49 protein-coding genes, 8 tRNA genes and 1 other RNA gene (2 of these 58 cut by a window edge) are annotated in these 57,671 nt (G+C 42.0%); 20 read left to right on the forward strand and 38 right to left on the reverse strand.

Annotated features, from left to right (window positions below; genetic code table 11):
• From GDK41_RS10495 to GDK41_RS10550, 12 genes are all read right to left on the reverse strand, one after another.
• A tRNA-Cys gene (locus tag GDK41_RS10495) sits at positions 1–32 on the reverse strand; it reaches 42 nt to the left of the window's first position.
• Between the two features lie 15 nt (positions 33–47).
• Positions 48–123, reverse strand: a tRNA-Gly gene (locus tag GDK41_RS10500).
• Positions 124–237: 114 nt separating this feature from the next.
• Positions 238–313: transfer RNA gene (locus GDK41_RS10505), tRNA-Gly, on the reverse strand.
• Between the two features lie 85 nt (positions 314–398).
• Positions 399–485, reverse strand: a tRNA-Leu gene (locus tag GDK41_RS10510).
• A gap of 24 nt (positions 486–509) precedes the next feature.
• Positions 510–585, reverse strand: a tRNA-Gly gene (locus GDK41_RS10515).
• A 123-nt stretch (positions 586–708) separates the two neighbouring features.
• A tRNA-Leu gene (locus GDK41_RS10520) sits at positions 709–795 on the reverse strand.
• A gap of 34 nt (positions 796–829) precedes the next feature.
• A tRNA-Cys gene (locus GDK41_RS10525) sits at positions 830–903 on the reverse strand.
• Positions 904–918: 15 nt separating this feature from the next.
• Positions 919–994, reverse strand: a tRNA-Gly gene (locus GDK41_RS10530).
• Positions 995–1,216: 222 nt separating this feature from the next.
• Positions 1,217–1,762, reverse strand: a complete 546-nt coding sequence (pgsA, locus tag GDK41_RS10535) for a CDP-diacylglycerol--glycerol-3-phosphate 3-phosphatidyltransferase (protein WP_152086372.1) — start codon at positions 1,760–1,762, stop codon at positions 1,217–1,219.
• 42 nt (positions 1,763–1,804) lie between these two features.
• Positions 1,805–3,628 carry an excinuclease ABC subunit UvrC gene (gene uvrC, locus GDK41_RS10540; RefSeq protein ID WP_152086373.1) on the reverse strand — a complete coding sequence of 608 codons (1,824 nt, stop codon included), beginning with the start codon at positions 3,626–3,628 and terminating at the stop codon, positions 1,805–1,807.
• A gap of 12 nt (positions 3,629–3,640) precedes the next feature.
• Positions 3,641–4,291, reverse strand: coding sequence for a UvrY/SirA/GacA family response regulator transcription factor (gene uvrY / locus GDK41_RS10545; RefSeq protein WP_152086374.1), 651 nt, complete (start codon positions 4,289–4,291; stop codon positions 3,641–3,643).
• Between the two features lie 177 nt (positions 4,292–4,468).
• Positions 4,469–5,614 (reverse strand): dicarboxylate/amino acid:cation symporter, encoded by a 1,146-nt coding sequence (locus GDK41_RS10550; RefSeq protein WP_152086375.1) that lies wholly within the window; start codon positions 5,612–5,614, stop codon positions 4,469–4,471.
• Between the two features lie 257 nt (positions 5,615–5,871).
• Here GDK41_RS10550 and GDK41_RS10555 point away from each other — a divergent pair, with 257 nt between their 5' ends.
• From GDK41_RS10555 to GDK41_RS10565, 3 genes are all read left to right on the forward strand, one after another.
• On the forward strand, positions 5,872–8,211 hold the full coding sequence (locus tag GDK41_RS10555; RefSeq protein ID WP_152086376.1) for a carbohydrate binding family 9 domain-containing protein: 2,340 nt from the start codon (positions 5,872–5,874) through the stop codon (positions 8,209–8,211).
• Positions 8,212–8,350: 139 nt separating this feature from the next.
• Complete coding sequence (gene cysK, locus GDK41_RS10560; protein WP_152086377.1) at positions 8,351–9,319, forward strand: cysteine synthase A; 969 nt, start codon at positions 8,351–8,353, stop codon at positions 9,317–9,319.
• 120 nt (positions 9,320–9,439) lie between these two features.
• Entirely contained in the window at positions 9,440–10,339 is a 900-nt protein-coding gene (locus GDK41_RS10565; RefSeq protein WP_152086378.1) for a substrate-binding periplasmic protein, read from the forward strand.
• A 43-nt stretch (positions 10,340–10,382) separates the two neighbouring features.
• Here the strand turns inward: GDK41_RS10565 and putP are convergent, their stop codons facing one another.
• Positions 10,383–11,861, reverse strand: a complete 1,479-nt coding sequence (gene putP / locus GDK41_RS10570) for a sodium/proline symporter PutP (protein WP_152086379.1) — start codon at positions 11,859–11,861, stop codon at positions 10,383–10,385.
• 278 nt (positions 11,862–12,139) lie between these two features.
• On the opposite strand from putP, the gene GDK41_RS10575 reads away from it, so the two are divergent.
• Together GDK41_RS10575 and GDK41_RS10580 are read left to right on the forward strand one after the other, a co-directional pair.
• Positions 12,140–13,369, forward strand: coding sequence for an EAL and HDOD domain-containing protein (locus tag GDK41_RS10575; RefSeq protein ID WP_152086380.1), 1,230 nt, complete (start codon positions 12,140–12,142; stop codon positions 13,367–13,369).
• Between the two features lie 174 nt (positions 13,370–13,543).
• A complete protein-coding gene (locus tag GDK41_RS10580) occupies positions 13,544–13,762 on the forward strand; it encodes a DUF3820 family protein (RefSeq protein ID WP_152086381.1) in 219 nt (72 codons plus the stop codon).
• Here the strand turns inward: GDK41_RS10580 and GDK41_RS10585 are convergent.
• The 5 genes from GDK41_RS10585 to ilvY form a co-directional block, all read right to left on the reverse strand.
• On the reverse strand, positions 13,759–14,763 hold the full coding sequence (locus tag GDK41_RS10585) for a sterol desaturase family protein (RefSeq protein WP_152086382.1): 1,005 nt from the start codon (positions 14,761–14,763) through the stop codon (positions 13,759–13,761). The genes GDK41_RS10580 and GDK41_RS10585 overlap by 4 nt on opposite strands.
• A 66-nt stretch (positions 14,764–14,829) precedes the next feature.
• Positions 14,830–17,055, reverse strand: coding sequence for a TonB-dependent receptor family protein (locus GDK41_RS10590; RefSeq protein WP_152086383.1), 2,226 nt, complete (start codon positions 17,053–17,055; stop codon positions 14,830–14,832).
• Entirely contained in the window at positions 17,048–18,316 is a 1,269-nt protein-coding gene (locus GDK41_RS10595) for an imelysin family protein (protein WP_152086384.1), read from the reverse strand. The genes GDK41_RS10590 and GDK41_RS10595 overlap by 8 nt, the downstream gene beginning before the upstream one ends.
• An 86-nt stretch (positions 18,317–18,402) precedes the next feature.
• A complete protein-coding gene (locus tag GDK41_RS10600) occupies positions 18,403–20,142 on the reverse strand; it encodes a DUF4856 domain-containing protein (RefSeq protein WP_172971598.1) in 1,740 nt (579 codons plus the stop codon).
• Positions 20,143–20,419: 277 nt separating this feature from the next.
• Positions 20,420–21,340 (reverse strand): HTH-type transcriptional activator IlvY, encoded by a 921-nt coding sequence (gene ilvY / locus GDK41_RS10605; RefSeq protein WP_152086386.1) that lies wholly within the window; start codon positions 21,338–21,340, stop codon positions 20,420–20,422.
• 122 nt (positions 21,341–21,462) lie between these two features.
• On the opposite strand from ilvY, the gene ilvC reads away from it, so the two are divergent.
• The 4 genes from ilvC to GDK41_RS10625 all read left to right on the forward strand — a co-directional run bounded on the left by ilvC (position 21,463) and on the right by GDK41_RS10625 (position 27,391).
• Positions 21,463–22,935: a ketol-acid reductoisomerase gene (ilvC, locus tag GDK41_RS10610; RefSeq protein ID WP_152086387.1), complete on the forward strand. Its 1,473-nt coding sequence runs from the start codon at positions 21,463–21,465 to the stop codon at positions 22,933–22,935.
• Positions 22,936–23,228: 293 nt separating this feature from the next.
• A complete protein-coding gene (locus GDK41_RS10615) occupies positions 23,229–25,142 on the forward strand; it encodes a methyl-accepting chemotaxis protein (protein ID WP_152086388.1) in 1,914 nt (637 codons plus the stop codon).
• Positions 25,143–25,335: 193 nt separating this feature from the next.
• Positions 25,336–26,514 (forward strand): tetratricopeptide repeat protein, encoded by a 1,179-nt coding sequence (locus GDK41_RS10620; RefSeq protein WP_232056444.1) that lies wholly within the window; start codon positions 25,336–25,338, stop codon positions 26,512–26,514.
• Between the two features lie 64 nt (positions 26,515–26,578).
• A complete protein-coding gene (locus GDK41_RS10625; protein ID WP_232056445.1) occupies positions 26,579–27,391 on the forward strand; it encodes a M28 family peptidase in 813 nt (270 codons plus the stop codon).
• On the opposite strand, the gene GDK41_RS10630 is transcribed toward GDK41_RS10625, so the two are convergent.
• Positions 27,319–27,639 carry a GIY-YIG nuclease family protein gene (locus tag GDK41_RS10630; protein WP_152086389.1) on the reverse strand — a complete coding sequence of 107 codons (321 nt, stop codon included), beginning with the start codon at positions 27,637–27,639 and terminating at the stop codon, positions 27,319–27,321. The two genes, GDK41_RS10625 and GDK41_RS10630, sit on opposite strands and share 73 nt — an antisense overlap.
• Before the next feature lie 121 nt (positions 27,640–27,760).
• Between GDK41_RS10630 and GDK41_RS10635 the strand changes: the two genes are divergently transcribed.
• Complete coding sequence (locus tag GDK41_RS10635) at positions 27,761–28,120, forward strand: outer membrane protein assembly factor BamE (protein ID WP_152086390.1); 360 nt, start codon at positions 27,761–27,763, stop codon at positions 28,118–28,120.
• A 59-nt stretch (positions 28,121–28,179) separates the two neighbouring features.
• Here the strand turns inward: GDK41_RS10635 and GDK41_RS10640 are convergent, their stop codons facing one another.
• Together GDK41_RS10640 and GDK41_RS10645 are read right to left on the reverse strand one after the other, a co-directional pair.
• The gene (locus GDK41_RS10640) at positions 28,180–28,500 is read right to left on the reverse strand and encodes an RnfH family protein (RefSeq protein ID WP_152086391.1); all 321 of its coding nucleotides are present in this window, start codon (positions 28,498–28,500) and stop codon (positions 28,180–28,182) included.
• Complete coding sequence (locus GDK41_RS10645; protein ID WP_152086392.1) at positions 28,500–28,934, reverse strand: type II toxin-antitoxin system RatA family toxin; 435 nt, start codon at positions 28,932–28,934, stop codon at positions 28,500–28,502. Before GDK41_RS10645 ends, GDK41_RS10640 begins: the two co-directional genes overlap by 1 nt.
• 140 nt (positions 28,935–29,074) lie before the next feature.
• Here GDK41_RS10645 and smpB point away from each other — a divergent pair, with 140 nt between their 5' ends.
• Positions 29,075–29,557, forward strand: a complete 483-nt coding sequence (smpB, locus tag GDK41_RS10650) for an SsrA-binding protein SmpB (protein WP_070984725.1) — start codon at positions 29,075–29,077, stop codon at positions 29,555–29,557.
• A gap of 274 nt (positions 29,558–29,831) precedes the next feature.
• On the opposite strand, the gene fabB is transcribed toward smpB, so the two are convergent.
• Complete coding sequence (gene fabB, locus GDK41_RS10655) at positions 29,832–31,046, reverse strand: beta-ketoacyl-ACP synthase I (protein ID WP_152086393.1); 1,215 nt, start codon at positions 31,044–31,046, stop codon at positions 29,832–29,834.
• 178 nt (positions 31,047–31,224) lie between these two features.
• On the opposite strand from fabB, the gene mnmC reads away from it, so the two are divergent.
• Positions 31,225–33,210 (forward strand): bifunctional tRNA (5-methylaminomethyl-2-thiouridine)(34)-methyltransferase MnmD/FAD-dependent 5-carboxymethylaminomethyl-2-thiouridine(34) oxidoreductase MnmC, encoded by a 1,986-nt coding sequence (gene mnmC, locus GDK41_RS10660; RefSeq protein WP_152086394.1) that lies wholly within the window; start codon positions 31,225–31,227, stop codon positions 33,208–33,210.
• Positions 33,211–33,260: 50 nt separating this feature from the next.
• On the opposite strand, the gene GDK41_RS10665 is transcribed toward mnmC, so the two are convergent.
• Positions 33,261–34,067, reverse strand: coding sequence for a flagellar protein MotY (locus tag GDK41_RS10665; RefSeq protein WP_152087567.1), 807 nt, complete (start codon positions 34,065–34,067; stop codon positions 33,261–33,263).
• Positions 34,068–34,295: 228 nt separating this feature from the next.
• On the opposite strand from GDK41_RS10665, the gene rnt reads away from it, so the two are divergent.
• Entirely contained in the window at positions 34,296–34,961 is a 666-nt protein-coding gene (gene rnt, locus GDK41_RS10670) for a ribonuclease T (protein ID WP_152086395.1), read from the forward strand.
• A 71-nt stretch (positions 34,962–35,032) separates the two neighbouring features.
• On the opposite strand, the gene gap is transcribed toward rnt, so the two are convergent.
• The 4 genes from gap to GDK41_RS10690 form a co-directional block, all read right to left on the reverse strand.
• Complete coding sequence (gap, locus tag GDK41_RS10675) at positions 35,033–36,037, reverse strand: type I glyceraldehyde-3-phosphate dehydrogenase (RefSeq protein ID WP_152086396.1); 1,005 nt, start codon at positions 36,035–36,037, stop codon at positions 35,033–35,035.
• A 17-nt stretch (positions 36,038–36,054) separates the two neighbouring features.
• The gene (gene eda / locus GDK41_RS10680) at positions 36,055–36,675 is read right to left on the reverse strand and encodes a bifunctional 4-hydroxy-2-oxoglutarate aldolase/2-dehydro-3-deoxy-phosphogluconate aldolase (protein WP_152086397.1); all 621 of its coding nucleotides are present in this window, start codon (positions 36,673–36,675) and stop codon (positions 36,055–36,057) included.
• Positions 36,676–36,701: 26 nt separating this feature from the next.
• A complete protein-coding gene (edd, locus tag GDK41_RS10685; RefSeq protein ID WP_152086398.1) occupies positions 36,702–38,555 on the reverse strand; it encodes a phosphogluconate dehydratase in 1,854 nt (617 codons plus the stop codon).
• A gap of 373 nt (positions 38,556–38,928) precedes the next feature.
• On the reverse strand, positions 38,929–40,560 hold the full coding sequence (locus GDK41_RS10690) for a DUF342 domain-containing protein (RefSeq protein ID WP_152086399.1): 1,632 nt from the start codon (positions 40,558–40,560) through the stop codon (positions 38,929–38,931).
• 250 nt (positions 40,561–40,810) lie between these two features.
• Between GDK41_RS10690 and ssrA the strand changes: the two genes are divergently transcribed.
• From ssrA to GDK41_RS20490, 4 genes are all read left to right on the forward strand, one after another.
• Positions 40,811–41,167, forward strand: a transfer-messenger RNA (tmRNA) gene (gene ssrA / locus GDK41_RS10695).
• Positions 41,168–41,406: 239 nt separating this feature from the next.
• Entirely contained in the window at positions 41,407–41,658 is a 252-nt protein-coding gene (locus GDK41_RS10700) for a type II toxin-antitoxin system ParD family antitoxin (protein WP_152086400.1), read from the forward strand.
• Positions 41,651–41,947: a type II toxin-antitoxin system RelE/ParE family toxin gene (locus GDK41_RS10705; RefSeq protein ID WP_152086401.1), complete on the forward strand. Its 297-nt coding sequence runs from the start codon at positions 41,651–41,653 to the stop codon at positions 41,945–41,947. The genes GDK41_RS10700 and GDK41_RS10705 overlap by 8 nt, the downstream gene beginning before the upstream one ends.
• Positions 41,895–42,200, forward strand: a complete 306-nt coding sequence (locus GDK41_RS20490) for a tyrosine-type recombinase/integrase (RefSeq protein ID WP_152086402.1) — start codon at positions 41,895–41,897, stop codon at positions 42,198–42,200. Before GDK41_RS10705 ends, GDK41_RS20490 begins: the two co-directional genes overlap by 53 nt.
• Positions 42,201–42,213: 13 nt before the next feature.
• Here GDK41_RS20490 and GDK41_RS10715 read toward each other — a convergent pair whose 3' ends face one another.
• From GDK41_RS10715 to GDK41_RS10740, 6 genes are all read right to left on the reverse strand, one after another.
• On the reverse strand, positions 42,214–42,849 hold the full coding sequence (locus GDK41_RS10715) for a hypothetical protein (protein WP_152086403.1): 636 nt from the start codon (positions 42,847–42,849) through the stop codon (positions 42,214–42,216).
• Between the two features lie 255 nt (positions 42,850–43,104).
• A complete protein-coding gene (locus GDK41_RS10720) occupies positions 43,105–44,022 on the reverse strand; it encodes a pirin family protein (protein ID WP_152086404.1) in 918 nt (305 codons plus the stop codon).
• A gap of 244 nt (positions 44,023–44,266) precedes the next feature.
• The gene (locus tag GDK41_RS10725) at positions 44,267–45,229 is read right to left on the reverse strand and encodes a trypsin-like serine peptidase (RefSeq protein WP_152086405.1); all 963 of its coding nucleotides are present in this window, start codon (positions 45,227–45,229) and stop codon (positions 44,267–44,269) included.
• 238 nt (positions 45,230–45,467) lie between these two features.
• Positions 45,468–47,975, reverse strand: coding sequence for a M1 family metallopeptidase (locus GDK41_RS10730; protein ID WP_152086406.1), 2,508 nt, complete (start codon positions 47,973–47,975; stop codon positions 45,468–45,470).
• A gap of 152 nt (positions 47,976–48,127) precedes the next feature.
• Positions 48,128–49,024, reverse strand: coding sequence for a S1 family peptidase (locus GDK41_RS10735; protein WP_152086407.1), 897 nt, complete (start codon positions 49,022–49,024; stop codon positions 48,128–48,130).
• A 620-nt stretch (positions 49,025–49,644) separates the two neighbouring features.
• Positions 49,645–49,944 carry a helix-turn-helix domain-containing protein gene (locus tag GDK41_RS10740; RefSeq protein WP_152086408.1) on the reverse strand — a complete coding sequence of 100 codons (300 nt, stop codon included), beginning with the start codon at positions 49,942–49,944 and terminating at the stop codon, positions 49,645–49,647.
• 230 nt (positions 49,945–50,174) lie between these two features.
• On the opposite strand from GDK41_RS10740, the gene GDK41_RS10745 reads away from it, so the two are divergent.
• Positions 50,175–50,621 carry a helix-turn-helix domain-containing protein gene (locus GDK41_RS10745; RefSeq protein WP_152086409.1) on the forward strand — a complete coding sequence of 149 codons (447 nt, stop codon included), beginning with the start codon at positions 50,175–50,177 and terminating at the stop codon, positions 50,619–50,621.
• A gap of 277 nt (positions 50,622–50,898) precedes the next feature.
• On the opposite strand, the gene GDK41_RS10750 is transcribed toward GDK41_RS10745, so the two are convergent.
• From GDK41_RS10750 to GDK41_RS10760, 3 genes are all read right to left on the reverse strand, one after another.
• A complete protein-coding gene (locus tag GDK41_RS10750; RefSeq protein ID WP_152086410.1) occupies positions 50,899–51,669 on the reverse strand; it encodes a peptidylprolyl isomerase in 771 nt (256 codons plus the stop codon).
• A 465-nt stretch (positions 51,670–52,134) separates the two neighbouring features.
• Complete coding sequence (locus tag GDK41_RS10755) at positions 52,135–52,566, reverse strand: GNAT family N-acetyltransferase (RefSeq protein WP_232056447.1); 432 nt, start codon at positions 52,564–52,566, stop codon at positions 52,135–52,137.
• An 82-nt stretch (positions 52,567–52,648) separates the two neighbouring features.
• A complete protein-coding gene (locus GDK41_RS10760; RefSeq protein ID WP_152086412.1) occupies positions 52,649–54,205 on the reverse strand; it encodes an AbgT family transporter in 1,557 nt (518 codons plus the stop codon).
• A gap of 161 nt (positions 54,206–54,366) precedes the next feature.
• Here GDK41_RS10760 and GDK41_RS10765 point away from each other — a divergent pair, with 161 nt between their 5' ends.
• Together GDK41_RS10765 and GDK41_RS10770 are read left to right on the forward strand one after the other, a co-directional pair.
• A complete protein-coding gene (locus GDK41_RS10765) occupies positions 54,367–55,218 on the forward strand; it encodes an HDOD domain-containing protein (RefSeq protein ID WP_152086413.1) in 852 nt (283 codons plus the stop codon).
• A gap of 293 nt (positions 55,219–55,511) precedes the next feature.
• Positions 55,512–56,735, forward strand: coding sequence for an NRAMP family divalent metal transporter (locus GDK41_RS10770; RefSeq protein WP_232056448.1), 1,224 nt, complete (start codon positions 55,512–55,514; stop codon positions 56,733–56,735).
• A 436-nt stretch (positions 56,736–57,171) separates the two neighbouring features.
• Here the strand turns inward: GDK41_RS10770 and GDK41_RS10775 are convergent, their stop codons facing one another.
• Entirely contained in the window at positions 57,172–57,453 is a 282-nt protein-coding gene (locus GDK41_RS10775) for a YfcL family protein (protein WP_152086414.1), read from the reverse strand.
• Between the two features lie 9 nt (positions 57,454–57,462).
• On the reverse strand, positions 57,463–57,671 hold the end of the coding sequence (locus tag GDK41_RS10780; protein ID WP_152086415.1) for an ATP-NAD kinase family protein. The gene runs 919 nt beyond the window's last position; only the last 209 of its 1,128 coding nucleotides appear in the window; the start codon falls outside the window, past its right edge; it ends in the stop codon at positions 57,463–57,465.

A 57,671-nucleotide genomic window follows, 5' to 3' on the forward strand; every position in this document is an offset into this window, starting at 1 on the left:
AATCCGCTGCATGGCCACTCTGCCATTCCGCCTTATTATCTAAAGTTTGGAGCGAGTAACGAGGTTCGAACTCGTGACCTCGACCTTGGCAAGGTCGCGCTCTACCAGCTGAGCTATACTCGCATCACTAATGCGGTTTATCTAAGTTGAAATTATCTAGACACTTGATTGCATCTGTGTAATTTCAGCTGAGTTTCACTCACAAACTTTAAAAAACAAGGTGACCAGATATTTGATTGGAGCGAGTAACGAGGTTCGAACTCGTGACCTCGACCTTGGCAAGGTCGCGCTCTACCAGCTGAGCTATACTCGCATCACTAATGCGTTTTATTTAGTTGAAACTAACTAAGACGAAGTCGCGTCTTTCTAATTCCAGCTAAGCTATACTCGCAATCAAATGGTGCCCGGGGCCGGACTTGAACCGGCACGCTGTTACCAGCGAGGGATTTTAAATCCCTTGTGTCTACCAATTCCACCACCCGGGCATCGGGTCTACAAAAGCGTTAGATTGGAGCGAGTAACGAGGTTCGAACTCGTGACCTCGACCTTGGCAAGGTCGCGCTCTACCAGCTGAGCTATACTCGCTTCACTAATGCGTTTCCGCCTAGATGAAATCACTAAACACTTGGTCGCGTTTTTCTAATTTCAGCTGAGCTTTACTCGCATAATATTCTTCATACGAAGAACGAGAAACATCTCTAATCTAAATGGTGCCCGGGGCCGGACTTGAACCGGCACGCTGTTACCAGCGAGGGATTTTAAATCCCTTGTGTCTACCAATTCCACCACCCGGGCATCGGGTTGCTTTCGCATGTGGATTGTTGAGATATGGAGGCGGAACCCGGAGTCGAACCGAGGTAGACGGATTTGCAATCCGCTGCATAGCCACTCTGCCATTCCGCCGACTTGTTTAAAGATTGGAGCGAGTAACGAGGTTCGAACTCGTGACCTCGACCTTGGCAAGGTCGCGCTCTACCAGCTGAGCTATACTCGCATCACTTATACATTCTAACTTAGTTAAAACCATAAAAGCACTAGGTCGCGCCTTTCTAATTCTAGCTGAGTTATACTCGCAATCTTTAACTTTAAAGGCGCACTGCCCTCTCAACACGGACGCATTCTACAGAAGTTATAAAACGCGTCAACATAAAAAATGAATGTTTTGAATCGTTTGTTCAAAAATTATCTAAACTGCCGTGATTATAAACACTTTCAGTTAAGATTTAGTCAATTGCGATTTTGCCGCATAGAAATAAGCAAGCATTGAGGTCACTGTAAGTAGCGTTGCAATCGCTAATAATGCATAACTGATATTAATCATCCACGGTGCATATTGCCAAATCAAACCTATGATGGCTAACATTTGCGCTGCGGTTTTGAATTTACCCAGAGAAGAAACAGCCACATCATCTCGCTTACCGAGTTCCGCCATCCACTCACGTAATGCCGAGATCACAATTTCGCGACTAATAATGATAATTGCAGCGGCTGTTACAAAATAGTTCTGGTAGTAAGTTGCTAGCATCACTAACGCCACACTCACCATAACTTTGTCAGCTACAGGGTCTAAAAATGCACCAAAAGGAGTTGATTGTTCAAGCTTGCGAGCGAGATAGCCATCGAGGATATCTGTCACAGAAGCCAACCAAAATATAAAGGCAGCGGCAAAAAACGCCCACGAATAAGGCAAATAAAATAACACTGCGAATACAGGAATGAGTAACAACCTAAATGTTGTAAGCGCGTTTGGAATATTCCACATAACTACTTAATGAGGTCTTTTTCTTTATGTTCGCATGAATGCTTAAGCTTTGTCATGCAAATGGTTAAATATCTTTTCAGCCGTTTTAGGACTGATCCCTGGAACTTGCTTTAGTTGATGGATATTAGCAGATTTTACCCCCTGCATTCCGCCCAAATACTTCAACAGTGCCTGACGACGCTTATGCCCAACCCCTTCTATCTCTTCTAAAACAGATTGGTTGCGTTGTTTTTGTCTTTTGTTTCTATGCCCTGCAATCGCAAAGCGGTGTGACTCATCGCGAATATGTTGGATAAGATGTAAAGCTGGTGAATCACTATCTAGATTAACCGTCCTTCTTCCGCCATCTATAAGCAGCGTTTCTAATCCTGGTTTTCGACTCGTGCCTTTCGCAACGCCCACAAGCAATGGTAACTTATCTAGAGGCCAATCAGCAAAAAAAGCTTCAGCCCGACCTAATTGACCTTTACCACCATCAATAAAAATAACGTCTGGCACTTTTGCTTCATCTTGCAATTTGCCGTAACGCTTATTCAGTGCAAAATCCATCGCGGCATAGTCATCACCAGGGGTAATGCCCGTTACGTTATAACGGCGATACTCTTTGTTATTGGGTCCTTGTGCATCAAATACCACACAAGATGCCACTGTGTTCTCACCCATCGTATGGCTAATATCAAAGCACTCCATCCGTTGAATATCGCTTAATTGTAAGGCCTCTTTTAATAACGCATATCTTTTGTTTATTGAATCTTGGGCGCTTTGTTTTACAGCAATGCTATTTGCAGCATTTTTATTTGCAAGTGCCAAATATTGAGCCCGTTCTGTGCGAACTTGGGCTCTTAACTGCACTTTCCTTTGTGCGACTTCGCTTAACGCATGGGCAAGCTCTTCTTGCTCAACCAAAGCAAAGGGCAACACCACCTCTTTTGCAATACGGCTATTAGTGCCACCACTAAGATAGTACTGACCAATAAACGATGTTAATATTTCGTCTGGCAAAGAATCCTTAGGCACTTTAGGGAAGTAAGTTTTCGTGCCAAGCACTTTGTGCTCCCTGATCATCAACATATGCACAGCACATAACCCATTCTGTTGCATAAAACCGATCACATCCATTTCTGCAAAGTTCCCAGCTACCGACTGTTGTTCTTGCATTTGCCTAAGTAGCGCAATTTGGTCTCGATATTTAGCAGCCGCCTCAAAGTTCAGTGACATGCTGGCATTTTCCATACGAGTCACTAGCATAGCGATAACTTGTTGAGATTTACCGTTCAAAAACTGACGCACCATCTCAACTTGCTCTTGATACTCCTCATCAGATACTTTTCCAACACACGGTGCAGAGCACCTTTTTAATTGGTGCTGTAAACAAGGACGACTTCGGGCGCGGTAGTAAGCATCTTCGCATTGACGTACCGGGAAAATTTTTTGCATCAAGCGCAAACTTTCAGACACTGCAGCACTACTAGGAAAAGGCCCAAAATATTCACCTTTGTATTTTCTCGCCCCACGATGAAACGCCAATCTAGGGTGTTTATGACCACTTAAGAAAATATATGGATAAGATTTATCATCTCGCAGAAGAATATTGTACCTAGGTTGATACTTCTTGATTAGATTATTCTCAAGCAACAAGGCTTCTGTTTCAGTATTAGTTAACGTAACTTCAATATGGCAAATGTTGCTAACTAAAACTCGGGTTTTGCTGTCTGGAATATTAGAGCGGAAATAGCTAGAAACCCGTTTTTTAAGGTTTTTAGCTTTACCTACGTAAATAACCTGCTGTTCATCGTCGTACATACGATAAACACCAGGTTCAGTACTTAAGGTTTTTAAAAATGAGGTATGATCAAATACAGCCATTCAGTTGATAGATTAACGTGTGGTATCAATATCTATCATTTTATGACGAATCGCCAGATGTGTTAACTCCACATCTCCACCAACATTTAATTTTTCAAACATTCGATAGCGATAACTATTTACGGTTTTTGAACTCAAATTCAAACGTTCAGCAATATCTTGTGCCTTTTCGCCTTTGGTGATCATCAACATGATTTGCAATTCTCGTTCAGATAATGACTGAAACGGATTTTCATCATTGCGACCATTAAACTGGTTCAAGGCAATTTGCTGTGCTATCTCCGGTGCAATGTAACGTTGCCCCGCATTCACGGATCTGATTGCATTAATCATTTCATCAGGACCCGCACCTTTGGTCAAATAACCATGTGCGCCAATTTGCATCACTTTACTTGGAAATGGGTCTTCGCAATGAACCGTTAAAACAATCACCTTCACATCTGGACAATAACGGCAGATTTTCTTCGTTGCTTCTAAGCCGCCAATTCCCGGCATATTCATATCCATTAACACAATATCTGGTTCATTTTGACGACAAAACGTAACCGCTTCTTCACCAGTTTTAGCTTCTCCGATCACCTTAAAACCACGAACATCATCTAATATACGTTTGATACCTGTTCGTACAAGCTCATGATCATCAACTAAAAGTACGTTAATCAATAGTTCACCCTCTTACTGTTACCTTGGTCGTCATGTTTCATATTTTTACAACGCCTCAAGATACCATACCAATATATAAATTTTTAAATATTCACGTTAAGAACGCGCAGCAAATAACAAAAAAATTACACTTTCGTGACACAATCCTTTGCCTTAAGTCTAGTGCAATATCTTAGACTATGCTCGTTGAGAAAAACGATTAACCCATAATGCAATAACACCATCACCTGTAACATTACAGGCTGTTCCAAAGCTATCCTGAGCGAGGTACAGCGCAATCATCAGCGCAACAGCGGCTTCGTTAAAACCTAACATTGACGTAAGTAAACCCAAAGCTGACATTACAGCGCCGCCAGGTGCACCTGGGGCTGCAATCATCACGATACCTAACATAAACAAAAACGGTAGCATTTCAACAAGAGAAGGCACAGCCATTGTGGGAGATAGTAACATCACGGCCATCGCACAGGTCACTATTGTTATCGTTGAACCTGACAAATGAATAGTCGCGCATAAAGGAACTGAAAAATTTGCAACTTCTTCTTTAACACCATTTTTTTTGCTTGCTCGCAATGATACTGGAATAGTAGCAGCACTGGACATCGTTCCGATAGCTGTAAAATATGCGGGGAGCATGTTTTTTATCAACTCTAAAGGACTGCGCTTGAGTAAAATACCACTTCCTATGTACAAAACACTGAGCCATAACCAGTGCATTAAAATTGCAGCGACCAGCACAATGCCAAAAGTACTGAGCGTATCAGCAACCGTTCCAGCAACCGCCATTTCTGCGAACACGCCTGCTATATAGATTGGCAAAGCAGGAATAATAACCTTAGCCAGGAGTGCGTCAATTACATCTCGACCTTGGTCAACCACATCTTTAAGTTTTGATAAGTTGAGTTGACTAATACCAATACCAAAAATAAACGCAGTTGCTAATGCGGTCATCACGCCCATCAAAGGCGGGATCTCTAAATCAATGTAGCTCTTTACTTCAACGCTCGAAGCCGCTTCGTAGCCAATTGAGCCGTCAAAAAACGGAATAAATGCGTTAACAAGTAATACCGCCAAAGTACCAGCAATAATAGTTGAGCCATAAGCAAAGCCAACGGTTTTACCTAATAAATGGCCTGATCCTTGAGGTAAACCTGCAATACCTGACGCGATAAAAAACAAAATGATGAGGGGTATCGTAAAACTGATCAATTGTCCCACAATCACTTTCGCTGTGTATAACAATTCAATTAACCCCATTGGCATGTAAAAACCTACCAAAATACCGCCTACAATACCGGCAATAAGTTTAAGAATTAACGACATAATACTTCTCTAACTAAAACGATGCGTTGTTGTATCATGTTTTATAAAGTGATTGCCACAACTGTATTAATTTGCCTGTAAACTGATGTAAAGCACATTATGCACTTGTGGGCATTATTTAATCTGCCGGTTGATATTTGATATCACCACTGCATTTTTTATTCACCCTATTTAACTGTGATCCAACGCGAAAAATTTGTTTACACCATCATCATGCTATTTAATACCATTTACATAATTTAGATAATTTTAGCTGTATGATACGTAAAGTTCTTTTCGCTTTTGCCTCGATAATGTCTGCAACGACCTATGCTAACGAGCAGGTTGAGTCTCTGCCTTTTATAAGTGCGACCGCAACAATTGATGGCAAGCTCAATGAGCCAGTTTGGCAACAAGCAAAACAAATCCATATTAATAATGTTACTTGGCCACAAGAAAATATGCCAAGTCCGGTGTCAACAATTGCATACGTATACGAAAATGGTGAATCATTATTCGTAGCCTATAAAGCGCAAGACCCAAATCCTGAGCTGATAAGGGCATTTTATAAAGACAGAGACCGTGTATGGAATGATGACCTTGTTGGTTTAAAAATAGACTCATTCAACAGCGGGCGCAGTGCTTACCAGTTTTTTATCAACCCGTTAGGCGTACAACTAGACTCCATTGAAAACGAGTTGACCAAAAGTGAAGATAGCTCATGGAATGGCATTTGGGACAGCGCCGGTATAATAGATGACCAAGGCTATACCGTTGAAATCGAAATTCCACTGCGAGTACTAAACTTTGATGACAGTACCCAAGTTAAAAATATGGCCATGGAATTTGTTCGGTTTCTGCCAAGAGATCAACGCTTAAGATTGTCAAATATGCAGATTTCCCATGCGAATAATTGCTGGATATGTCAAATGCCGCAGTATTCAGGGTTTAAAAATGCAAAACAGGGTAACAACATCGCCATTATCCCTTCATTAGTACTAAGCAAATCTCAAACCCGAGACATTGATGGCAGTGAGGTTCCCGCTTGGCAAGATGATGATAAGACAGAGCCAGGATTAGATGTAAAATGGGCCATAACACCCGACACCACAATTAATGCCACACTCAACCCTGACTTCTCACAAGTTGAAGCTGACACTGGACAGCTCAGTGTTAATAATAGTTTTAGTTTGTTCTTCCCTGAAAAACGTGCATTTTTCCTCGATAATGCAGACTATTTCTCTACCCATCTCAACTTGATCCATACTAGAAACATCGCCGCACCTGATTACGGTATCAAACTATCGGGCAACAAGCAGGGCCACACATATGGCGTTTTTGCGACCAATGATGAGCACTTAAATGTATTGGTGCCAGGCAACTTAGGCTCCAGTGTTGTGTCATTAGAACAAAAAAGTAACAACGCAGCACTTCGTTATCGTTATGACGTAGACAATGGCTTATCGATAGGTTCTAGTGCAACCCTTAGAGATTCAAAAGACTATCAAAACCAACTAATTAGCTTTGACACAAAGTATAAACCAACAACAAGTGACACTTTTAAGTTACAACTGCTGCGTTCAAATACCCAATATAGTCAAGCATTTGCAAATGAGTTATGTGACGGTGACGACGGTGACTGTGCACAGCTTCCTAGCACTGAATGCCCACAAGATGAAGACTGCGATTTTAATGAAGGAGTGTTGCGCACCTTAAATCAAGATGATTTAGATGGACTTGGTTACTTTGTTCATTATGAACATAACACCAAACATTGGCGGACATTTACCAGTTATCAAAACTATGATGAAGGGCTCAGAGCAGATATGGGCTTTATGTCTCAAGTGGATTTCAACAAGTTTTTAGCTGGTTTTGAATATCGTTGGTACGGCGAGCAAGACACCTGGTGGAACCGTGCGCGATGGTATACCGATTGGGATATCACACACAACGACGACGGCGCACTACTAGAAAAAGAGATACAGACTAACCTTGCCATAGATGGTCCTTTACAAAGCTTTATTGACTTTGGCGTAGAGCATCGCAATCGCAGAGGCTTGAGACACAACAAAGCCAGCCTATCAATTGATAACAACAGCGACTTATTTTCTGAGAATATGATATGGACTTACATGGAATTTAAGCCGATATCAGGTTTGTTTGCCGGCTTAAATTTAAGGACTGGTAATAAAGTAGATTTAGCAAATAACCGAGTTGGTCAAATGCATTTTGCCCGTCCTGTTATCAATCTGAACTTGGGTAAACACTTCGAAGTTAACTTTCGACATAGCTACGAAACCCTAGAGGCCGATGGTGCGCAAGTATATACCGCAAACCTGACAGATGTACGCTTAACTTATCAGTTTAATATAAACAGCTACTTACGCATCGCTGTCATTCATACAAACATCGATAGAAACAGTGAAAATTACATCGATGATGTAGATGAGCACTACAAAAGCCTCAGTACACAGCTACTATATTCGTACAAACTCAACCCACAAACTGTGTTTTTTGCGGGCTACGCTGACAATGGTTATCAAGATGATGACTTATCAAAAATAACGAAAGATGAAAAAACATTTTTTGCTAAATTCAGCTACGCTTGGTTGATGTAATGAAATAAGAGAAGCCATTTATATTCATTTTGGCTATAAGCAAATTTGATATAACTTATAGCCATTCTTTACTTCAGTTTTATACAAAGCCAAGTAAAGTGTGATGTTAAGTAAAACCTATAGCACCTAAGGGAACACAATGTCTAAGATTTTCGCTGATAACAGCCTAACTATTGGTCAAACTCCGATTGTAAAATTAAACCGCGTAACTGGCGGTAACGTATACGCTAAAATTGAAGCGCGTAACCCAAGCTTCAGCGTAAAATGTCGTATTGGTGCTTCAATGATCTGGGAAGCCGAAAAATCTGGATTATTAACAAAAGATAAAGAGCTGATCGAGCCTACATCAGGTAATACTGGTATCGCCCTTGCTTTTGTAGCAGCGTCTCGTGGCTATAAGCTAACATTGACAATGCCTAACACAATGAGTTTAGAGCGTCGTAAGTTACTTAAAGCGCTTGGTGCAAACCTAGTGCTTACAGAAGGCGCGAAAGGTATGAAAGGTGCGATTGAAAAAGCAAATGAAATTCAGGCTAGTAACCCTGAAAAGTATATTCTTCTTCAGCAGTTTGAAAACCCAGCTAACCCTAAAATTCACTTTGAAACAACCGGTCCAGAGATCTTTGAAACGATGGATGGCAAAGTTGATTACTTCGTAGCAGGTGTTGGTACAGGCGGCACAATCACGGGCACAACTCGCTATCTTAAAAACGAGAAAGGTCTTAATGTTAAAGCGATTGCTGTTGAGCCTATTGACTCACCAGTTATTACACAAACGCTAGCAGGCGAAGAAGTAAAACCAGGCCCACATAAGATCCAAGGTATCGGTGCAGGTTTTATTCCTGGCAACCTAGATCTTGAATTAATTGACGGCACTGAGCTGGTGTCAAACGAAGAAGCCATTGAAATGGCGCACCAATTGATGAAAGACGAAGGTATCTTAGTGGGTATTTCATCGGGCGCAGCAGTTGTTGCGGCTAAACGTATCGCTGAAAAGCCAGAAAATGCAGACAAAAATGTTGTTGTAATTTTACCAAGCGCGACCGAACGTTATTTATCTAGCCCACTTTTTGCTGATGAGTTTTCAGAGCAAGAACTTGTTCAGTAGGTTACAGCTAGACTAATTATCAAGCCGGCATATGCCGGCTTTTTTGTTCCTAAAAAAGTTTGAAAAATATCAATATTTTTCTAAACTTAACTCATGATTTGATATCCAAATTTATGTGATATGCGAACACTCTTAGTCTTATTATTAATACTCTTGTCATTGGCCGCTTCAGCCCAAGATGTTGTCAATGTCGGCTATTTTAAAAACGCCTCTTATCAACTTGTACAAGGTAGTAATTATAAAAATGGCTACCTCTACAATCCTAACGGGCGCAAAAAAATGCTCCATGTTGTTACCCTTGATTGGCCTCCCTACATCGGCCAAGCACTTTGTAACAAAGGCTGGGTATTCCAATTTACAATCGCCATCCTCGCTGAGCAGGACTACCCTATCTATATCGAATTCTTACCTTGGGCGCGCGCTGTTAGAGACGCAGAAACAGGCAAGGCTGACATTCTCATGCCGGAATACTATATTGAAGATTCAGCTCCCTCTGACTATGTTACTGGTAAAACCCGTCGAGAAGTTCTAGCGCTATCTAACTCTTTTCCAGGTGGGGAGATAGGCTTTTTAAAACGAAAAGGCGATAAAGACCGATTTGACGGTAATTTAAGTTCCTTAAAGGGCCAAAAGATAGGCGTAGTTAGAGGCTATCAAAATACCCCAGAGTTCGATGCCATGATGGATAATGGTGAGTTTGTGATTGTAGAAGCCGTCGACGATCTTCAGCTAGTAAAACTGTTGGTTGCCAAACGAGTCGACTTAATAATTGGTGATCCCAAAGTGCTGCGCTTTACTGTGAACTATTCTGACTTGTCAAAAAGCGAGAAGGTTAAACTCTTAAGCAATATTGAGAACGAGAGTAAGCCAATAAAATATAATCACCTTTACTTTGCGTTAAGTAAAAAATCGCCCCAATGGCGACAAATATTGGATGACATAAATAAAAGCTTATACCAATTTGGTAATAGAGGTGAAACACAAAGAATTATCGAGATGGGTAATTTAGAATGCTTTTAAAAAGAGCGCCAGATGGCGCTCTTTTATCAGTAGGCATTGCGCCTTACAGCTCAGTTTGTACTTTTTTGAATAAGTTTTGCACAGGTTCACTTGGCTCTGACGTTGCTAAGCTAACACCGATAATAGCTGCAGACGATACAATAAAGCCCGGCACAATTTCATAAACAATGTTACTCAAAAGCTCGCCGTTAATAGTTACTGGTGCGTAAATCCAAAATAAGACCGTTGCAGCCCCAGACACCATACCAGCAAGTGCCCCATAGAAATTCATCCTTTGCCAAAACAAGCTTAATAATACAAGCGGACCAAATGCGGCACCAAATCCAGCCCACGCATTACTTACCAAGCTTAAGATTGAGCTATCTCTATCGTATGCCAAATAAATTGCACACAATGCCACCGCCACAACACTCAAACGGCCAATAAGTACTAGCTCTTTATCACTAGCATCTCTGTGTACAAAGATCTTGTAGAAGTCTTCCGTTAAAGAGCTTGAGCTTACCAAAAGCTGTGAAGAAATCGTACTCATGATAGCGGCAAGAATAGCAGCAAGCAGGAACCCTGCAATGAGTGGGTGGAAAAGCAACTGAGATAAAATTAAGAAGATTGTTTCAGGGTCATCCACAACAATGCCCTTCTCATGGGCGTATGCGGCGCCAAATAGTCCAGTACCTACGGCTCCTAAAGCAGCAGTGATCATCCACGTCATACCGATACGACGTGCCGTTGGCATATCTTTAACACTGCGCACCGACATAAAGCGCACGATAATATGTGGCTGACCGAAATAACCTAACCCCCACGACATCGCAGAGACAATACCAATGGCTCCACCTGCTCCAACCCAAGTCAACATCTGAGGATTCACTGCGTCTAAGGTTGATGAAAGTGGTGCATCAAGTAATGAATAGGTCACTAGTGGAACCAAAATCAAGGCTACAAACATTATACAGCCTTGTACAAAGTCAGTAAGACTTACCGCTAAAAAGCCGCCGAACAAAGTATATAAAACGACCACGCCTGTCGTGATATAAAGCCCTGATTCATAACTCATACCAAATGAGCTTTCAAACAACTTACCACCAGCGACAACGCCTGATGAGGTATAAAGAGTGAAAAAGACAATAATGACCAGTGCAGACACTATGCGCAGCGCGTTGCCTCGGTCTTCAAAGCGGTTGGCAAAGTAATCTGGAATCGTGATTGAATCATTCGCCAGCTCAGTGTAAACACGTAAACGCGGTGCCACTAAGAAATAGTTAAGCCATGCACCGATCACCAAACCAATGGCAATCCAAGTGCTACTAAATCCAGACATAAACATCGCACCTGGCAAACCCATCAAAATCCAACCACTCATGTCGGAAGCACCAGCAGACAACGCCGCTACACTTGGGGGCAAGCTTCGTCCTCCCAACATATAACCGAATACATCACTGGTTGACTTGCGGTATGCATACAGGCCGATGCCTAACATAACTATAAAGTATATTATTAACGAAATAATCGTGCCTAATTCCAAAGTTACCTCCTTCGTTATTGGCGCCCTACTCAATGACAACTATCCAGCAATTACTTTTCTTATTGTCATTAAAAAGAAAGCCTTATTAGTTTTGTTCGACTATAACATGAATAAACCACACACCCCAGTCTAGTCGAACAGGTACATTTTTCTTCCTATCATTGGGCTATAAAAAGCACAATATAAAGTACAAAAGAACCAATTATAAGACATAAGCTAGTAAAATAGGGTTGATTTTACTATCCTTTAAGATCATCGGATTCAAATTCATTATATTTATGTATTTTTACGCGGCGCGCCAGCCTATCTTTAACATTGAAAATAAACCTATAGGCTATGAGATTTTATTTCGAAATGGGCCAGATAATACCTTTCCTGGTATTAGTGCCGACGAAGCAACTTCTCGGTTAGTCGAAGGAAGTCAGTTTTACTTTGCACTTGAAGAGTTAAGTAACCATAAACCTGCATTTATAAACTTTACGCTAAAGTCACTTTTGCTTGGCTATCCTTTTATGTTTGCACCGCAACATATCGTTATCGAGGTGATTGAATCGACTAAACCGGGGAAAAAGCTGCTTGATGCCACCAAAGTACTACACAAAAAAGGGTATCTGATCGCGCTAGATAATTATTGTCATCAATCTACTTGGCGACATTTCTTCCCTTACATAAAGTATCTAAAGATAGATGTTACATCTACACCTTGGCCTGAGATCCAATTAATTAAAAAAGCAATTCAGCCCTATCAACATATTCAGCTCATCGCTGAAAAAGTCGAAACCCACCAGCAATTAGATAAGCTAAAAGAACTTGGCTTTGAATACTTTCAAGGCTTTTACTTTGCGAAACCTGAAATGCTTAAAAGCCAGATGTTCAGCGCAAGTGAGTTATCAATCACCAAACTGCTTAGTGAAACGGCCAACGAATATATCGACGTAAAGAAATTAACACCGATATTTGAACGCGATGTAAACCTATCTTACAAACTGTTGCGCTATGCTAACTCCGCAATTTTCAAGCGTAGAACTAAAATCAGCAATATAAAGCAGGCTTTAGTGACCCTTGGCAGCCAAGAACTTAAAAAGTTTCTCTCACTGATGTTCGCTGCACAAATTTCCCCAAATAAACCCGTAGAGCTAATTAAACTATCGCTCACAAGAGCCCGGTTTTGCGAACAACTTGCGCTCAAAGCGCAAAACAAGAAATTTGTCGGTCCTGCTTTTTTAACCGGTATGATGTCCCTTATTGATGCAATTCACGATGACAGTATGGAAAATATCATGGGTCGCCTACCACTGGTCGATGCCATCAAACAAGCTCTGGTAGTCAAAGAAGGAGCTTTGGCACAGTTACTTTTGATAGTACAGAGCTATGAAAAAGCTGACTGGCAGAGCGCTCAGCAACAATGCCAAGCACTGGATATCAACCCAGATAGTTTGCCACAGATATACAACGATGCACTCAGTTGGTGTGAAGAGCAAATGCAAGTGCTCGCTTGCGAGATATAGCTTTGAACGTAATTAAGCACTTAGCATTCACGTTCTACCCTTTGTGAACTTCTCTTGTTTTTAGGCTTCAATACACTGCTAAACACTTACAATGCCCACTCGGTGTTTAGTTGCAGTGCCATGTTTTGTATATATTGATACAATATTACCGACCTATTCAACGGAAACGATGCGATGCAAGACCAGCAACTACTTATTGAAGCAATTAATACAAAAATGCCATTTGGAAAATACGCTGGTACGCCATTGTTATTGTTACCTGAGCCCTACGTCGTTTGGTTTAAACAAAAAGGCTTCCCACAAGGCAAGCTTGGCCAACAATTAGCAATGATCTACGAAGTAAAACTCAACGGACTTGAAAAGCTGTTAATGCCGCTACTAAATAAACACTAAGGTTTGCTATCAACTTCAACCTCGTCAGTGTCAGTTTTATCCGCGCTCTTAGTTTTAAACAGTGTCTTAAAAGCTTGTTTAATCGGCTTGAGATAAATAGCCCCAAGTGAGTCGTGTCCTGCATCATATTGTCCAACTCCAATCGTGATGTTGGGTGCTGAAGACGCCTTTATCAAAGAGCCATACATGCTATCCCATATCGCCAATGCAGAGCCTAAATTAGTATCGAAATGTTGAGGATCACCGCTGTGATGTATTTGATGTTGTGCAGGACTAATAAACCACCCTTCTAGCCTATCTCCCCAGCTAAAGCGCACGTGGGAATGACGTAAATTGGCCCCAAAAATATTAAACATAAATACAAAAGCATTCGCGCCTAAAATGTCATACATGCTTAGCTCAGTACCAAAAAAATGATATCCAAAGCCAACTACTAAGCCCTGCGTTAGTGCCATTCTGCATGCATAAAGATAGCTCTCTACGGGGTGAGAGCGATAAATTGTAAATGGCGTCAGCACTTTTGCAGAATGGTGAACCTTATGAAACTCCCAAAAAAAGGGCACTTTATGCAATAATAGATGCAGCAAAAATCGCGTTAAATCATCTACGATAAACAACATCAAAGTAAATATTGTCATGATAGCAGCCTCAGACCAAGCTAAATGCAAAGGCTGACCAAAGGCCCACTCCAGTGTATCCGTTGTCAAAATAGCAACCGGCACCATAGTTAAAACAATTGGCGCAAAAAGCGCGGCTTTAAGTAACACGTTGGTAATGAGTAGGCAGTAATCCAACTTGGCACTTTTACATAGCCATACTTTTTTAGGAAATAGAAACATTAAAAAACCAGCAAGCGACCGCTGAGTCTTCTGTTGAGCGGCAAAATAAACTGGCACAGCCATAAGTACCGCACTGAGCAGATAGGGAATATAAATGCGCTTATTAGCATCTAACAAGTAACTTGGCAACGAGATAAAACTTTGCCACATTTGTTCTAACATCACTTACCTCAAAAAAAGGGCCAACTGCGTGACCCTTATTTATCGCTTAGTAATCAGTTGTCGCTTTTAAAACTGATACTTATACCCTAACGAGAATTGGCGAGGCTTGCCTGGGCGCGAACCGTAAGGGCGACGACTCACTACTTCAGTTTCATCCAGTAGGTTGTCTACTTTGGCATAAACGCGACCATACTTACCCAGCTCATAGCTCGCTGAAAGGTCAACCACCACATTGGCAGGCACCTTTTTACCGGCCAGTGGGATGTTTACCTCTTTACCTGAATTCGCATTTTGCCAACTAACACCCGCCGCCTCTGGCATTGAGCTGACATATTTAACCGCCATAGACAGCTGCCAATCTTGCGCTGCTAAACCAATATTAAAGGTTGCTTGGTGGTTGGGCAAATACGGTAACTCATCCCCTTTTTTAACCTCGCCCCACTGTGCAAACTCAGAGCGTAAGTCATGCTGAAATTCACTTTTAGTATAGGTGTATACAAATCCATAAGGAATTTCTAACTGCAAGTTCAACGGGTAACTTTGCGAAAATTGAGCTTCAACGCCAAACACATCAACTTCACCACCGTTAAACTCTTGGTCTAGTTGCGAGTTAATACCACAGTTTGACTGACTACAACTCTCTTTCAAGTTACTGTAATCATTGTAAAAGCTCACTAACTCGAATTGCGTTACGCCATCATTAAAACGGCCACCAAATTCGTAGTTTACACTCTTTTCAAGTTTAATATCCTCAGCCTGAGCTGGAGAAGATGGTACAAACCCTTGGTGTACACCAAACAACAAACCTGACTCTTCAGACAACTTATAAAAGCCACTGACTCCCGGTAACCAAATGCGCGTCGTTTTGTCTTGCCAATCCAGCGTATCTTTGTTGTTTTGATAATGCATATCCATCAATTCGCCACGTACACCTACACCAAGTGTCAGTGCATCTAGCGTAATTTGGTCTTCCATATATACTGACCATGCATCTGTCGATTCAATATCTAGCGTCGTGAATGCTTTATCTTGGCCTGTATTGGCCACGTTTGCGTTGCTCATCGCATACGTTTGTTCAAAGTGTTTACGCTCAATTTCGTCTTCGTGATATCGTACTCCAACTGCTAATTTATGTTCTAAATCAAACAATTGAAACTTGACTGATGCATCAACTTGAACACCTTGCGAAAAATATTCACGATCATTTGTGCCCATTGTTAAAAAGATTGCACTACGCCCAGCTTGTACTGAGTCTTGTTGACCAGTAAGGACCGCATATTCATCAGCAAACGTTTCAGGGTCTGCCAAAATTGCAGATAGCGAGCCACTGGTATTGGTTAAACTATTCAGTTTACGCCAAGCACGTTCATAGTCGTTTCGATAGATACGCGTGGTAACTTTTACATCATCACCCTCAAGGTAATGAGAGAGCATAACTTGTTGATGCTCAGTATCCATCAAAGCATCTTGTGTAGCGGCATAGCGTCTGTATGGTGTTTTTGCAAAGTCAGAATCTGTCAGACCTAAATAAGTCTCATCGGATTCTTCATCGGCATACGACAGCTTCAGAGCAAAAGTATGATCAAAGCCATCAAGACGCATTTTGTAGTTTAGCTTGGCCAAAATATCATTTTTATTAAAGCCTGTATCACCACCACCATCGAGTTCTTTGAAGCCGTCCGCTTTAAGGTTAACCCCTTCAACTAAAAAACCTACGTTATTGACCACTGAGCCAAAGTAACCATGCGCTTTTTGGTAGCCATCTGTCCCAGCAGCAACATCAATGCCACCTTCGGTAAACTCAGGTACCTGACGCGTCACTAAGTTAATCGTTCCTGCAACCGTTTGTGGGCCGTACTTTATCGCAGCCGGGCCTTTGAACACCTCAACGGCTGTCATACGAGTAGTCACAGGAAAGTAGTAAGCAGCAGGAGCAGAGTAAGGAGAAGGACCGATTAAAACGCCATCTTCTAAGATCGTGATTTTTTTGCTGCGCTCTGGCGTTACCCCACGAAATCCAATGTTAGGGCGCAGTCCATAGCCATCTTCTTCACGAATATTTACGCCTGGCACTGAGGCCAAAATACGGTGAATATCATCATATTCATACTTTGCCAATTGCTCTTCAGTAAGCAGCGTTGCCGAGCCGGCTTCGGTGCGAAGTTTGTCGTAATGGCTCAGTATTTGGATATGTTCTAAGTTATCGTCACTATCAGCTGCGAATGCACTTGGCATAGCCACAGCTACTGCCAGCGCCAACAAAGATTTTTGCATAAAAGGCCCCTTAGTCATTGTCACCTGCCGACGTTTTTGGAAGTTCGAGTGCTAGCTTATTGATAAAGTCATTTTTAAGCTGATCGGTCACCACTTTTACCTTGCCATGCGTATCAGTTACTGACGCTTCATCTGCTGTAAGCGCTGTTTGCAAAGAGCCCTCTAACGCATTTGCCGCCGCTTTTGCATCAGCGATACCTTGCAACATTTTTTGTTTTGTGTCAGAGGCTTGCTGTTCATCTAAAAAGTCATCAAAGCCCGTTGCAGTCTCATCAGCACTGCCCCCTAAAAACAGCTGCTCAAACGCCGCAATATTCGCCTTAATGTTCTCGATTGAGTGCTTAGCGTATACCGACTCAACAGCTTCTGGGCAGGCCTCTAGGCCACAGCTGTTGGCAAAAAGTCCAAGCGGTGTAGCCAGTTTGTAGTCTTTAAGTTCCTCAGTCATATAAAACAATGCATCTGAGATCTCATTGATAGCTTTAGTCTGTGTTTCAAATTTATTGCCTGGCTGGCCGGCAGTTTTGAGTACTTGACTATAACCTTGTTCGCCACTCCACTGGTTAACTAGAGATTGCGCTGAGTGGCTTAAGTCATTGGCAACTTCTAGCGCATACTTACAGCGTGTCACTTTACGTGGTTGCTCAGCACGCGTATTCCAATCTGCTAAAATGTCACCGGCAGTGAGGCTCGAACAACTGTAATTTAGGTTCTCATTAAACAGCAAGTATTCAAGCGCATCTAAGCCACGGCGCTTATCTGAACGATTACGAATATTGTAAGCAACACCGTTGATATCACCCTGTTCAAAAAACACTACATCTTGGTCAACACTACACGTACTAGCATTCGGCCAAGAATATATGTCGTTGCGCAACGACTTATCGTTTTCAAGTAGTGGACCAACGATCATTAACTCGGCGTGCTGCCAACTCACCATGGTTTCACGCCATGCATTTTGCGCCACCTGCATTGCTTCGTCGCGTGCTGCTTTTGCAGCGTCGTCTTGCATGCTGGGGTCGTAAGTGGTTTCTAAATCACAGTAAGCTTTAATCTGAGTTGGTAAAGATTGCGCTTTACTTGCAAAAGCTTCGAAAGTCGGTGTAATAACATTGTCCGTTAAGTTAACGAGTAATGCCTGTTGATCAAAATTAATCGTCACATTACCTTTGTTGTTTGAGAAGTTTTCACCCTCTGAACTTGAGGTACTCTCTCCACAACCACTCAACAATGCAGTTAACGTCGTTGCCAACAGCAAAGGTTTTATTGTTGGTGCCATCAATTGCCTCTTTTATTCGATTTCATATATGACAAAAGGCTAGCTTCGAAAAGCTAACCTTTTTTACTGTTTTAAACGTGAATATACTACCAGCTGGCAACTACTTCACTATCAAAGCCGTATACTTGCTCTAAAATATCACGCGCTTGCTTAAGCTGTGCAATATAAGCAGTCATGTCAGCTTCTGATCCTACAACAGGCTTGTTACCCATTAGCGTATGCATTTGCGCAAACTTACCTGCATTCGCTGCTGCCTTGAATGGAGACTCAGGGTTAAACTGCAGATTTAGTGCAAACCCTTTCATTTCTGACCAATGCTTAGCCAAAGTCACAAACTTATCAGCATCATATGTACCCGCTTTCATCTCTTCTAGATCAGCGATACTGTCATTAATGTAATGAACCACGGTTGCTGAAATTGACTTTTCCCATGCTGCGGTTGCTGCAACAGCATAACCTTTAAGCTCTGTTAACTGTGCATCCGTTAACTCTGAACCCACATTATCAGCAATTAACTTACGACCCGCAAAGAATGCGTCAAATGCATCTTTACTCAGATCAGTGGCCCCGTTAGAGCCTCTATCACGCTTAGCAGCATTGGTCGAGTTACCGAAGTTGTACTCTGCGTTTAAGTCAATTTTGCCATCGGCATTAAAATCGTTTTTACCTTGCCAATCTTCACGGCCACCTTTACCTGCTACTTCATCATCGCTGTAGCTTAGGTAATTACGTGCTGCGCCAAAGTAACCAAAACCCTCATCCCACTGATGTTCTAGGTTTGTATAAGGCTTGTCGCCTAACACATTGCTGGTTTTTAGACCCTTATCTGCTGTTGCATCATCTAAATAGTCATCAGCGCCTTGCGAAAACGCCACCGCACCGTACAAGAATTTTTGTGTTAATTGCTTAAGGTCTACACCATCAGCCGTTACGTAGTGCGTTTCAATCTCTTTACCATTTGGTGTTGAAACTGTCGTTTGCTGCACACGCTCTACAAGTTGTGCAAACAAAGCGTTCATTAAACCTTCTGGCGTATTTGTTTCCAGACCTGCCCAGCCTTCAAAGCTTGCACCATCATTCCAGTCTTTATGTTGGCCTTTCTCGTCATTGCCCGCAATTTTACCACTTAGGTCTTTATGACTACCTGAAATATCTGCAAGCGTTGCTTGCTTGGCATTACTTGTCACTGATAACGTCATCGCATTAGCGATGGCATCGTAATCAGCGTCTGCTATTTTGTAGTACTGCATTAACTTAGCGAGTAGTAAGTCTGCGGTCATGGTTTGTGAATCAGCCGCTAAATCGCCGCCAATGTAGTTGTATAATTCTTTAATCAGTACATGACGTGCAATTTGACCTGAGTAAGACACACTTGAGTCACCCGATTGTGCATTTCTAAAGTCATAGTCTTTAGCGTCCGTTACATTAAACGTAACGGCTTGCGAGAACGTATTATTTGCGCTGTCTGTAACAGTCACATCAACAGAAACTTCTGACTCAGCTTCATAGTCAAGTACCGCAGAGCTTTTCAACTTCAAAGAAGTTGCATCAATTTCAAAACGCTCGTCTGTGGTTGAAAAAGTAAATGTATCACCAGAATCAGCATCGGTTGCCGCTAAAGTACCAACAACTTGACCTGCCACGTTTTCATGGATCTGCGCTTGCGCAGTTAACGTGATTGCCGTTGGCGCAGAATTAGTTGGTGTTGTAGTACCATTATCACCATTATTAGTATTATTGTTACTAGAGCCAGAACCACCACACGCGGTTAAACCCAGTGTTGCAACAACGATAGAAGTAGCGAGAAGAGACTTACGAAAAACCATCAATGACTTCCTTTGAAAATTATTAAAATTTGTATTTTTATCTGGGAGTAAAGTATACACATATCTAAATGACAATCAATATTATTTGCGTTGCCAGAATAAACAAATCACTTACTATTCTTCTCATGTCACGAGAATGTAAATTTATATTCTCGAGAATTTTATCAAAGGGCTTACTTTACAACGCTTTTAGTGCATTATTAGCCTTTTACACTTGTAGCTAGGGTGTAAAGCTACGCATCGCTTTGCCCACTTATAATTACAGAAAACAAAACAATCACACCTTCGCTGTATTTTTATTGAATAACCCAGTTGCACATTGCCACAATGCACTTACTACTGGGTCTTGCAGCCGCTTTTGCTTGCAAACCAAACCAATTTCAATATCTTCTATGTGTTGCTGCTGGGTTACCGTTAAGTGTTGCACTTGATTTATAAATGGGCTTTGATCTAAAACAATTTGCGGTACACATGCCACACCAAAACCTAAACTCGCCAGTGCAACCATCGCTTCATGTCCTGACACATGCGCATATACCTTCGGAGTTAAATTTTGCGCAGCACAAAAGTCGTCAATACGATCTTTAAGCACTCCCTGCTCCGGCATAATAAAAGGGAGCTTTTCCCACAAACTTTCATCTTGTTTATGAGTGTTGATCAAATTACTCAACGGGCAATCCATGACAGGCGCTATAATGGCTAATTTTGAACGCCCAAGCGGCAGATAGGCTAATCCTTGTGGCAAGTGGGCGGGTTTAACCGCAACCGCAACATCTTCCTTGCCAGTTTGAACGTGATGAATTGAGAACGCGGGATCGCCAGTATTAAGATTTAACTCAATGGCGGGAAACTGCTTTCTGAAAACGGCGAATAAGTCATAGGTAAAACTATACGTTGCAGTTACCGAGCAATACATACTTAACTCACCCACTAACGGGCCTTCATTATCTTGACACTGACTTTTAAACTGTCGCCATTTTGCCAACGTTGCTTGCGCGTATTCAACAAATGCCCTGCCATGCTGAGTCAAGCTAACGCTGCGGTTGTCACGAATAAACAACTCAGTACCCAGTTCTTGCTCAAGCTGTTTTATTTGTCGACTCAATGTTGGTGCACTGACATGACACTGTTCACTAGCTCGCGCAAAGTGCAGTGTTTCAGCCAGTGTCAAAAAGTAGCCAAGTTGTTTATGGTCCATATTCACCTTTCAATAAATGAAACACAGTGATTCAAATATATCATTTTACGTAATTATTAACAGCGCTTATGCTCAACCCATAAACATTTCTAACAAACGTGAACTTATTTAAAGGTACTAACATGGCGAATTATTTTAATACACTCCCTCTTAGAGAACAGCTAGCGCAATTGGCACAGTGCGAATTTATGGACCCAAGGGAATTTGATGACGGAGTTAAAGTATTAGAAGGTAAAAAACTCGTGATCGTAGGTTGCGGCGCACAAGGTCTTAACCAAGGCTTAAACTTACGCGACTCAGGGTTAGATGTAAGCTATGCATTGCGTGATTCTGCAATCAGTGAAAAACGTCAATCATATTTAAATGCCTCTGATAATGGTTTTACTGTTGGCACCTATGAGCAGCTTATTCCAGAGGCAGATTTAGTCCTTAACCTAACACCAGACAAGCAGCATACTTCCGTTGTCAATGCCGTGATGCCGTTAATGAAAAAAGGAGCAACACTTGCTTATTCTCATGGCTTCAATATCGTTGAAGAAGGTATGCAAGTGCGCGAAGACATCACCGTTATCATGGTGGCACCAAAATGCCCAGGTACCGAAGTACGTGAAGAATACAAGCGTGGCTTTGGCGTACCAACACTGATAGCTGTGCACCCAGAGAATGACCCTGAAGGTAAAGGTTTAGCGCAAGCAAAAGCTTATGCTGCAGGTACGGGTGGCCATAAAGCCGGTGTTTTACATTCATCTTTTATTGCCGAGGTAAAGTCTGACTTAATGGGCGAGCAAACCATCCTATGCGGAATGCTGCAAACTGGCTCATTATTGTGCTTTGACAAAATGGTTGAACAAGGCATTGAAGCGGGTTATGCCTCAAAGCTTATTCAATATGGCTGGGAAGTGATCACAGAAGCGTTAAAGCATGGTGGTATTACAAACATGATGGACCGCCTTTCTAATCCAGCTAAATTAAAGGCCTTTGAGTTAAGTGAAGAGCTAAAGCAAATCATGCGCCCTTTGTACAACAAACATATGGACGACATCATCAGCGGCGAATTTTCAAAAGGCATGATGGCAGATTGGGCAGAAGACGACGCCAAGCTACTTTCATGGCGCGCCGACACCGCTAATACAGCGTTTGAAAAACAGCAAAATACCAGCGCAGAAATCTCGGAGCAAACTTTCTTTGATAAAGGCATTTTAATGGTAGCAATGGTTAAAGCAGGTGTGGAGCTTGCCTTTGAAACCATGACTGCGGCTGGGATCATTGATGAATCAGCTTACTACGAATCACTACATGAAACACCGCTCATTGCCAACACGATTGCGCGTAAAAAGTTATTTGAAATGAATAGAACGATTTCAGATACGGCTGAGTATGGCTGCTATTTATACAATCATGCATGTTTGCCGTTGCTAAAACCTTTTATGAGTACCGTTAACACCGACGTGATTGGCAAAGGATTAGAAGGTGTAGATAACTATGTTGATAACCAGGCATTGATCCAAGCAAATCACGCTATTCGCAATCACCCAGTAGAAAAAATTGGCGAGACGCTGCGCGGTTACATGTCTGCAATGAAAAAGATTGTTTAAGCCTACTCCCTAGGCAAGCGCGCATCAGGGTCAGCCTGACTTGGCTTGTTTTACCAGTTCGCTTGTTAGAAACCAAAGCCCATTCGCTTATGCTGTGGGCTTTTTCTATGCTGGATATACGAGAAAATAGCTGTGCATCAATTAACATTAGAGTTATATAACTAATTGAAAGGTATTTATAATAAAATATTAATTAACAATCCTGCTATCTATACTCGAATAATAGAAACAATATGACCAAATTATGTAATATGCTAGAATAATTAATTCAGTTTGGTAAAAAGTGTAATTAAATGCGGATGTATAACCTATCTATTACCCAAAGGATCACCCTGCTTGGTAGCTTAATCGCAATTGTTGTCGCCAGTGTTATTGGTGCAAGAGCGATTTATAGCGCTAAAGCCATGACTGAAAAAAGGATGTTAGAGTCAGAGCTCCCAAGTAAAGTAGAGAGTATAAATAAATCGATTGCGCAACAAATATTGCAACTAAAAAACGCAGCACAGCAATTATCTAGCAACCAGTTTATTTTAAATATGGCCAAGCAAGGTCAGCTAGACGAATCTGTGTTAGTCGATGAACTCAAGCGTATTGCAAATCAATATGACTTAGTTACCGCTTCATGGGCGAATCGTGAAAGTGCTCAATATTGGAACCAAGATGGTTTTCTCAGAGTCTTGAATCAGCAGCAAGATGGCTGGTTTTTTGGCTTTACGCAAAGCGGCAATGAATATTCCATTAGTATCTTCCAAGAGGCCCCTGGCGATGTGAAGATGTTTGTTAACCATCAGCAAACCAACGGGGTTGGCTTAGCAGGTCTGGCGAAAAGCATTGATGATATGCAGCGTATGCTAAGCAATATGAAAATAGAAAAAACAGGGTTTGTCTACGTTGTAAATGCACAGGGACAGGTTCAACTTCACCCTGATGCGTCAAAAGTTGCCAAATCAAACCTTAACGACTTTTACGGCGCAAACGCCAGTCGTAATTTACTCAATGGCAGCAACTTTTCGGTTAATACTCTAAAACTAAATGGTGACAACACTATTATCGCAGCTAGTGCTATTGAACAAACTGATTTATATGTTATCGCTCAAGTGCCCGCAGAGGAGGTATTTGATGAAATTAACGCCCTACAGTGGCAAATCATACTTTTTGCTCTTATCACGGCACTAATCGCCAGTTTTGCCAGCCTTCTTATGGCCAAAAACCTCAGCGCCCCATTGTCTAATATGGCGCAACTGTTTGCACGTTTGGGAAGTGGTGATGCAAAGCTTCACTACCGCGTGCCCAACTCTAATCAGCCGGAACTACAAGCATTAGCAGATGGTTTCAACGAGTTTATATCTAAAATTGAATCGGCTATTAAAATGGTTGCTAATGAGAGTCGCGATATTCGTAACGCCAGCGAACACGTATTTGAACAAAGCCATAAAAACTCTCAAGCTCTGGATGACCAAAAGTCGCAAACAATCACTGTTGCAGCAGCCATCAACGAAATGGGCGCAACCGTGCAAGAAATTGCAGGCAGTGCCAATAATTCCGCAAAGCTGACCGAGCAAAGTAAAGCATCATCAGAGCAAAGTTACCACCGCGTTCAGCAAAGCCAGGATACCCTGCAAACATTAGCAAATGATATTGATGCTATGGCACATGAAGTAGAAACTCTGGCTGATAAAACCCAATCAATTGCAAACATTGTTGATGTTATCAGAGGCATTTCAGAGCAAACCAACTTGTTAGCTTTAAACGCCGCTATAGAATCGGCTCGGGCAGGAGAGCACGGAAGAGGCTTTGCTGTCGTTGCCGATGAAGTGCGTGCGCTTGCCAGCAGAACCTCTAAATCTACAGACGAGATCCAAGCAACAATAACAGAGCTTACGCAATCATCAGATGCTATCGTTAATCAAATCAATCAGTCAAAACAACAAGCTGATCACTGTGTAGATAGCATGCAAACATCCGTCGAACTGATGGCGGATGTGACTGAAACGGCAAATCAGATAAATGATATGACCACTTTAATTGCCGCTGCAACTGAGCAACAAAGCAATGTAGTGGCCGATGTAGGCAGAAGTATCGAGCACATCAGTACAATTAGTGATGATGTTATGAATGCTCAGCTAGACACCGAAAAAGCCATACAAGCACTTGCAGATTCAGCCAAGTCACTCGATAAGCTAGTTGCCAGCTTTGAAGAACAATAACCCCTTGCGTAGTGGCCTATAAAGGCCACTACGATCAAAATTTCTACTTTTTATCCTATCCAATTGAAATTATTCTCTCTTAACTGAGGTCTTCTTAACTAGCGCTAGAAATAATTTGTAACGCTATAGATCGAACAATAAAAAGAAAAACTAGTCTAAACTCAATAGAGTTTGCTGTATGAGAGGTAATTGTATGCTGGATATGAAACATACACTGAATAGTATTTTGCTCGCGGGTACGTTCTTCTTGGTGGGGTGCAATAGCACGCAAAGCAATATTCAAGTTGACCAAAGCTTAGCGGATAACGCATTCTTTAAACAACACAAAGTAGAGACACAAAACGATGTGTTTCGTCTCGATAGTAAAATTACCTCTAAGCTCACAAGCTACTTTAACGACGGTCCCCCTCATCTTTCTCAAGCCGAGGCCTTGATGCAGTTTTTAGTCGACAACGGAGAAGCATCAATGGCCTATCAATCAAATGCCAACCTAACAGCATCTGAGGCATTTGACAATCTCAATGCTAATTGCCTGTCACTGTCAATTCTTGCATATAGTTTGTCAGAATTTTTAGGGTTTGACGGGCAGTTCCAACGCGTTCATATTCCCGAATACTGGGATCAAACACAAGGTTATAGCCTATTAACAGGCCATGTTAATTTGGTCGTTTCAGAAGCCAATCGCAGCCTAGGTGCTGCTCATGTTTTATACAGCAAACCAAAATCTATTACGATTGATTTTGACCCCAATAGTCGAGAGCAGGACTTTCCAGTATCTAACATTACTAAAAACCGTATCTTGTCTATGTTTTATAGTAACAAAGGTGCAATGGCACTAATCGATAAAGACTATGACTTGGCATATAGCTATTTCAAAGCTGCAATAAATACAGATCCATATTACTCTGGAGCGTGGGGTAACTTGGGTATCGTATTTAGAGTAACAGGGTTTGAGCAACAAGCTGAACAAGTGTACAAGCAAGCTCTCGCGCTTAATCCACAAAATAGTAACGTTTTAGGTAATCTCGCTTTACTCTATAAAATGACTGATAGAGAAGCGGCAGGCGATCAGATCTTAGCGCGCTTAGACGACAGAAGAAAAAGCAACCCTTACTATCAAATAGTAAAAGGCAATGAGGCAATTAGTGCGAATAAACTCTCTGAAGCGCTGGCATATTTTCGCCAAGCGAAAAAGCTTGATAGCCGACTACATGATAGCTATTTTGGTATGGCTAAAGTGTACTATTTAAGAGGTGAGATTGAACTGTCTAAGCATTACTTATCTAAAGCATATGAATATTCAAATTATGAACATGACCGCACACGCTATCAAGGTAAGCTACAGTGGTTGCAAGCGGTGGCTAAAAACTAGCGGATTAATACTGCTGTGCCTTTGTACACAAACGTACGCTCATCAACTGTATGATGATTTAAGGGTGTTGACAAGTGCACAGCATGGCGGGCGAGAAGCCGGTAACCCTCAGCCAAATGTTAGCGCTCAGTTTATATTTGAGCGCTTCAATGATCTCGGTTTAGCACCAAAATTTCAAACCTTTACCTTTAAAGATGGGCTATTTTCCAGCGCCTATGGCCACAATGTAATAGCTAAGCTACCGTGCAACACTGTGCGTTGTCATGGCTCCATTGTTATTTCGGCGCATTATGACCATTTAGGTGCAACTGGCAAACGAGTATATGCTGGAGCTAATGATAATGCCTCCGGCACTGTGGCTTTGCTTTCTCTTGCTCAACAACTCAGAAACATCGAGCGTCGTTATAATGTGACATTTTTGGCTACCGATGCTGAGGAGAAAGGCCTATATGGGGCAAAGCATTATGCCGATAAAACAGATGCTACAAACGCGTATGTGCTTAACATTAATTTAGATATGCTCTCACCGAGCAAAAAAAACACCTTATATGTCATGCAATCAGCAAATGCTAAAACGTTTACTGAAAACATGACGATGCTTCAAGAGCAAACTTTTAGTGTAAAGATCGTAAGCCCTAACAGAATGAAGAGACTCATAGGTGATGGCCGAATAGATTGGTTAAGAGCCAGTGATCATTATGCTTTCTATCGGGTTGGCATTCCATATTTGTATTTTGGAGTAGGAGAAGACAAAAATCATCACAGTGTTGACGACACGCTTGAGAGTATAGATATTCATAAATATCAGAGTGTTGTTAAATTCATCAATGACTTTATGGTTTCACTGCTAAGTTGCCCTTCAGATTGTACAAGCTGAACTTTTTTAGCTTTGGGTAACTTTTTGATGTGCCACTCAAGCTTGCTTGCTTGGCTTTTATTACCAACTGAATAGCTAAATACTAATCGCAACGGCCCTTTTCCCTTCAGATTTTTTGCGCCTTTGCCCGCCTTATGAGCCGCAAATCGAGCCGCTACATCGGTCGTAATGCCGGTGTACCAATGACCAAAGCGTGTTTCAACAATATAAATAAACCAGTTTGGTTGCTCTGCACTAGGCTTAGTCATTTAAAAATACTCACCATCAGAAACTTTTACCCCCTTGCATGGTCGAAGTTCGACAAGAAGCTTTACCTTCTGCTCTTAATCGGTATCATGCAAATAAATCAAAACAAGGATACACAAATACATGCTGTCTAATAAATCCCTTTTCATATGGCTCAGTGCTGCTGTAATTACTGTGATGCTATCTGGCTGCTCAAGTTGGGTATATCGCATCAATGTGCCACAAGGTAACTTTTTAGAGCAGTCAGATGTAGACAAACTACGTGTCGATATGACCCGAGAACAAGTATTGTTCGTGTTGGGTACACCTATCGCCAAAGACGCTTTTAATGATCAGCAATGGCACTATGCCTACGTTTTTAATATTGACCGTGAATCAGAACAACGTAAGTCTCTTACTGTACACTTTGATGGCGATAAATTGAAAAATATCAGTGGTGATTTCGACCAACCTGAATCATTCAATATCCCACTTGATCAATAATAAAATCAATATTAAAAAAAGGGCTTTCGTGCCCTTTTTTTAATGCGCCAAATTTATGGTTAACTTAAAGGCCGACCGCCTGTCACCTTATTAGCTCGCCCTTCTTCTTTGGCTTTTTCTGCTCGCCTTCTTCTCGCGTCTTTAGGATCTGCTATTAAAGGTCGGTATATCTCAATTCTATCGCCTTCTTTTACCACTTGATGGTTCTTAACGGTGCGATTCCAAATACCGAGCGTAAGCTTTGTTGCATCAATGTCAGGGCACTTATCCAAAATACCTGACTGCATCACGACCTGTTCAGCTGAGGTGCCTTCAGCAACATCAACTTGCACACATGTTGCCTTGTGAGGCACAGCATAAACAACTTCTACTTTTATCACTATCGGGCTCCATAAACGATTTTTGCCCTTTGGGTAAAGGCTGAAACCATGCTTTTGGCCACTTCATTAAATACTTTGCCAAACGCCATCTCTATCAGTTTACTGGCAAATTCAAACTCGAGTTTTAAGCTAACTTTACAAGCTTGGTCATCCAGCTCAGTAAACTGCCAATACCCTTTGAGTGACTTAAATGGTCCATCAACCAATTGCATATGAACGGTGGTACCATCAAAACTATTTTTGGTCGTAAACCACTTTTTTAGTCCAGCTTTTGAAATTTCCAAACTCGCCGTCATTCCCTCTTCACTTGCTTGGATAATTTTGGCATCTGAACAATGCGGCAAAAAAGCCGGGTAAGCATCTACATCATTAACTAATTCAAACATTTCTTGGGTGCTATACATCACCAATGCGCTTTTTTCTATTTGTGGCATAGTTACTCCAATTCATTTGCGCCGATTTTAGCAAGCTTTTTAAGAATTATCTTGTGTGTGATACGGTGCTAAGCGAAAATAAAGCGTAAATTTAAAAAAGCGCTGTTTTCTAATCTCTTTTCTAGGTAAACTAGGCCATTATGGCAAAGAAAAAATCATCTAAATCAACAAGCAATACTATCGCGCTCAATAAAAAAGCGCGTCATGAGTATTTTTTAAACGATAAATTCGAAGCGGGTATTGAATTACAAGGCTGGGAAGTAAAAAGTATCCGAGCAGGTAAAGTAAATATCTCTGATACTTATATTCATCTCAAAGACGGTGAAGCTTTTCTGCTAGGTAGCCAGATCCAACCGTTAAATAGCGCGTCTACACACGTTATTTGTGATCCGATGCGTTATCGCAAACTCTTGCTTAACAAACGAGAAATCGATCGCTTAGTCGGTGCCACTGAACGTGAAGGATACTCTCTTATTGCCACCGCAATGTACTGGAAAAAGTGCTGGGTAAAATTAGAGTTTCACTTAGCTAAGGGTAAAAAAATGCACGACAAACGTGCAGACACCAAAGAGAAAGATTGGTCTCGTGAAAAAGAACGTTTAATGAAACATAAAGCAAGATAGTTGTAACGACAAAAATTGCGACAAAAGCCTCTTCGGAGGCTTTTTTGCTTTCATTTATACCAATCCGCTTAACTAAGTGGTCTATTTTGAAGCAAGAAAACCTTGTCGATAGCAAGGCAAAAATTTCGTTATTTAGTTGTTCTAAATGAGAAATTTTTAACGCAGCTGTCGTCAGGTTTAATCCTTCAAAAGGATTAAGTGTTATTGCGGATTGGTATTAGACAATAAAAAGCCCCGTATCAGTACGAGGCTTTCATTGCAAAAACTAAACGTATTAACCTTTATATTTTTGCATCACTAATGTGGCGTTAGTGCCACCAAAGCCAAAGCTGTTAGACATTACGGTGTTAAGCTCAACGTCACGACGTTCTCTAACAATGTCTAGCCCCTTCGCTTGCTCATCTAGCTCATCAATATTAATTGAAGGCGCAACAAAGTTATTCTCAAGCATTAGCAAAGAGAAAATCGCTTCGTGCACGCCTGCAGCACCCAATGCATGCCCAGTCATTGCTTTGGTTGCACTAATTGCAGGCGAGTTATCTTTGAACAGCTCTTGGATAGCACCCAATTCTTTTACGTCACCTACAGGTGTTGAGGTACCATGGGTATTTAAGTAATCAACAGGCCCTTCAACGCCTTGTAGCGCTTGTTGCATGCAACGTACAGCTCCCTCACCCGATGGTGCAACCATATCATAACCGTCAGATGTCGCACCGTAACCAACGATTTCAGCATAAATATGTGCACCGCGCGCTAAAGCGTGTTCCAGCTCTTCAACCACAACGATACCGCCACCGCCAGAAATAACAAAGCCATCACGATTCGCGTCATAGGTACGCGACGCCTTCTCTGGCGTCTCATTGTACTTAGTTGATAACGCACCCATCGCGTCAAATTCCATTGCCAAAGTCCAATGTAGTTCTTCACCACCACCGGCAAAAATAACATCTTGTTTGCCCAATTGAATTTGCTCAACAGCATTACCAATACAGTGCGCAGACGTCGCACACGCTGAACTGATTGAATAGTTCACACCCTTAATTTTAAAAGGCGTTGCTAAACATGCTGAAGTAGTACTGGCCATTGTACGAGGCACCATATATGGACCTACGCGCTTTACACCTTTTTCACGTAAAATATCTGCCGCTTCAACTTGGTATTTTGATGAACCGCCACCAGAGCCCACAATAAGACCGGTACGCTCATTCGACACTTGTTCTTGTGTTAAACCTGAATCTTCAATCGCCTGCGCCATTGAGATATAAGAAAATGCAGCCGCATCACCCATAAAGCGTTGTGCTTTACGATCAACAAATTGTTTTACATCGATATCAAGGTTGCCCGACACATTACTGCGCAGGTTATAATCTGCAAATTCTTGATTAAATACGATACCGCTTTTGCCAGCTTTTAAAGACTCTAATACTTCTTGTTTGTTGTTGCCGATGCTTGAAACGACACCGATCCCCGTAATTACGGCTCTTCTCATGGGTAAATTCCCTTAATCTTTACTTAATTGCGGTTATTCTACGCTGAAATACCCTATGAAGTGGTCAGCTTTCCAGCGTACACACGTACTCTGAATTAATTTTGCGGAAAATACAACGGACTTAGACAAATAAAACACGTAAAATGTAGTAAATGTTCTAGTTATTTCGTTGCAGTATATGATCAAAAACGCACAAATCCACTTTAACGAAATGGGCACGCCCGTTGCCGATGATTTCGATGATGTTTATTTCTCCAACGATGATGGACTTGCAGAGTCCCATTACGTATTTTTTACTCAAAACCAAATCGAACAACGCTTACTCAACCATGACCAACCGCACTTTGTTATCGCCGAAACTGGTTTTGGCACAGGGCTAAACTTTCTCAATACTTGGCAACAATATGACCGGCTAAAACAATCTCACACGTTACCAAGACTGCACTTCATATCATTTGAAAAGTTCCCTATAAGTCATGCGGATTTGAGCACAGCTTTAGCTGCTTGGCCCACACTGGCTGACTACGCACAACAACTTAGTCAACAGTACCCAATGGCACTGGCTGGATGTCATCGCCTAGAGTTCGATAATGGCAACATCACGCTAGACTTATGGTTTGGTGATGTTCATGATTCTATTCCTAGTATTAGTTGCCAGTCAGCAGGCATTATAGATGCTTGGTTTCTCGATGGGTTTGCGCCGAGTAAGAACCCTGACATGTGGCAGCAATCACTCTTCAACGCCATGGCTGATCTAAGCCGCAGCGGTGCAACCTTTGCAACCTTTACCGCTGCAGGGTTTGTTCGCAGAGGTTTGCAACAGGCGGGGTTCGATTGTAAAAAAGTAAAAGGGTATGGCCGAAAAAGAGAAATGGTCATCGGCCAACTTCCTTGCGCAAATAGCTACGCCAGTACGCCGCCATACTATCAAACCTCATGCGCCTCATTATCAAACGTTGCTATTATCGGCGGAGGTATTGCCTCAGCATGTTTGGCCTATCAGCTTAGTAAACGCGGCATAAAAAGCACTTTGTTTTGCCAAGATGACGCCTTAGCAAAAGGTGCGTCTCACAATCGCCAAGGGGCCGTTTATCCTAATCTACAAGCCGATCACACGCCACCTAGCGAGCTATATGCACATAGTTTTTTATATGCCAAACGCTTTTATGAACAGCTGCATGCACTTGGCTTTGAGTTTGCGCACCAATGGTGTGGCGTACTATTACAGGCCGTCAACGAATCGAAAAGTGCCCAACAACAAAACTTAGTCGACAAAAAGAAATGGCCTGATGCACTTATTCGGCCTTTAAACGCTTTGCAAGCCAGTGAAGTCGCGGGCGTCTCACTACCCTACAGCGGGTTATTCATAGAGCAAGCTGGCTGGGTTAACCCTGCTCAACTCACTGATGCTGTATACGCCGCAGCACAAGACAGTGGCCGCGCCAAAGCCAATTTTAATACCGATATTGAACGTTTAGAACACTCTCCTGATGGCTGGTTGCTGCATAGCCAAACACAGGTGTTTGGCCCTTTTAGCGATGTGTTTGTTTGTGCTGGTGAACACAGCGACCGATTTGAGCAAACTCAATCTGTTGCGCTGCAGGGGGTTAGAGGACAAGTGTCTCACATTCAAGCTGGCGATGTGTCTTCTGAGCTAAAAACGGTACTGTGTCATAAAGGCTACTTTACACCAGCGCAAAACGGTCAGCATTGTATGGGGGCAACCTTTGACAAAGATACCAAAAGTCGTGAGGTCAAAGAGCAGGATAATGTTACCAATCGCGCTCAACTTAATAAGTTTTATGGGCAAACGCCGTTTGCTCAAAGCCTAGGAGAAATTAGTGGCGCCAAAGCTGCTGTGCGCTGCTGCTTTGCCGATCACTTACCCATGCTAGGACAAGTACCTGATCAACAAGATTTAACTCGCACCTTTGCAAACTTACGTAAAGGCAAACATTATGGTTTTGAGGCATTAAGTGAGCCAAATAAAGGCTTGTACGTAGTAACAGGATTTGGTGCTCGTGGGCTTTGTAGCGCGCCTTTGACTATAGCGCACTTGGTATCGAGTCTGTGCAACGAACCTAGACCATTGAGTGAACGTGTACATCAGGCTATTCACCCCAACCGCTTTGTGGTTCGCGATCTTATTCGCAACAAAATCTAGTGATAAAAAACAACAACGCCGCTTTCATCTGCGGCGTTCCAATATTCCGTTTATGGCTTAGATATTTGAATGATCACACGGCGGTTACGTTGGCGACCAATCGCGTTACTATTTGGCTCCACATGACGCTTTTCACCAAAGCCCTCTGTGATGATCCTATCTGACTCTACACCTTTTGCGGTCATATACTCTTTAATGGCCTTAGCTCGTTTACGTGATAATTCCATATTCGGCCAACGCCCACCATGGCTGTCTGTGTAAGCTGAAATATAAATTGACTCAATATTAGGATCGTTATTTAAATACTCTCCAATCATATCTAAGCGCTTACGCGACGATTTAGTTAACTCACTTGAATTCTTTTTGTAGTTCATCACAGTAAAAGAAATATCTTCAAAGCTGAAAGGAAGTAAATTATCTCGGCACTGTAAAAATGCCCAATACGCTTGCTGAAAATTAACAGATGATAAAGCGACAGCGATTTTGTCTTGACTATTTTGCCAATCTTTATAGTAAAAAGTAGGGAAATAACCTTTTTCTAGCTCACTGAGCATTTCCCAAGACAAGCGATTATCCAGCTCACCGTCAAACTTCTTTAAGAGCTGCATACGACCAATATCGCGGGTGGGCACGCCTGCTCGCCACGCTGGCGGCACAGATTGTAGGCCGGCAAACGCATAGGTTTCTGGTCGTGCAACCATATCAAGATTAAACGTTAGATCTTTATTTTTGCTGGCAATAACGCTAAATATGGCTTCACCATAATAAGGCACCTCGTGGTTTAAGCTACACTCTAGTCGCGCATTTTTCTCTACTACCCAATGGGAAGTATCTGCATCAGCACTATATTGGCGCATTGCCGCATGTGACTGCCCTGCCACTGCGAACAAAACTACTGCCCCTAAAATACTTAACCTAACTTTCACCGTTCTACTCCGCTTGCCAAATTCTTGTCATGGCGACACTACCACCTCAAAATACTGCAATAACTATGCCTAAACAGCATTAATTTACCTAAACTCTGGTTCGCATATTTGCACACACCTTGTATAATGTGCGGTTCAAATTTAGCAACCAATAAGATTATGGCAGATCAAGAGCAAACTCTATACTCACAACGTTTTCGTGGCTTCTTTCCTGTAGTTATCGACGTAGAAACCGCAGGCTTTAATAAAGATACCGATGCTTTATTAGAAATCGCGGTTACCACTTTAAAAGTAGATGATGAGGGGGTATTCAGTTTAGATCAAACCTTACATTTTCACATTGAGCCTTTTGCAGGTGCCAATATTGAGCAATCTGCCATTGAGTTCAACGGTATAGACCCTTTTTCACCGCTTAGAGGGGCTGTTGCAGAAGGCGATGCCATAAAAGAAATATGTAAAATGGTTAGAAAGGCGCAAAAAGCGGCTGGCTGCTCTCGCTCTGTCGTTGTTGCACATAATGCCGCATTCGACCATGGCTTTTTAAATGCGGCTATTGAGCGCAACAATATAAAAAGAACCCCCTTTCACCCTTTCGTCAGTTTTGATACCACATCACTGGCAGGATTAGCTTTGGGCCAAACCGTCTTAGCCAAGGCCTGTCGTACGGCAGGGATTGAGTTTGACAATAGCCAAGCTCACTCAGCCCTTTATGACACTGAGCGCACCGCAGAGTTGTTTTGTTACATTGTCAATAGATGGCAAGAACTAGGCGGCTGGCCTTTGCCACCAAAAACTGAAGAAACACAAGAGCCTGCTCAAGACTAACCTTGTGACGCTTTAAAAATAAAAAAAGCCGTTTTAAAACGGCTTTTTTTATGTGTAATTATTATTTCAAATTATAAGAACTGACCTAATACTTTTACTTGGTCAATCATACGATTTGAGAAGCCCCATTCGTTGTCGTACCATGCCATGACTTTAACCAATTTGCCATCCGCTTTGGTTTGCGATGCGTCAAACACTGAAGACGCTGGATTATGGTTAAAGTCGATTGAAACAAGTGGTAGCTCGTTGTACTCAAGAATACCCGCCATTGCACCTTCCGATGCAGCTTTAACAACTTGGTTCACTTCTTCAGTTGTTGTCTCGCGCTTAGCAATAAATGTTAAATCAACTAATGATACGTTGACCGTCGGTACACGTACCGCCATACCGTCTAGTTTTCCTGCAAGCTCTGGCAGCACCAAACCAACCGCCTTTGCAGCGCCAGTTTTAGTTGGGATCATAGATTGCGTGGCACTACGTGCGCGGTATAAATCTTTATGATAAACATCGCACAAGTTTTGGTCGTTCGTATAAGCATGAATTGTCGTCATGCTACCTTGCTCAATACCAATAGTATCATTCAGTGCTTTAGCTACAGGTGCTAAACAGTTTGTAGTACATGAAGCATTAGAAATGATATTGCTTTGCGCGTTTAATACTTCACTGTTTACGCCATGTACAACCGTGGCATCCATATCAGTACCCGGTGCTGATACGATTACTTTTTTGGCACCCGCTTCGATGTGCTTAGCAGCCGCTTCACGTGAGGTGAATAACCCCGTGCATTCAAGCACGATATCAACGTTCAGTGCTTTCCAAGGCAAGTTCGCAGGGTCGCGCTCTTGCGTTAGGGTAATTTCGTCACTACCGACAACCAATGTATTGTCGTGCAAGCTAACAGTTTGATTAAAGCGACCATGCACAGAGTCAAATTGTGTTAGATGTGCATTGACGTTTGCTGGTGCTAAATCGTTAATAGCAACAACTTTAATTTGTTCGTTTTGGCCTGACTCGTAAAGCGCTCGTAAAACATTGCGGCCGATACGGCCATAGCCATTAATTGCGATGTTGATCATGCTGCGATTCCCCTTGATTATTTAACTTCACTTGCTTGTTTTGCAAGCGCTTCAATGGCTTGCCAGTCTTTGTTAGCGATAAGCTGTTTATCTAACATCCAGGTGCCGCCAACACAAATTACATTATTAAGCGCCAAATACTTAGGCGCGCTTTCTAGGGTGATCCCCCCAGTTGGACAAAAGGTGATATGTGGTAGTGGACCACCAATTGACTTAAGCATTGGCGCGCCACCGGCGGCTTCTGCTGGAAAAAACTTCAAATATTTAAAGCCTGCTGATGCAAGCTTCATCACTTCGCTCGGTGTTGCTGCACCGGGTAAAAACGGAATATCAGACTCTTTAGCCAGCGCTAATAGCTCATCGTTTACACCCGGGCTAACCATAAAGTCTGCGCCCGCTGCAACAGAGGCTTCAAAAGTCGCTCTATCCACCACAGTACCTGTGCCAACATAAGCATCCGGCACGGTTTCTTTCATAATTTTTACCGCTTGCGCTGCAATTGGTGTACGCAATGTGATCTCTAGTGCTTTTAAGCCACCGTTATAGAGCGCTTGTGCAAGCGGCGCGGCATCTTCTAAGTTGTCGATAACAACAACAGGAACCACGGGTGCCGATGATAAAATCTTTTCTATGCTCATAACCTTCCTCATTCCCAATGCACTTATTATTCTTCAATGCCAAAGGCGCTCGCGCCCATATCTGCACTGCTTACAATATTTCTAAATCCAGCAAACAACTCTCGACCTGTGCCGTAAGTCATCTCTGGTTGTGTTAATTGTGCTTCACGGTTTGCCAACTCTTCATCAGACACATGCACTTTTAATACACCCGCTGGCGCATCTAGGGTGATTAAGTCGCCATCTTGAATTTTAGCAATGATGCCGCCTTCAACAGCCTCTGGGGCCAAGTGAATGGCCGCAGGCACTTTACCTGATGCACCAGACATACGTCCGTCAGTCACAATGGCAACTTTAAAGCCCTGATCTTGTAATGTTGCCATGACTGGCGTTAGCTTATGTAGCTCTGGCATCCCTTTGGCTTTAGGGCCTTGCTCTTTCAGAACGGCAATAAAGTCTTGGTTTAATTCGCCATTGGCAAACGCGTCTTGTAACTGGCTTTGTGAGCTAAATACTTTTGCAGGCGCAACCACCACACGGTGCTGCTCTTGTACAGCCGATACCTTGATAACGGCTTTACCTAAGTTACCAGTTAGCAGCTGTAAACCACCTTGTTTACTAAATGGATTACTTACAGGACGAAGCACCTCTTCATCCAATGAATTTTCTGGACAAGGAACCCACTTAACTTTGCTTGGACCTTGACTGTCCGTCATGATCACACTGGCATCATTTGCAAGCACAGGCTCGTGAGTGTAGGCATCAAGCCCTTCACCTACGATAGTTTTAACATCGTTGTGTAGATAACCTGCGTCTCTAAGTTCACGCATTAAGAAACCCATACCGCCTGCAGCTTGAAAGTGGTTTACATCAGCAGAACCATTTGGGTAAATGCGCGTAAGCAGCGGCACTACTTCAGACAAGTCTGCCATGTCTTTCCAAGTAATTTGAACGCCAGCAGCTTTTGCCATCGCGACCAAGTGAATAGCATGGTTAGTAGAGCCACCTGTTGCTAATAGGCCAACCAAACCATTTATAACGGTTTTTTCGCTTACCACTTCAGCCAAACAGTTAGCATCTTTGCTATCAATAAGCTGCTGTAACATACGCTCTACAGCATTACCTGTTAGGCCGTCACGTAACTCTGTGTAAGGGTTGATAAATGAGCTACCAGGTAAGTGTAGGCCCATAATTTCCATCAACATTTGGTTGGAGTTGGCGGTACCATAAAAAGTACACGTGCCGGCACTGTGATACGATGCGCTTTCGGCCTCTAGCAGCTCTTCACGGCTTACTAAGCCTTGTGCAAACTTTTGGCGAACACGCGCTTTTTCTTTATTAGGAATACCTGATTGCATTGGCCCAGCTGGTAAGAAATAGATTGGTAAATGGCCAAACGATAAAGCACCAATTAGTAATCCTGGGACGATTTTGTCGCACACACCTAAACAAAATACGCCATCAAACACATCATGTGACAACGCAACTGCGGTTGACATAGCAATAACGTCACGCGAGAACAGTGATAGCTCCATACCATCTCGCCCTTGTGTAACACCATCACACATTGCAGGTACACCACCTGCTACTTGTGCTGTAGCATCATATTTTTGCGCAATTTGCTTAATTAAATCTGGGTATTCTTTGTAAGGTACGTGAGCAGACAACATATCGTTGTATGCATTGATAATTGCTAAGTTTGGTTGCTCATCTGCTTTTAAGCGAGCTTTGTCGTCGCTTGAGCACGCAGCCATAACGTGGGCAATGTTGCCGCATCCAAGGCCTGCTCTAACTCGCGTTTGTTTTTTAGCTTTGTTAATGCGGTCTAAATAGGCTTGACGTGTTTGCTGACTGCGTTCAATAACACGTTCGGTGACTTCTTTTACTCGTGGATGCAACATATATTCGACTCGTTCTCTATATAGGTTAGAGGAAAAAGGCTCAGCGCGATCAAAGACTCCACTCCAATCTTTGCACTGAGCACATTTTGATTTACCCGTTCAAAGGTACGCTATCAGGTTGTCTCTCACCCCAACCTGACACCGGTGTCACTGTATTAACTCACAACCGTGACACCGGTGTCAACCTTTACTCATAAATTTAGTCTAAAAATCATAAATGACCAAATAATGAACAAAATGAGACTTAAAAATAAAAAAACGACCAACTAGGGTCGCTTTAGAAGAATTATTCTGAGAACTCGAAAATTATGAATAGAGCATTGTAATAATGCGTTACTATCAGCTTAGTGTATCCAGTAAAATGCGCTTAAAATCACTGCGCATTAAATTGCTGCGTGATCTTTCCTTCGTCTAACTTGACCGAGTGCGGTGGGTAGATACGCGTAAATTGCTTAGAATCTTTAGCAATGGTCACTTCTATACCAGGGTGCATAAGCTCATTAACCTTTACACGGCAAGTATGCAGTAATCTTGATAACTTTTGCTGAATTATTTTAATATTGCGTTGATTGCGTTGATAATGCAGGTTTAGTTGCTTTTCACTCTCTTCGAGTTTTTTCAAAAACGCATCACGCTTTGTAGATTGGGGCGATTTATTCGCTTTAGCTTTGGCCTTTGATAACTCCATTACCTTTTCGGTTAGGCGCTTTTCAAAGCTTTTAAACTCTTTTTGCTTTTCTTTTAACTCAAACCAGTTTTGCGCAATAGCGATTCGAGTACGTGTACCAGACGGTGCACCTAATTCACCAGTTTCAATTCGTAGTGCATTTAAAACTTTACCACCAATTAGCTTACCGCGAGGTGTATCACCCTTACCCACTCTAATTAAGCGCCCGGCTGATAAGTCGCAGTGTAAAGCTTGGCGCTCAACAAATAGGTCTTGCTGAGTTTCGATATGGCTATACTGCGCATAACCAATAGAAATCGTTCTTGCTGCTTTAACACTGCAAGAAAATTCATCGTTATCCGAGCGTTTACGTCCAATTGCGCCTTGCATGATAGTCACCGCCCCTGCACTTTCAACAAAAGCACATTCAACAAAGCCTATCACGGTGACATCTCCGGTTGCTTTTATACGCATACCTTCTTTTACATCGCCGCTCACAATCACACTGCCATCGAACTCAATGTGACCGGTGCTAACATCTACATTGTTGTAGCACAATACGTCATCAACACGCATACCTCTTGGCACAGCTACAGGCACGCCTTTAGCGTCTGCAACAAGTACATTGGGATCATTTGGGTCAAGTTTAGTGCCTTCAAGCACTTGGAGATCAAAGTCGCGGCCCGGTTTTGGCTCTAAAACGTCTCCAAATACCGTATAACCGGTTTCGCCTTTTGTTGGCGGAATACGTTTCATCAGCGGCGCACCGGGTTTAACCGTAATAATCGCCCCTAAATCACGCATATCAACCTTACCGCCATCTTTTCGCTGTGGGGCAAGTATTCTGTCCTGCGCTGTCATACACAAGCGAACAAATTTGGCATCTTCGCCATTTTTTGCACGACGCCCGTGTGCAACAATCGTGCTGTATACTTCACCAGGAGGCTGTTCAAATTGTTGCGCTAAAAACTGTTCTAACACTGTTTTGTTAACGCCGTGTTTCACTCCTGCGTCTTTTAACGCTTTTTCAGCCATATCCATTGATACGATGTTACCACCGCGAGCCGTAACAATCGTGGCTTCTGCCATCATATTATTTTCATCAACTCGAATGGTTATTTCACCACCAACGGCCATAGCAATTACTAGCGATTCGTTATCAGTATCTTTGCTTGTGAATAATTTACCAATGTTTGCATGTATGATATCAAAGTCTGCAAAATCAGATTGTTCAAGCAGTTCAACCAGCTGTGAAGCGCTGGCAGGAAAGCCCGATTCTGCTGGGTGAGAAAGTAAATACACCGCACCCATATCTTTATCAAAACGAAACAACGACATTTATCTCTATTCCTACAAAAACAAGTCCATTTTGTTATTGACAACGTAACATAAGCCATTTGAGCACATCAACGCACCGATGTTAAGTAATATATCACCATAAAAGCATACAAATTATAAACGATTGTAAATGTGATTTGTTCAATAATCATCCAACTATCTCATATATAAAAAGTTATCCAAAAAAGGGCCTTGAGTAACTACCTACTTACGCGCTATACTGGCGTTACTTACTGAATGAAAGTATTCAGGGGCTGATTAGGATTCGACGGGATTCATGAAGCCTAAGGTGCATGTCGAGGTGCGGCTGGCCTCGTAAAAAAGCCGTATTTAAAGTAATCGCAAACGACGATAACTACGCTCTAGCGGCATAATAGCCCGCTAGCACTCCTCCAAGAAATGCTTGTGGTTCTGGTTCTGGAGTGTCACCCTACACAAGATCGCTACGGAAACCCTGGCCGGGGTTGAAGGGCTAAAACTAAGCGGCCTCGCCTTTACTTATCGTGTTCGTCCGAGATTTAAAGGTTAACCAATAGACGATACTAAGCATGTAGGACCGAAGGTCGACGCTTTCCGGACGGGGGTTCAAATCCCCCCAGCTCCACCAAATAGCGAAATAAAAAACCCATTAGAACATTGTTTTAATGGGTTTTTTGTTTGGTAGGGTTTGAATTGCCAGGTCACCATCGTGCCACTAAAAGCAACGTCACTTACTTAATACGGAATCCAAATAACCCCAGACCTCACACAAAAAAGCGCACCGCAACAATATAAGATGGTTTAATACTGTCTAAAATTGACAATATTAGACATAGCCATATACAGTTAAGGCAGGAGGTGGCGACTATGAACGTTAATTTAAGCCCCGTATTTGAAGAGTATATTAAGCAGCAGCTTGATACTGGCATGTATAACAATGCCAGCGAAGTGATTCGCGAAGCGCTGCGATTGAAAATGCAACAAGACGAAGTATACCAAGCAAGACTGCACGCCCTTCGCACCGCAATTGATGATGGATTCAACAGTGGCGAATCTATACCGCTAGATATGAGCAGCATTATTGCAGACGCCAAAGCAAAAGCTGAGGTCGATGCTTAATATCACCATCAAACCACTTGCCCACAGTGACTTAGTGGGTATTTGGCAATACACATATCATAAATGGGACAGCAACCAAGCGGATACGTACTTGCTGGAATTGGACTCAGCAATAAAGGGCTTAGCTGAATCGCCCTTTATTGGCAAAGCCATTGATGAAATCTCCCCCAATATGCGACTACATCCGCATAATCAACATATTATTATTTATACAGTGAGGGACACCGCGATAGACATTGTGCGAATATTGCATAAACGTATGGATATCACACTGCATAAAATCAAATAGCGCTTGCTTATTTTCATCTGCACTACTAATTGGTGCCGCGCAAATCCGTAAAAACATTTGCATCCCCATACTTAAAAAAAGCGAAGTGCGATACCGCCACCCTTACCAAGCACGCCACACTTTCGCGACTATGCTGATTAGTGAGGGCCGTAATTTGTGGTGGATAGCTGATCAAATGGGCCACGATGGGCCCGAAATGTTATTTAGGCATTATGGTAATTACATCAAAGAGCATGACCATAACAAAAAATAGCTTAGAAGCTGATTTAATCTAAAGTCAATCCCAAAGAGTCATACAAATATTTCCTATATTTTATGTAAGGCTCTCTATGCTTTTTATCTTCTTCATCAGTGGCTTTAATTAAATTACTTTTCCCACATTCGTCTAGGGGTAAAAACTGCGGTATTAACTTATTAGAAAGTTCATTTATATTGCACAAATAATCATTATGTAAAGTATTTACCTGACGCGTATTAGTTATCGCCGCGAGAACTCTAGACCTAACTAAAAGTTCCCTGCTTATAGCTTTCAACCTATTTAGATCTTCCAAATACATTCTATAGCGTAAATCATAATGCTCGCTATGAATCCTTCTTTCCTCAACATCTGAGCTTTTTTCGAAGTTCAATGCAAACATATACATAGCTGCAATTTTCATTTGACTGGAACTGTAAGCAGCATTTACGTTTTCCAGCGCTTCCAGAACTTCTACTTTTTTATTGTAGACGATTTGTTTTCGCCACCCCAACAACGCTATAAAAGCGCATACTCCCCCCACTAGACCGCCAATACCTGACAAGACTTGAAGCAAGTCCATGAAGGGTTCAGCAAGCAGTTCTTTTGATATTGCCCCTACAATAACTAAGCATACACATACGAGTAAATATTGTACTTTAGTCATTAGTCGCCTTTTAAAGAATTTAGAGTCTTACGAATAGGCAAGAGAGTAGCACGCATTATCTAGTTTTTAACTTTAATATTGCCACTAGAATTACAAAACTAACAAAAAGTTGCATATAAACAATCAGTTAAATAAATATTGACAGATATTCAAATCCCCCCCCAGCTCCACCAAATAGCGAAATGAAAAGCCATCAAAACTTTGTTTTGATGGCTTTTTTGTTTGTTAAAACATCACAGTTATAAATACAACCAATCACCACTCGGGCAAGGGAATAAACTCAACGTCATCGTTGGGGACTTTGGGGAATTGTCCCGTCTTCCAATCTTGTTTGGCTTGTTCGATAAGGGATTTATCGCTGGCAACAAAGTTCCAATCCATATAGCGCTTGCCAACACTTCGGCCGCCAATCAGTGCGACAGTGGTATCTTCAAGTGCCTTTACGATAATGCCAGCGTCTTTTGCAAAAACTGCCATGCTATGTTCTTCAAGCACGTTATCTAACACACTTAGTTGACCTGTGACGACATAGAGCGCCAGTTCATCCACTTCTGGTAATACTAAAGACTGCCCAGCTTGCATCCGCGCTTCGACATACAAGGTATTAGAGAAGGTTTTTACGGGAGAGACCACGCCATACGCCTCTCCAATTAGCACCCGAATTGGCACTTCGTTTTCGCTTACGCTGGGAATATCGGCGCTTGCGTAGTGAAAAAATGCGCTCTCACATTGTTCATCTTGCGTTGGCAATGCCAACCACAATTGCAAGCCATGCAAAGTGTGTGATGCTGATTTAACCTCTTCTCGTTGGCGCTCAGAATGCACAATCCCTCGCCCCGCAACCATCAGGTTAAGATCTCCGGGCACAATCGTTTGTTCACTCCCTAACGAGTCTCGATGCAGCATTTCGCCTTCAAAAAGGTAAGTAACGGTGGCAAGGCCAATATGTGGGTGAGGTTTTACATCCACGCCTTGCCCAGCTTTAAAACGAGCAGGCCCCATATGATCAAAAAACACCCACGGCCCCACACTGCGACAGCCCCTAACAGGCAGCGTTCGCCGTACACTCAACCCGCCTAAATCCTTATCTTTAGGTGTTAGTATCAATTTTAATGCACGGCAACCGGAAGTCACTGCGCACTCATGCTCTAACGATTTAGATATATTGCTCATTTTAGAACGCCTTTGTTCGCTGCGATCATGAGGGATAAATACACCTACCCACATGACTATCTCGATTCATGTAGCAACGACTGAATGATCATTTTTAAAAGAGTATAGCGTGTGAGTAAATAATTAGTGTTAGCTAGTGGTTCAGCAAGAAAATATTAAATGACCTGCGTTTCTCAAAAACGTAGCCACAGAATAACTTAAACTTAAGGCGATGCGTTGTGTACGTGCTCTCGAGCGTCAGAACTTACAAAGTTGTGTTATATTTTTCAACCGCCTCATCGAGATCATCAACAAAGTTTAGAATTGGCACAATTTCACGAAATGAACGGTCGTATTGGCCGTTACTAAGAACCTTCTCTCCTTGCGTGCCTCTGTTTAGCCCGACTAAAACCACAATCTGCTTGCCATAACTTCCGTAGATATTTTCTTCTTCTGTGTCGTAGTAACTCACCACAAATGCACCGCCCGAAGCACCAGGATATGCATAGCAATTTTTAACTTTTTCTACTTCAATGTCATTACCTTGCTCTTCAACTTCGTTGATTGACGCAGACAAACAATTGTCATCATAGGTTAAATTTTTGCCCCCACGACCGAGGTGCTCGTTAAGGTCTGCCGAGTAACCCGCAATGATTTCTTTGTAGGTTTTTCTAGACACAGCCATTTCTGGGTCGTCGTTATATTCTGGGTCAAAAATAAAATCTCGATAGTTGTACGCAAAATCAGCTTCATACACTAGGGGTAAGATAACACTTGCTGAAATCGCTTTATCTAAAACAACAATGGCATAATCATCTGCAGGGTCTAACGAGTAAACAAAACGCCCATCGGAAAAAATATCGGTAACCGTGCGATTGACCACCTCACCGCGCTCAGTGGTAAAAGTCACCTTTACTTTACTAGGGAGCTGAGGCTTTTTTATCGCGTATAAATCTTCAATACAATGAGAGTTGGTTATTGCAACGCGAGCCAATCGCGTATCTTCGTGTCCCACCAAGACTAAGGTGCAATCTCCCACTTCTTTGCCATTTTGCATTTTCATTTGCCCCACAGCTGCAAGCCACGCTGGCGATGAGGCTGTTCGTACTTGTCGTGTATCACCAGGCTGAGCTTGCTTATCCCACTCTTTGCCTGCGCTATGCTTTGAATCTTTGTTATTAGCCACGGCTGAATAATTTATACAGACTAATAACGAAATAGTAAGCATAGCCTTCATTTTATTTAACACGACGCCCTGACCTCTTAACTAGCACGAAGCTGCGTTTTTAAACGCATGAAACAGCTGATAATTTATACAAAACCAGCAAAAACAAATGGTTAAAAATAAACCAAAAGGATGAGGCGCTATTTTAGTTTTCTGGCTATGTGTAGTCAATGACCACACTTGTTAAGTGGGTGGGTGATAATGCGACCATACAACCACATAGCCGCATTTATCTTAGTAGTTAATGGGCTAACACCTTTCGTACGCTTTGCAAATTACTTTTGCTGTTACCAGCACATTCATTAATGGTCTCAAGCACAATATTTAGTTTGGCGTCTAGGCCTTGTACATCCTGCCAATCTGCAAAGGTGTTTTTGACCAGTTCAGCCTCTTTTGCTGAGCAAGCGGTAATGAAATTGTAAGGAAACCACTGCAACTTATCCCCGGCAATGCGCTGGCTTATAGCCGCTTTGTGCTTGACAATATACTGCCCTACGTAAGCACGGTGTTTGGGGGTAAACGCTGGAAACTGAAAGCGGTAGTCAATATCGTGGCCTTTTGTGGCCTCGCTTAGTAACAAGTCATAAAAGGCTTGGATCTGGCTATGTGTATTGCCATAACCCAAGGCATCCAGTAAGTCTTCTTTGACGTGTTTTTCGCTTTGTGCAAATTGGCTCAGTACTGTTTGGTACTCTTGCTCACCGGCATTGGCAACCAATACGCGTAACACGGCGGTACGGTGCGCAAGCTCGCTCAAAGGGGCGTTTTTATAGGCTTGTTTAGCCGCCGTAATGGCGCTGCTTGCGCCAAGATGCACGCCATATAATTCAAGCCATAAGCCGCCATTTTGATTGGCAAGTATGGGCAACCAATCGTTGATATTCGGTAACTGAGCCCTTAAATAATGCGCATAACCAACGCTAAGAGACTCAGGTATTAGAGTCACAAACGTATTTTGCAAGCTCGACAGCGCATTGCTTACCTCAAGCGTGTTATGTGGCAGTGTGTTGATGATGTGCACCAGCGAATCAATGTATGTCATAAAATCAACCTTAGCGGCCATTGCCAGTGCTTCTTGATTGTCTATGTATGAGGCTTGCTCAGCAGTACTTAGCTTTTTAACAGGAAACTCCCCATTGCCGGTATTGTCTAAATATCTAAAGTACCCAACGCCATTGGTGTCTAAAAATATCTGTGCGTTGGCAGGCACATTGGTGAGCGCCATGCGCACTTTGCCGAGCACAATTTTATGTGTTTTAAGCTGTTTTCCATTCCATATTTTCAAGGTTAAGGGGATGGTCCACCGTTTATCTTGGCTGCTGTCAAAACTACTTTGTTGAATAAACACTTGGTCATCATTCTTGCTAAGCGTCAACAACGGATAGTTCGATTGGGTGATAAATGAATTAAGAAACGCTTCAAACCACTGCGTGTTAGCAAAATGTGCTGTAAATGCAGGCGCACTGGTATTGGCCCCAGCCACTTGTTTGACATAAGCGCGCATCTGGGTTTTAAACTGCGCTTGGCCCAGTGCTAACTCTGCCATTTCTAGCACCGAGCGGCCCTTGGTATATGCAAGCTGACCTATAGCCTCGTTATCACCTCGGTACTTTACTTCACTGCGCAGTGCTCTGGCGCTGTGCTTGTCGTCAAAAAATGCCGACGACTGAGGATTAAATGCACAGCCCATTGCCTGCGGATAAAGGGCTTGCATTGCTTTAGCGGCAAAAAATTCAGCGAATGATTCGTTCATCCAGTAGTCGTTATACCAATTCATGGTGATATCGTTGCCAAACCACATATGCACCACTTCATGTGCAATTAGCTTTCTGAATCGACACATCGCAAAACCATCAGCATCCAGCTCTGGGATCTGATGATTGTTCAGAGCAATTAAACCCACGTTTTCCATCGCTGCAAGACCGTTAATGGGAGCGACAAAAAAGTCTAGTTTGCTGTAGGGGAATGGATACTGTAGGTACCGCTCCATAAACGTTATGGTATTGCTCACCAATTCACTCATATCAGTGGGCAAGTTAAGTGCCGTGTTTTTTGGCGCATACACAACAGAGTTAAATGGGGTGTCTTTAAGTTCAACAGAATGAAACTCTCCCACCGCTAATGCCAGCACGTCGGTATATATTTTATGGCTCGGCGCAAAGCGCACTATTTTGCGCTCCCCCTGCACGAGGCTAGAAACCACTGGGGTGTTGTGCAATGCGTCATATTGTTTTGGGATATCAACACTAAACTCAAAGCGGGTTTTCTTGTCTGGCGCGTCAAAACCTGGGAATACGGTACGCGCTTCCATCTCTTGCAGTTGTGAAAAAACATAAGGTGAACCGCTTTGCTGGTCCGCTACAAACAGGCCCATGGTGTTTTGTGAAATCTCACCCTCATAGCGAATAGTCAATTGCGCTTTGCCTGTTATTGGCTTAGCCAATTGATGCGTCACAATATCAAATTCATTAGGCTTTGCGATATTCAAAGTGTGCGTTTGCCCTTGATGTGTGAGCTTCACTGATTTAATTGTTAGTGCTCTGGCGTGGTAAGACACGGTGGTTGTGCTTTGCAGATAGTTGATGTCTAGGGTTGTTTGGCCTTTAAATGTCTTTTGCTCAGGGGAGAGTGTTAAGTTAACACTTTGATATTCTAAGATATCATTACTTGGTAAGCGATATGCCTGCACCTTAATTGAAAAACACACTATGAGTGTGACCATTAGTGCGGTTAATAAACGGCTTTGCATTGCTACACCTTCCCTAGTTAACTTGTTGTTTTAATCATTATCAAGCCGTATTTTATACACGGTTCCTTGGGATTGGCTATCACAAAAACAAAAAGCGAGGCACTTGCGCAGCCTCGCTAATCTATTCGTTTAAAGTGCTTTTTAACAGGAAGTTAAAGGCCTTTGGCGTATTGCAGTACCGTTTTTGTTGGTATACCAAAAGCAAGTACTTTACTGTTTTGCGACCAATACTTTCTATTGAGCGCTTCTTTTACTGATTCATAGCGCTGGGGTTGTGCTAAATCATTAAAACTTGCCACCATAGATGAGATACCCGTTACACAGTTTTTATTTGTATTAAACATGGCCCCTCCCGAAAACCCACCTTGCATGTTTCTATGCAACAATACAAAATTTACCGGCTCGTCTAGCATGCTATTTGGTTCAGCTCCGTTTTGTGCCGCTTTTATATTAAAGCTATCAGTCATACGAGGCCTATCAGTAATACCAGATAATGTGCCCGATGCTGTCGACACTTTGGCTGCGCCTGTTAGCTTCATCATCGTTACTTTATCGCCAAGTTGTTGCTTATCACACCAAATTGGCACCGCTTTACTAGGAAGTGTATGCTTACTTAGTTTTATATAAGCTAAGTCTTTTTCTGGTGAACGCATTATCAATTTAGCCGTCACAGGCTTTGAAAGCCGGCCTAAATCACCCATTTGTACATTAACACCTTGACCGACTTCTAAATCTCTTACCACATGATCCGCTGTAACAATGAGTTGCTCTGTAATGGGTACACCCATGCCACTTGTTATGTTTGAGTCTTTCGCCTTGTAGCTGATCCTTACTTGATACCCTGCTAACTCTGATTCCTGTTTAGTGTGTAGCTCGTTTGAGTTATTAAGATAAGCAATGGCCAGCTCTTTACCTTGATACACTCGGCTGCTCCCACAAGAAGAAAGAGCAATTACCATGCTGAGTAGCAACCACTTTATGCCATTTTTTTTAGAAAATGCTGGATTACAACTTATTGATGATACTGCTTCTTTTGCTGAATAGGCCATGAGTTCATTCCGTGCTAACCAAGTTTAGTATTGATAACAGCAGCCCAAAAACCTGCTACTGTCGCGCTAGTGACTATTAATATGGCACAAAACACAAAAAATTAACATAGAAATTTACTCATATCGGGTCCATATGTATTTATTTTGTTAACTCAAGTGAGCTAAAAGGTAAACTTAATAGCAAGATAGGAGTAGTTTGAGAAAATTTCATCATCATAAAGTTGATACAACTATTGGCTTTTTTAGAGTTGCGGATTGGTACTATACCCTCTGCATTAATACGCAATATTGCATATCTCCAATTTAACTAAATAGAGCACCACATCACTTGGAAAAACTCAATAATTATTGGAACCAAAAGAATATAAAGAGGATACGAGACGCCGTGCTTATTTACACAAATAGATAATGATAAAAACTCGCATTTAAGAATTTGCAAGTATAAAAGGATAAGCGCTCAGGGCATTATCTAAAAGCAAGCGCGAAAAGGTGAAATAAACGACCGACTGCTATTGAAGCCTATTTCACCAGCAAAACGCAGCTAATTAAACTGCTACAGGTACGAGAACTCGGGTCTGTGAATGCGATGTAAATAAATCATTGCATTATATTTATTGTATTTAAGCTGACTCTCTTTGCTCTTCAATATCAACAGGTTCAAACTGCTCGATAAACGAAAGGAAGTTAGGTTGTCCGAACAGCATCATGATATCAAGTAACTGACATGCTGTTAGTTCAGTTTTACCTGACTCCCAATTAGAAATCGTGGCTTGGTCTACTGGCGTTACTAAGCTTTTACCTAATTGCGCCTGAGTTAACTTCATTTCACGACGCAATCTGCGGATCGTCGCAGGAATATACTGCCTAGCAGCCATCGTTTGCGCTTTACGCACACGTTCATTTCTTCGTATCGTATTCATTACATATCCGTATTCGGTAATGGTTAGCGTTTTGCCCGCTGCAACTGTATTTGCTTATTCAGCAAACTAACTAAACGCTTAACGGTCCTAACTTTTTGTGAAGGTGATGAAACAAATCACAAAGCATTCCACCAGCTCACGCCCCTTTAATCACCACAAATAGACAAGTCGTTTTAATTCATGTAGCCTATCTGGGTCAACTGGTAAAATAATTGATCGGATTGGGTCATATGTCAAATACTTTTGCAACAAGATTAAAACAACTGCGAATTTCTGTAGATGAATCTCAAATAAACTTTGCGGAGATGTTAGAGATCCCAGTACCATCATATCGAAAGTATGAGAAAGGTGAGCGAGAGCCAACACTTTCGGTTATCAGCAAGTTTTTTGAACACCCTAAAACAAAAGCATTTGCACACTGGTTAATCACCGGCGAGAACCACCCCAATGCGACCACAAACACCCCAATAAGCGACGAATTCTTTACCCCTACACTCTCAGAAGAAGAGTTTGAAAAGCAATTCATTAGTAAAACAAAAGAAACACTACTATTCCTTTGCCATCTGGGATGGTTTAAATCAACCAAAACAGCAAATTTTGAAACCAGTGGAAAGTTACTTTTGAGAGACTTGAAACCAATGTTAAGCGGCTCATTTAAAAAAGCAAAAAGCGCGTAAAATCTGCGTTTATAAGTAACCGTTTAAAGGCGATATGCCTGAACTACAGGGTTGTCACATCTGCTTACCCTTTGAGCTATTTTCAGACGTAAATAGGTTTTTAGCACTCCATCAAAAATTTAATAGTCTACTCTCAAATTATGCGATTAGGGTATCAACCCACGGCCGCAAGCCCCTGTATCAAGATTCGAAAAATAGAGAAAGAAGATATGTGCGAAGATTATACTTCGCACCAAATACTATTGAAACTCACGACATCTGTAATCCAATACCAAATTTAACCGCGCTTTCTAGTCACAATAAGACCAACTAACATCATCAACGAGATAAACATAGAGCCACCCGACGATGATGAAGGCTTACTTGGCTCTGGATCTGGGTCAGTAGGTACGGCGTCTATTAAAGTATTCTCTTTAGGCGTTAAGGCCTGAGCCGAATTTGGGGCATCGTCTATAACAGTAATTGCGTTTACAGTAATAAAGTTATTGCCAGCAGGCTGAGTATCTTTGTCTGTACACTGACTAGCACTAAAGTCAACCAATGGCGTACTACCACACAAAGGGATTTGTGCGATTTTATCAACAATCTCCATGCCATTATCGACCACTTGACCGAATACTGTAAAACCGCCATTTTGCACATCTAAATTAGCGCTGTTGTCACTCAAGTTAAAAAACCACTGATTAGTTGCACTGTCTTTTTGACCACTTTGCTTAGCCATAGCAATCGTACCACGAACATTTGATAACTCGGGTTCGTTCACAACTGGTGCGTTGGTTTGTACAGCATTTAACGGGATTTTTCCGTCATAATAAAAACCACCGCCTTGAACTACGAAGTTAGTTTCAACACGATGAATGACGGTTCCTTGGTAGCTGTCGTTATTCACATAGCTAAGAAAGTTCTCCACTGTTTTTGGCGTTATCTCGTCAAATAAATTGACTTTAAAAGTGCCTTGAGATGTTTGGAACTCTACGATGGTGGCTTGAGCAGCAAAGCTACCCAAAAGCGAAGCCATTAGCGCTGCGCATTTCATTTTTTTATTCATGTTTAGTCTCGACCTAACGTCTGCTAGTTAACTTATTGTTATTTAAAATTCAACTGTTGATTGTATAACAACAAGCGGCATTTCTCGATAGCAAGTAACACTTGATAACATTTATCTGCGGCTTGGTAACTAATACCAATTTTATTAATACATTGATCATTCTAGCGAGCTAAATAACTCATTAACTGCGTTAAATATTTCTCATGTAGAATAACTACATAGCAAAAAATTTGCCTTGTTACTAAGCCATTTATCTGTCGCAATATCTAATCACCAATTTAATGCAATTGGTATAACACCACTATTGAAGAATAAATACAGCTTTATATCAGGTGAGTTCAATACTAATGTGATTGGCTATTGCTAAAGCAGGCAGTTTAGGTATGAAAGGAATAAGTTTATTAATTCGCGATTGCAAATGATGTTTTGCGCTCTCAACAGCTAGATAAGTAAATAAAAGCAGCGTTATACTGCTTTTACATAAATATCAGGTTTATGGATTTGCATCAGCGGTTTAGGGTTGGTAACTTGCTCAAAGCCATATTGGGTATAAAGAGAGTGGGCATCGCGAGTTGCAAGCATTGTTCGTCTTAAGCCTTGTAAGTCTGGGTGAGATATCACTTGCTCCATGATTTTTTTACTCAAGCCTTGCCCTCTAAATTCTGGCAATACAAATACATCAGCTAAATATCCAAAAGTTGCTTTATCTGTTATCACCCGCGCAAACGCTTGTAGCCCTAGTTGCTCATCTATTACTGCAAAATTCACACTGTTTTCTATGGCTGTTCTGAGTGTTGCTTTTGGAATATTCTCGGCCCAGTAAGAGTGGCAAATATAGTTATGTATGGTGTCAAAATGAAGAAGTATTTCGGGGGTGTTTGTTGTTAGGTACTGCACAATTTGGCTCCTTGTCGCGACATAGTTCATACATTTTGAACATATCACCAACTTGGAGCCAAGACTAGTTAATTTATCTGTGTCATTGCATACCTAAGTATTCGTAACTGGCTTGCAAACCAAGCGGAATACCTAATGCCCAATAAGCGAGTAAGAACAAGCTCCAGCCGATTAAAAACACAATTGAATATGGCAACATCATGGCAATTAAAGTACCGATACCAGTTCCTTTAACATACTTCTGACAGTACACAACCACCAGTGGGAAGTAAGGCATAAGTGGGGTGATGATATTAGAACTAGAGTCGCCAACACGATATGCCGCTTGACTAAGATCAGGCGAAATCCCCAGCTGCATTAACATAGGAACAAAAATAGGTCCTAATAACGCCCACTTTGCTGAACTTGACCCAACAAATAAGTTAACAAACGCGGTTAAAAAGATAATGCCAATAACCGTGACACTACTTGGCAAGGCCATAGCTTTTAGTACTTCTGCACCTTCAATCGCTAACAAGGCCCCCAAATTTGATTGCGCAAATGCAGCAATAAACAACGCACAGAAAAACGCCATAACGATGTAATAAGCCATGCTACCCATAGATTTGCTCATTGCATCAATCATATCTTTTGAAGACTTAAAAGTACCAGCCATAAAGCCAAATACCATGCCTGGGATCCAAAACAATAAGAAAATAAGCGGTACAATAGATTGCATTAATGGCGCACTAAAGTCAGTCAATGAGCCACTAGGGCTTCGCAGCGCAGAATCATCACCACTTGCTGCGTAAACTAACAACGCAAGACCTGCAATCATTACACTTGAAGCTACATAAAAACTTTTACGCTCTTTGTCTGTTACTTCATGAAACTCAGGAAGATTTTCTGTATCGCCATCAATAGGTGTGTCTTTTAAACGAGGTTCAATAATCTTATCTGTGATGTACCAGCCCAAAAGAATAATAAAAACACTAGAAGCTGAGGTAAAGAACCAGTTATTTAACGGGTTTATCGACATTTGAGGGTCGATAATGTGGGCAGCGCTTTGAGTAAAGCTTTGTAATAACGGATCGATACCAGATGGTATAAAGTTAGCACTAAAGCCACCACTTACACCCGCAAAAGCAGCCGCAATACCCGCCAATGGGTGGCGTCCCATTGCATAATAAATCACACCCGCGATTGGGATCACCAACACGTAACCCGCATCAGTTGCTGTGTGGCTAACGATTGCAATCAAAATGATTGATGGTGTAAGCAAAGACTGCGGGGTACGCTTTAACATCAACTTTAATCCCGCATTAATATAGCCTGAGTGCTCAGCAACACCCACCCCTAACATCGCAACCAACACCACGCCAAGTGGCGCAAAACCGGTAAACGTCTTAACCATAGAGGCTAAAAAACCAGCAAGTGCATCGCCACTGAGTAAGTTATGAATAACAATTGCTTGGCCAGTTCGAGGATCTATTGATTCAAATTGTGTGCTAGAAAACAGCCAAGATAGCAACCAAATCAACAACATAGAAAATAAAAAAATCATTGCAGGATCAGGAAGCTTATTCCCAACCCGCTCAATAAAGTTTAGAAAACGAGCCACTGCGCCATTACTAACTTCACTATTCGCTTGTGATTCCATAGTTATTCCTTAATAAAAAAGTTGGCTAACTGTACCCTAACTTTACTGATTGTCGCAATAAATCAGACGAATGATATCTACAGAAATTTAACATTACGCATCATAACGGCTTTAAGAAATAGACTATTCTTAACTTTACGCCGTGCAAAAGGACAATATAAATGATTAACATCAACGATGAAGTTATCAAAGACATCAAACGTGGTTTTAACTTACCGCCCAAACCTGAGTTATTGGAACAATTACAGACACAACTGCAACACCCTGAGCCTGAGTTGAATCAGATAGCCCAGTTAATCGCAACGGATCTGTCTACATCAGCTGCCGTATTAAAAGTGATTAACTCTCCAACATATGGCATGTCACGAACAATTACCGATATCAAGCAAGCGGTTATGTTCTTAGGCTTAGACAGCATTACTCAGCTTGTTACGAGCTGTTTGTTACAACAAGCTTTTGAGCAGACAAAATGCTGTATCAGTTTAGAGCGCTTTTGGGATACATCGAGTGAAATTGCTGCGGTATCAACCCTTATAAGCAAAAAAGTAAAATCAAATGTCCCTCCAGAAAACCTGCATATGCTTGGCTTGTTTCATGACGCAGGCGTGCCGGCAATGGCAGTAAAATACCCCGATTATGTAAACGTGTTAAATGAGGCCAACAACAGCGACATATCACTAGTCACACTAGAGGGCAAAGCGTATTGCACCAACCACACGGTGGTGGGGTTTTATCTCGCATCAAGTTGGCATTTACCAAAACCAACATGCCAACTCATTTTACGCCATCATGATACCGAGTTTTTACATGAGCCACATGACCAAGAGTCTCTCGTTAGTTATGCAACATTAAAAATGGCTGAAAATTTAGTGCACACGCAAAAACGTTTTGTTGCTACCCCAGACTGGGCTGAAATACATTCAGAAGTGCTCAATGTGCTTGATATCGATGATGACGACTATCAAGATGTAGTTGAAGATGTACAAGACTTTTTTCAAGAGCGCTTTAGTTAACCCGAACTCGGGATAAGCAACATGCTACAGCACTGCACTTTTTTCGTATTTCTTCGTTGAATTCGCTAGCCATAGCTCGCTATTACATACGCGAACTCGCCTTGAACTTCACAAAAATAGCAGCACTGTATGATTTACTCTGGTAATGGACTGATATAACTAACTTTGTCATATCCATTATCCCGTGTACATCAGGTTAGTTAGATTTCGTTGTTGGGCGAACATGATTATGTAAATTTTCTGTTTAGTTTTAAAAACGTAACCGCTAATATGGCACAAAATAATAATAAGGAATGGCTGTGCTGTTAGCTTTAAAAAATAAATTAGATACGCTTGGGCCTGGTATATTGATGGCCACCGCCGCAATTGGCGGCTCTCATTTGGTTGCCGCTACACAGGCGGGCGCGTTATTCGGATGGCAACTACTTTGGCTAATCGTCATAGTAAACCTGCTTAAATATCCTTTTTTTCGCTTTGGTGTTGAATATACCCTTGTGAGCAAGCAAAGTTTAGTCGCAGGCTACCAGCAGCAAGGCAAAGCGGTCTTCTTCGCGTTCGTAATACTCAATATCATTGCTGCTATTGTAAATACCGCTGGTGTTCTGTTATTAACCGCCAGTTTGCTGCATTATGCTCTACCTTGGAAAATAGACATTACCATTTTATGCTTTGCTATCTTATCGTCGTGCTTAGCCATTTTGCTACTGGGTCACTATAAGCTTTTAGATAAAGCCAGTAAGTGGATCATGGCAACGCTCACCCTATCTACAATCGCTGCGTTATGCGTGGCCATATCTCAAGGTGCTGCAAACCCGCCACCCACGATACCACCAGAACCATTTCAAATGGCTATGTTAGGATTTTTAGTAGTATTAATGGGCTGGATGCCAGCACCCATTGAAATTTCTGCGATTAACTCGTTATGGTTAAGAGCCAAAACACGAACTAGTAATTTAACCTTAAAACAGGGTTTGTTTGACTTTAATTTAGGATACGGACTTACCGCCCTACTTGCTGTGGTGTTTTTCTCTTTGGGCGTACTTATTCAATATGGCAGTAGCACCAAAATAGAACTTGCAGGCATTGCGTTTAGCCAGCAGTTGATCAGTATGTATACACAAACTATCGGCGCTTGGTCACACTCGCTTGTTGCTGCCATCGCATTTTTATGTATGTTTGGTACCACCCTAACGGTGCTCGATGGCTACGCGCGTACGCTCAATGAGTCTTTACTCTTAACAGCACAGTCTGTGCCCAAATATTGTTTGTCTGTGCTGGTATTAGTTCAGGCTATTTTGGGCATCAGTGTTGTACTGTTTTTTAAAGCCAATTTAAAAGAAATGCTTACTTTTGCGATGACACTGGCATTTGTTACTACCCCTATTTTTGCTTGGTTTAATTATCGCCTAATGAAAGTGGTTGGAAAACAACCTACAGGCCTTATTAAAGTGTTAAGTTGGTTAGGGTTGGCTTATTTATTTGGTTTTACGCTGCTGTTTTTGTACTGGAAATTTTAAATTGCGCGTGATTGTGGCCATCTTCAAATAATGCTGGCCACTTCCCCATTGCTATTTTTGATGAAATACCACGTATAACAAAGTTAAAGTCGTGATGTGATAAAAACGTTCACTATTGAACCAAAAATACTTAGATATAAATTCAGCTGAATACCAAAATGCCCTAACAAAACGGTTCCCATAATTGTTTTAACTTTGGCAAATTGAATGGCAATTCAATAGAGTGAATACACTAGTGTGAAGCAAAAAAGCGATGCGTAAACAGGTCAAGTGTAGCTTGGAGCAAGAAACGGTTATTGAGGATTGTTAGCGATGATATGCTGCTAACAAACTAACGTGTGAACGCTAAGACGTAAAGCGTTTAATAAGGAGCGGCTAACTCTTTTCACTCCTTATTAAAAGGCGGTGTATGTTAAGGCACTAACTAACCTGAACTCTAACTATTTTGTAGGGCTTTCACTTGCTCCCAAATATCCACAACATGGGCTTTATCTTCTTCGGTTAATTCGCCGCTTCGATATGCTTTTACTAAGCTTTTTTCGACGTTCTCGTTCAGCTCTTCTGCGCTGATGACTTCGCCGTTAACTTGTGCATAACCAACCGCTAAGTCAAAGTGACCACGTAAATAGCCACCAGCAAACAGTTCATCGTCGCTCGCTCTGTCGACTAGGTTATCAAAAAACTGCTGTGCAGCGTCTACGTATTCTTGAAATGACATAATTGTTTCCTAATTTAAATCTGCATGGCCAACGGCGTACATAACATGGTCATTGTAGCCAGTCACAACGTTAATATATCCACTAAGTGCTTGGTCTAACTGCTCATCGCCGGTATCGGCAATAAGTGGGCGACCATTGAGTGCCTGCAACTTAGTTTTTGTTGCAACGACTATGATGTTTTCTTTACCTATTTTTTTAATCAGTTCAGGGCTGAGTT

It is taken from the genome of Pseudoalteromonas sp. A25 (assembly GCF_009176705.1).
GTDB lineage: Bacteria > Pseudomonadota > Gammaproteobacteria > Enterobacterales > Alteromonadaceae > Pseudoalteromonas.

Excerpts from the sequence above, each read along its gene's own strand:
- pgsA (WP_152086372.1), bottom strand. The coding sequence starts at position 1,762 with ATGTGGAATATTCCAAACGCGCTTACAACATTTAGGTTGTTACTCATT.
- uvrC (WP_152086373.1), bottom strand. The coding sequence starts at position 3,628 with ATGGCTGTATTTGATCATACCTCATTTTTAAAAACCTTAAGTACTGAA.
- GDK41_RS10550 (WP_152086375.1), bottom strand. The coding sequence starts at position 5,614 with ATGTCGTTAATTCTTAAACTTATTGCCGGTATTGTAGGCGGTATTTTG.
- GDK41_RS10555 (WP_152086376.1), top strand. The coding sequence starts at position 5,872 with ATGATACGTAAAGTTCTTTTCGCTTTTGCCTCGATAATGTCTGCAACG.
- cysK (WP_152086377.1), top strand. The coding sequence starts at position 8,351 with ATGTCTAAGATTTTCGCTGATAACAGCCTAACTATTGGTCAAACTCCG.
- GDK41_RS10565 (WP_152086378.1), top strand. The coding sequence starts at position 9,440 with ATGCGAACACTCTTAGTCTTATTATTAATACTCTTGTCATTGGCCGCT.
- GDK41_RS10575 (WP_152086380.1), top strand. The coding sequence starts at position 12,140 with ATGTATTTTTACGCGGCGCGCCAGCCTATCTTTAACATTGAAAATAAA.
- GDK41_RS10580 (WP_152086381.1), top strand. The coding sequence starts at position 13,544 with ATGCAAGACCAGCAACTACTTATTGAAGCAATTAATACAAAAATGCCA.
- GDK41_RS10585 (WP_152086382.1), bottom strand. The coding sequence starts at position 14,763 with ATGTTAGAACAAATGTGGCAAAGTTTTATCTCGTTGCCAAGTTACTTG.
- GDK41_RS10590 (WP_152086383.1), bottom strand. The coding sequence starts at position 17,055 with ATGACTAAGGGGCCTTTTATGCAAAAATCTTTGTTGGCGCTGGCAGTA.
- GDK41_RS10595 (WP_152086384.1), bottom strand. The coding sequence starts at position 18,316 with ATGGCACCAACAATAAAACCTTTGCTGTTGGCAACGACGTTAACTGCA.
- GDK41_RS10600 (WP_172971598.1), bottom strand. The coding sequence starts at position 20,142 with ATGGTTTTTCGTAAGTCTCTTCTCGCTACTTCTATCGTTGTTGCAACA.
- ilvY (WP_152086386.1), bottom strand. The coding sequence starts at position 21,340 with ATGGACCATAAACAACTTGGCTACTTTTTGACACTGGCTGAAACACTG.
- ilvC (WP_152086387.1), top strand. The coding sequence starts at position 21,463 with ATGGCGAATTATTTTAATACACTCCCTCTTAGAGAACAGCTAGCGCAA.
- GDK41_RS10615 (WP_152086388.1), top strand. The coding sequence starts at position 23,229 with ATGCGGATGTATAACCTATCTATTACCCAAAGGATCACCCTGCTTGGT.
- GDK41_RS10620 (WP_232056444.1), top strand. The coding sequence starts at position 25,336 with ATGCTGGATATGAAACATACACTGAATAGTATTTTGCTCGCGGGTACG.
- GDK41_RS10630 (WP_152086389.1), bottom strand. The coding sequence starts at position 27,639 with ATGACTAAGCCTAGTGCAGAGCAACCAAACTGGTTTATTTATATTGTT.
- GDK41_RS10635 (WP_152086390.1), top strand. The coding sequence starts at position 27,761 with ATGCTGTCTAATAAATCCCTTTTCATATGGCTCAGTGCTGCTGTAATT.
- GDK41_RS10645 (WP_152086392.1), bottom strand. The coding sequence starts at position 28,934 with ATGCCACAAATAGAAAAAAGCGCATTGGTGATGTATAGCACCCAAGAA.
- smpB (WP_070984725.1), top strand. The coding sequence starts at position 29,075 with ATGGCAAAGAAAAAATCATCTAAATCAACAAGCAATACTATCGCGCTC.
- fabB (WP_152086393.1), bottom strand. The coding sequence starts at position 31,046 with ATGAGAAGAGCCGTAATTACGGGGATCGGTGTCGTTTCAAGCATCGGC.
- mnmC (WP_152086394.1), top strand. The coding sequence starts at position 31,225 with ATGATCAAAAACGCACAAATCCACTTTAACGAAATGGGCACGCCCGTT.
- GDK41_RS10665 (WP_152087567.1), bottom strand. The coding sequence starts at position 34,067 with ATGCGCCAATATAGTGCTGATGCAGATACTTCCCATTGGGTAGTAGAG.
- rnt (WP_152086395.1), top strand. The coding sequence starts at position 34,296 with ATGGCAGATCAAGAGCAAACTCTATACTCACAACGTTTTCGTGGCTTC.
- gap (WP_152086396.1), bottom strand. The coding sequence starts at position 36,037 with ATGATCAACATCGCAATTAATGGCTATGGCCGTATCGGCCGCAATGTT.
- eda (WP_152086397.1), bottom strand. The coding sequence starts at position 36,675 with ATGAGCATAGAAAAGATTTTATCATCGGCACCCGTGGTTCCTGTTGTT.
- edd (WP_152086398.1), bottom strand. The coding sequence starts at position 38,555 with ATGTTGCATCCACGAGTAAAAGAAGTCACCGAACGTGTTATTGAACGC.
- GDK41_RS10690 (WP_152086399.1), bottom strand. The coding sequence starts at position 40,560 with ATGTCGTTGTTTCGTTTTGATAAAGATATGGGTGCGGTGTATTTACTT.
- GDK41_RS10700 (WP_152086400.1), top strand. The coding sequence starts at position 41,407 with ATGAACGTTAATTTAAGCCCCGTATTTGAAGAGTATATTAAGCAGCAG.
- GDK41_RS10705 (WP_152086401.1), top strand. The coding sequence starts at position 41,651 with ATGCTTAATATCACCATCAAACCACTTGCCCACAGTGACTTAGTGGGT.
- GDK41_RS10715 (WP_152086403.1), bottom strand. The coding sequence starts at position 42,849 with ATGACTAAAGTACAATATTTACTCGTATGTGTATGCTTAGTTATTGTA.
- GDK41_RS10720 (WP_152086404.1), bottom strand. The coding sequence starts at position 44,022 with ATGAGCAATATATCTAAATCGTTAGAGCATGAGTGCGCAGTGACTTCC.
- GDK41_RS10725 (WP_152086405.1), bottom strand. The coding sequence starts at position 45,229 with ATGCTTACTATTTCGTTATTAGTCTGTATAAATTATTCAGCCGTGGCT.
- GDK41_RS10730 (WP_152086406.1), bottom strand. The coding sequence starts at position 47,975 with ATGCAAAGCCGTTTATTAACCGCACTAATGGTCACACTCATAGTGTGT.
- GDK41_RS10735 (WP_152086407.1), bottom strand. The coding sequence starts at position 49,024 with ATGGCCTATTCAGCAAAAGAAGCAGTATCATCAATAAGTTGTAATCCA.
- GDK41_RS10740 (WP_152086408.1), bottom strand. The coding sequence starts at position 49,944 with ATGAATACGATACGAAGAAATGAACGTGTGCGTAAAGCGCAAACGATG.
- GDK41_RS10745 (WP_152086409.1), top strand. The coding sequence starts at position 50,175 with ATGTCAAATACTTTTGCAACAAGATTAAAACAACTGCGAATTTCTGTA.
- GDK41_RS10750 (WP_152086410.1), bottom strand. The coding sequence starts at position 51,669 with ATGAATAAAAAAATGAAATGCGCAGCGCTAATGGCTTCGCTTTTGGGT.
- GDK41_RS10760 (WP_152086412.1), bottom strand. The coding sequence starts at position 54,205 with ATGGAATCACAAGCGAATAGTGAAGTTAGTAATGGCGCAGTGGCTCGT.
- GDK41_RS10765 (WP_152086413.1), top strand. The coding sequence starts at position 54,367 with ATGATTAACATCAACGATGAAGTTATCAAAGACATCAAACGTGGTTTT.
- GDK41_RS10770 (WP_232056448.1), top strand. The coding sequence starts at position 55,512 with ATGGCTGTGCTGTTAGCTTTAAAAAATAAATTAGATACGCTTGGGCCT.
- GDK41_RS10775 (WP_152086414.1), bottom strand. The coding sequence starts at position 57,453 with ATGTCATTTCAAGAATACGTAGACGCTGCACAGCAGTTTTTTGATAAC.